This is a genomic window from Algoriphagus aestuariicola (genome assembly GCF_017254835.1).
Lineage (GTDB): Bacteria > Bacteroidota > Bacteroidia > Cytophagales > Cyclobacteriaceae > Algoriphagus > Algoriphagus aestuariicola.
Window position 1 is genome coordinate 57672 of the sequence record NZ_JAFKCW010000005.1, and the last position, 57671, is coordinate 115342.

Annotated in this window: 49 protein-coding genes (1 of these 49 only partly in view); 18 read left to right on the top strand and 31 right to left on the bottom strand. The window is 48.2% G+C overall.

Going from position 1 to position 57671, the window contains the following annotated elements:
• Positions 1 to 83: 83 nt before the first annotated feature.
• From J0A67_RS19550 to J0A67_RS19615, 14 genes are all read right to left on the bottom strand, one after another.
• The gene (locus tag J0A67_RS19550; protein WP_206571081.1) at positions 84 to 500 is read right to left on the bottom strand and encodes a hypothetical protein; all 417 of its coding nucleotides are present in this window, start codon (positions 498 to 500) and stop codon (positions 84 to 86) included.
• Positions 501 to 511: 11 nt separating this feature from the next.
• Positions 512 to 871, bottom strand: coding sequence for a YciI family protein (locus J0A67_RS19555; protein ID WP_206571082.1), 360 nt, complete (start codon positions 869 to 871; stop codon positions 512 to 514).
• Positions 872 to 958: 87 nt separating this feature from the next.
• On the bottom strand, positions 959 to 1528 hold the full coding sequence (locus J0A67_RS19560; RefSeq protein WP_206571083.1) for a Crp/Fnr family transcriptional regulator: 570 nt from the start codon (positions 1526 to 1528) through the stop codon (positions 959 to 961).
• A gap of 238 nt (positions 1529 to 1766) precedes the next feature.
• Entirely contained in the window at positions 1767 to 3509 is a 1743-nt protein-coding gene (locus J0A67_RS19565) for a glycoside hydrolase family 13 protein (protein ID WP_206571084.1), read from the bottom strand.
• A gap of 100 nt (positions 3510 to 3609) precedes the next feature.
• Positions 3610 to 3813, bottom strand: coding sequence for an addiction module antidote protein (locus J0A67_RS19570; protein ID WP_241265266.1), 204 nt, complete (start codon positions 3811 to 3813; stop codon positions 3610 to 3612).
• Positions 3814 to 4086: 273 nt separating this feature from the next.
• Positions 4087 to 5697: a KGGVGR-motif variant AAA ATPase gene (locus tag J0A67_RS19575; protein WP_206571085.1), complete on the bottom strand. Its 1611-nt coding sequence runs from the start codon at positions 5695 to 5697 to the stop codon at positions 4087 to 4089.
• Positions 5694 to 6209 (bottom strand): helix-turn-helix domain-containing protein, encoded by a 516-nt coding sequence (locus tag J0A67_RS19580; RefSeq protein ID WP_206571086.1) that lies wholly within the window; start codon positions 6207 to 6209, stop codon positions 5694 to 5696. Before J0A67_RS19580 ends, J0A67_RS19575 begins: the two co-directional genes overlap by 4 nt.
• Before the next feature lie 2 nt (positions 6210 to 6211).
• A complete protein-coding gene (locus J0A67_RS19585; RefSeq protein ID WP_206571087.1) occupies positions 6212 to 6646 on the bottom strand; it encodes a DUF6932 family protein in 435 nt (144 codons plus the stop codon).
• 303 nt (positions 6647 to 6949) lie between these two features.
• Positions 6950 to 8449, bottom strand: a complete 1500-nt coding sequence (locus J0A67_RS19590) for a glycoside hydrolase family 3 protein (protein WP_206571088.1) — start codon at positions 8447 to 8449, stop codon at positions 6950 to 6952.
• 268 nt (positions 8450 to 8717) lie between these two features.
• The gene (locus J0A67_RS19595) at positions 8718 to 9983 is read right to left on the bottom strand and encodes an MFS transporter (RefSeq protein WP_206571089.1); all 1266 of its coding nucleotides are present in this window, start codon (positions 9981 to 9983) and stop codon (positions 8718 to 8720) included.
• Entirely contained in the window at positions 9980 to 10459 is a 480-nt protein-coding gene (locus tag J0A67_RS19600; RefSeq protein ID WP_206571090.1) for a GNAT family N-acetyltransferase, read from the bottom strand. Before J0A67_RS19600 ends, J0A67_RS19595 begins: the two co-directional genes overlap by 4 nt.
• Positions 10456 to 11901 carry a glycoside hydrolase family 10-like protein gene (locus J0A67_RS19605; RefSeq protein ID WP_241265267.1) on the bottom strand — a complete coding sequence of 482 codons (1446 nt, stop codon included), beginning with the start codon at positions 11899 to 11901 and terminating at the stop codon, positions 10456 to 10458. Before J0A67_RS19605 ends, J0A67_RS19600 begins: the two co-directional genes overlap by 4 nt.
• Positions 11902 to 12136: 235 nt before the next feature.
• On the bottom strand, positions 12137 to 12793 hold the full coding sequence (locus J0A67_RS19610) for an N-acetylmuramoyl-L-alanine amidase (protein WP_206571092.1): 657 nt from the start codon (positions 12791 to 12793) through the stop codon (positions 12137 to 12139).
• Positions 12794 to 12995: 202 nt separating this feature from the next.
• Positions 12996 to 13982 carry a c-type cytochrome gene (locus J0A67_RS19615; protein WP_206571093.1) on the bottom strand — a complete coding sequence of 329 codons (987 nt, stop codon included), beginning with the start codon at positions 13980 to 13982 and terminating at the stop codon, positions 12996 to 12998.
• Positions 13983 to 14190: 208 nt separating this feature from the next.
• On the opposite strand from J0A67_RS19615, the gene J0A67_RS19620 reads away from it, so the two are divergent.
• The 7 genes from J0A67_RS19620 (at position 14191) to J0A67_RS19650 (ending at position 23723) form a co-directional block, all read left to right on the top strand.
• A complete protein-coding gene (locus tag J0A67_RS19620; RefSeq protein WP_206571094.1) occupies positions 14191 to 15615 on the top strand; it encodes an amidohydrolase in 1425 nt (474 codons plus the stop codon).
• A 176-nt stretch (positions 15616 to 15791) separates the two neighbouring features.
• Positions 15792 to 18134, top strand: a complete 2343-nt coding sequence (locus J0A67_RS19625) for a patatin-like phospholipase family protein (RefSeq protein WP_206571095.1) — start codon at positions 15792 to 15794, stop codon at positions 18132 to 18134.
• Positions 18135 to 18241: 107 nt separating this feature from the next.
• Positions 18242 to 18781: a gluconate 2-dehydrogenase subunit 3 family protein gene (locus tag J0A67_RS19630; protein WP_206571096.1), complete on the top strand. Its 540-nt coding sequence runs from the start codon at positions 18242 to 18244 to the stop codon at positions 18779 to 18781.
• Between the two features lie 11 nt (positions 18782 to 18792).
• Positions 18793 to 20487, top strand: coding sequence for a GMC oxidoreductase (locus J0A67_RS19635; RefSeq protein WP_206571097.1), 1695 nt, complete (start codon positions 18793 to 18795; stop codon positions 20485 to 20487).
• Positions 20488 to 20618: 131 nt separating this feature from the next.
• Positions 20619 to 21485, top strand: a complete 867-nt coding sequence (locus J0A67_RS19640) for a sugar phosphate isomerase/epimerase family protein (RefSeq protein ID WP_206571098.1) — start codon at positions 20619 to 20621, stop codon at positions 21483 to 21485.
• Between the two features lie 41 nt (positions 21486 to 21526).
• On the top strand, positions 21527 to 22942 hold the full coding sequence (locus J0A67_RS19645; RefSeq protein WP_206571099.1) for a sulfatase: 1416 nt from the start codon (positions 21527 to 21529) through the stop codon (positions 22940 to 22942).
• An 85-nt stretch (positions 22943 to 23027) separates the two neighbouring features.
• Positions 23028 to 23723, top strand: a complete 696-nt coding sequence (locus J0A67_RS19650; RefSeq protein ID WP_241265268.1) for a DUF2490 domain-containing protein — start codon at positions 23028 to 23030, stop codon at positions 23721 to 23723.
• Positions 23724 to 23773: 50 nt separating this feature from the next.
• Here the strand turns inward: J0A67_RS19650 and J0A67_RS19655 are convergent, their stop codons facing one another.
• Positions 23774 to 24334 (bottom strand): GNAT family N-acetyltransferase, encoded by a 561-nt coding sequence (locus J0A67_RS19655; protein ID WP_206571101.1) that lies wholly within the window; start codon positions 24332 to 24334, stop codon positions 23774 to 23776.
• Positions 24335 to 24501: 167 nt separating this feature from the next.
• On the opposite strand from J0A67_RS19655, the gene J0A67_RS19660 reads away from it, so the two are divergent.
• Positions 24502 to 25713, top strand: a complete 1212-nt coding sequence (locus tag J0A67_RS19660; protein ID WP_241265269.1) for a glycoside hydrolase family 18 protein — start codon at positions 24502 to 24504, stop codon at positions 25711 to 25713.
• 298 nt (positions 25714 to 26011) lie between these two features.
• The gene (locus J0A67_RS19665) at positions 26012 to 26482 is read left to right on the top strand and encodes a DUF5990 family protein (protein ID WP_241265270.1); all 471 of its coding nucleotides are present in this window, start codon (positions 26012 to 26014) and stop codon (positions 26480 to 26482) included.
• A 305-nt stretch (positions 26483 to 26787) separates the two neighbouring features.
• Here J0A67_RS19665 and J0A67_RS19670 read toward each other — a convergent pair whose 3' ends face one another.
• Together J0A67_RS19670 and J0A67_RS19675 are read right to left on the bottom strand one after the other, a co-directional pair.
• Positions 26788 to 27468: a response regulator transcription factor gene (locus J0A67_RS19670; RefSeq protein WP_206571102.1), complete on the bottom strand. Its 681-nt coding sequence runs from the start codon at positions 27466 to 27468 to the stop codon at positions 26788 to 26790.
• On the bottom strand, positions 27465 to 28979 hold the full coding sequence (locus tag J0A67_RS19675) for a sensor histidine kinase (RefSeq protein WP_206571103.1): 1515 nt from the start codon (positions 28977 to 28979) through the stop codon (positions 27465 to 27467). The genes J0A67_RS19670 and J0A67_RS19675 overlap by 4 nt, the downstream gene beginning before the upstream one ends.
• Positions 28980 to 29095: 116 nt before the next feature.
• On the opposite strand from J0A67_RS19675, the gene J0A67_RS19680 reads away from it, so the two are divergent.
• The 4 genes from J0A67_RS19680 (at position 29096) to J0A67_RS19695 (ending at position 35330) form a co-directional block, all read left to right on the top strand.
• Positions 29096 to 29935: a GLPGLI family protein gene (locus J0A67_RS19680; RefSeq protein ID WP_206571104.1), complete on the top strand. Its 840-nt coding sequence runs from the start codon at positions 29096 to 29098 to the stop codon at positions 29933 to 29935.
• A 114-nt stretch (positions 29936 to 30049) separates the two neighbouring features.
• A complete protein-coding gene (locus tag J0A67_RS19685) occupies positions 30050 to 32725 on the top strand; it encodes a TonB-dependent receptor (protein WP_206571105.1) in 2676 nt (891 codons plus the stop codon).
• A gap of 236 nt (positions 32726 to 32961) precedes the next feature.
• The gene (locus J0A67_RS19690; protein WP_206571106.1) at positions 32962 to 34296 is read left to right on the top strand and encodes a purple acid phosphatase family protein; all 1335 of its coding nucleotides are present in this window, start codon (positions 32962 to 32964) and stop codon (positions 34294 to 34296) included.
• 194 nt (positions 34297 to 34490) lie between these two features.
• Positions 34491 to 35330 (top strand): glycerophosphodiester phosphodiesterase family protein, encoded by an 840-nt coding sequence (locus J0A67_RS19695; RefSeq protein WP_317195071.1) that lies wholly within the window; start codon positions 34491 to 34493, stop codon positions 35328 to 35330.
• A gap of 320 nt (positions 35331 to 35650) precedes the next feature.
• Here J0A67_RS19695 and J0A67_RS19700 read toward each other — a convergent pair whose 3' ends face one another.
• Positions 35651 to 36238, bottom strand: coding sequence for a YceI family protein (locus J0A67_RS19700; RefSeq protein WP_206571107.1), 588 nt, complete (start codon positions 36236 to 36238; stop codon positions 35651 to 35653).
• A gap of 326 nt (positions 36239 to 36564) precedes the next feature.
• Here J0A67_RS19700 and J0A67_RS19705 point away from each other — a divergent pair, with 326 nt between their 5' ends.
• Complete coding sequence (locus tag J0A67_RS19705; protein ID WP_206571108.1) at positions 36565 to 37338, top strand: hypothetical protein; 774 nt, start codon at positions 36565 to 36567, stop codon at positions 37336 to 37338.
• 1 nt (position 37339) lies between these two features.
• On the opposite strand, the gene J0A67_RS19710 is transcribed toward J0A67_RS19705, so the two are convergent.
• The 4 genes from J0A67_RS19710 to J0A67_RS19725 form a co-directional block, all read right to left on the bottom strand.
• Positions 37340 to 38770, bottom strand: coding sequence for a DUF1501 domain-containing protein (locus J0A67_RS19710; protein ID WP_206571109.1), 1431 nt, complete (start codon positions 38768 to 38770; stop codon positions 37340 to 37342).
• Between the two features lie 2 nt (positions 38771 to 38772).
• Complete coding sequence (locus J0A67_RS19715) at positions 38773 to 41247, bottom strand: DUF1549 domain-containing protein (RefSeq protein ID WP_438839596.1); 2475 nt, start codon at positions 41245 to 41247, stop codon at positions 38773 to 38775.
• Between the two features lie 193 nt (positions 41248 to 41440).
• Positions 41441 to 43618 (bottom strand): alpha-galactosidase, encoded by a 2178-nt coding sequence (locus J0A67_RS19720; RefSeq protein ID WP_241265271.1) that lies wholly within the window; start codon positions 43616 to 43618, stop codon positions 41441 to 41443.
• Positions 43619 to 43774: 156 nt separating this feature from the next.
• On the bottom strand, positions 43775 to 46579 hold the full coding sequence (locus J0A67_RS19725; protein ID WP_206571110.1) for a PQQ-dependent sugar dehydrogenase: 2805 nt from the start codon (positions 46577 to 46579) through the stop codon (positions 43775 to 43777).
• Positions 46580 to 46839: 260 nt separating this feature from the next.
• Between J0A67_RS19725 and J0A67_RS19730 the strand changes: the two genes are divergently transcribed.
• The 3 genes from J0A67_RS19730 to J0A67_RS19740 all read left to right on the top strand — a co-directional run bounded on the left by J0A67_RS19730 (position 46840) and on the right by J0A67_RS19740 (position 49656).
• Positions 46840 to 48201 carry a M20/M25/M40 family metallo-hydrolase gene (locus J0A67_RS19730; protein WP_206571111.1) on the top strand — a complete coding sequence of 454 codons (1362 nt, stop codon included), beginning with the start codon at positions 46840 to 46842 and terminating at the stop codon, positions 48199 to 48201.
• Between the two features lie 184 nt (positions 48202 to 48385).
• Positions 48386 to 49168, top strand: a complete 783-nt coding sequence (locus J0A67_RS19735) for a threonine/serine exporter family protein (protein WP_206571112.1) — start codon at positions 48386 to 48388, stop codon at positions 49166 to 49168.
• Complete coding sequence (locus tag J0A67_RS19740) at positions 49168 to 49656, top strand: threonine/serine exporter family protein (protein ID WP_206571113.1); 489 nt, start codon at positions 49168 to 49170, stop codon at positions 49654 to 49656. The genes J0A67_RS19735 and J0A67_RS19740 overlap by 1 nt, the downstream gene beginning before the upstream one ends.
• Positions 49657 to 49714: 58 nt before the next feature.
• Here J0A67_RS19740 and J0A67_RS19745 read toward each other — a convergent pair whose 3' ends face one another.
• The 6 genes from J0A67_RS19745 to J0A67_RS19770 all read right to left on the bottom strand — a co-directional run bounded on the left by J0A67_RS19745 (position 49715) and on the right by J0A67_RS19770 (position 53624).
• Complete coding sequence (locus J0A67_RS19745) at positions 49715 to 50101, bottom strand: VOC family protein (protein ID WP_206571114.1); 387 nt, start codon at positions 50099 to 50101, stop codon at positions 49715 to 49717.
• Between the two features lie 10 nt (positions 50102 to 50111).
• Complete coding sequence (locus J0A67_RS19750) at positions 50112 to 51077, bottom strand: NAD(P)-dependent alcohol dehydrogenase (protein ID WP_206571115.1); 966 nt, start codon at positions 51075 to 51077, stop codon at positions 50112 to 50114.
• Between the two features lie 18 nt (positions 51078 to 51095).
• Positions 51096 to 51467: a VOC family protein gene (locus tag J0A67_RS19755; RefSeq protein WP_206571116.1), complete on the bottom strand. Its 372-nt coding sequence runs from the start codon at positions 51465 to 51467 to the stop codon at positions 51096 to 51098.
• Positions 51468 to 51643: 176 nt separating this feature from the next.
• Positions 51644 to 52708 carry a carboxypeptidase-like regulatory domain-containing protein gene (locus J0A67_RS19760; protein ID WP_206571117.1) on the bottom strand — a complete coding sequence of 355 codons (1065 nt, stop codon included), beginning with the start codon at positions 52706 to 52708 and terminating at the stop codon, positions 51644 to 51646.
• A complete protein-coding gene (locus J0A67_RS19765) occupies positions 52705 to 53160 on the bottom strand; it encodes a DUF1440 domain-containing protein (protein WP_206571118.1) in 456 nt (151 codons plus the stop codon). Before J0A67_RS19765 ends, J0A67_RS19760 begins: the two co-directional genes overlap by 4 nt.
• A gap of 11 nt (positions 53161 to 53171) precedes the next feature.
• Complete coding sequence (locus J0A67_RS19770) at positions 53172 to 53624, bottom strand: GlcG/HbpS family heme-binding protein (RefSeq protein WP_206571119.1); 453 nt, start codon at positions 53622 to 53624, stop codon at positions 53172 to 53174.
• A 151-nt stretch (positions 53625 to 53775) separates the two neighbouring features.
• Here J0A67_RS19770 and J0A67_RS19775 point away from each other — a divergent pair, with 151 nt between their 5' ends.
• Complete coding sequence (locus tag J0A67_RS19775; protein ID WP_206571120.1) at positions 53776 to 54873, top strand: Gfo/Idh/MocA family protein; 1098 nt, start codon at positions 53776 to 53778, stop codon at positions 54871 to 54873.
• A 60-nt stretch (positions 54874 to 54933) separates the two neighbouring features.
• On the opposite strand, the gene J0A67_RS19780 is transcribed toward J0A67_RS19775, so the two are convergent.
• The 3 genes in view from J0A67_RS19780 to proB are tightly spaced (at most 14 nt apart) and all read right to left on the bottom strand, a layout consistent with a single transcriptional unit that may run on beyond the window.
• Positions 54934 to 55353 (bottom strand): rhodanese-like domain-containing protein, encoded by a 420-nt coding sequence (locus tag J0A67_RS19780; RefSeq protein ID WP_206571121.1) that lies wholly within the window; start codon positions 55351 to 55353, stop codon positions 54934 to 54936.
• A 14-nt stretch (positions 55354 to 55367) separates the two neighbouring features.
• Entirely contained in the window at positions 55368 to 56609 is a 1242-nt protein-coding gene (locus J0A67_RS19785; RefSeq protein WP_206571122.1) for a glutamate-5-semialdehyde dehydrogenase, read from the bottom strand.
• On the bottom strand, positions 56602 to 57671 hold the 3' portion of the coding sequence (gene proB, locus J0A67_RS19790) for a glutamate 5-kinase (RefSeq protein WP_206571123.1). It continues 13 nt past the right edge of the window; only the last 1070 of its 1083 coding nucleotides appear in the window; its start codon lies beyond the right edge, outside the window — the gene reads right to left on this strand; the stop codon is at positions 56602 to 56604. Before proB ends, J0A67_RS19785 begins: the two co-directional genes overlap by 8 nt.

Sequence of the window (57671 nt, forward strand, 5' to 3'; positions counted from 1 at the left end):
TGTAAATCAATTAGAAAGAAAAGCGTCAAGCGAAGTACTCATTTTCGCATGACGCCAAATTCAGGTTGTTTCTGTTTTATCAATTAGCCTATTACTCTTTTGTCTTTGGCGACGAACCTTGCAAATGCCAATAAAGCCCCAACTACCATTATGTTTCTGAAAAAGTTGACCATTTCAAGTTCTTTTTCTCTGCCAAGGTTTGCTGTCATTGCAGTTTCATCCAATTCGTATCCCATTGCTCTTGGTAGGTGAACCAAAACAGCCATCAGGAGTACGTACAAGGCCATCAAGGCGTAAGCTAGTTTGTCATACTTGGCTATAACGGCACTTAGGATGAAAAGCAAGATGCAGACTAAAGTGAAGTAGTTCCAGAAATAGGGAAACGGGATATAGTCAGGCACAAATGCTGCGCCCACCTCAGGTTTTCCTAGATGCAAACCTACATAGAGCAAAAAGGATAAGGGGAAAATGTATCGACCCAATGATAATAGTTTGTCCATGCTTTGAAAGTTTAGTTTGTTGGAAATGGAACTAAAGGTCTTATTTCAACCGAGCTATGTGGGTATTTCAAAATTGGGCAAGCTTTGCCCCATTCTTGCACCTCTTCCAAATGGTCTGCTTTACAGATAAGAAAGCCCGAGACCAAAACACTGTTTTCCTCTTTGTAGGGTTGTTTAGTAGCTGCAATGCCCTCGGAGTTCACTATCGATGCTTCATATCGAATAGGCGCTGTACTAACCAGTTTTCCCTGCATCGCGATTTTGCCTATCCAAGATTGCCATCTGGGCATATCTTCCGCCATATCTTGGGTAGTTGCCAAATATCCGTTTTCTGCGCTCGCATTTCGGAATAATAAAAGATACTCTGTCATGGTCGTTGAATTTTAGGTTGTGAATTGTATTTGTTGATACAATTTTGGCAATCAAAAATTCAAAGAATGATGACAAAAGTCTACAATTTAAAGTTGGGCTTTCAGTCTGCTAAAAACGTCTTTGTTAATGCCTAAATAGGAGGCGATGAGCTTGCTGGAAAGTCTAGTCATTAAGGTTGGCCTATTTTGCATTAGCCATTTTATGCGGTCAAGTGCGGAAAGAGCAACAAACGTATTGATCCGGTATACCGAATTAGCGTAAGAGGCTTCTAATATCTGTTTGTAGACTTTATCAAATTGCGGAACAGTTTCCATCATTTCCTGGAATCCTTTTCTGTCTATCGCTAAAAGTTGGGAAGGTTCAACAGTCCGAATATTTTCGCTTGCGGGCTGGCCACTCCCAAAACTCATCAATTCGGTACACCAATTATCTTCAATGATTAGATCGCGGGTGTTTTCGTTCATATCCTGGTCGTACACATATACCTGCAAACAACCTTTTGCTATAAAGTAAACATGTTTGCATACTTCCCCTTGGGATAAAAGCTGCTCGTTTCTTTTGGTTTCAATGGGCTTGAATTTCGACAACACCAGATCAATCTGGTCAATGTTTTTGCCAAGTCGGGTGACAATATGCTGTCTTAAAATTTCAATCACTGCTTAATTGGTTTGCTATCGAGTTTTGAATCCAAAACTGCCTAAAACCCAAACTGAAATAGGTGGTGGGAAGTTTATCCACCAAATTGGAAGGACTAAAGACTAGGGTTTCGTTAGTATGAAAATAGGATAGAATCGGATTTAGAACTCCATTGTCGGATTTATCCCCCCTTTTAGACCAAAGATTTTGAGACAAAATTCTGCGCCATCCACAAAAAACCGAATGGGTTAATCGGTTTTACTGATCCACCGAAAAAATCAAAGCCTGATAGGGTTTCAAATTCAAGGTATTGCCATTGACATCCAAAGTGCTGTAATTATTGATAATCACCGAAGCATCAGTTGGAAGCGTTTCCAATTCAATGGAGCTGGGGTTTTGGGAAAAGTTCAACACCACCATCAAGTTTTGGCCTTCTCCTGTTCGGGTAAAGGCATAGATTTCCGGATGCTCTTTCTGAACCAATTCGTATTTGCCATAGACCAGCGCTGGGTTTTCTTTTCGCACCTGAACCATTTTACGGAAGTGATTTAAAATGCTGTTCGGATCTTCTTCCTGTGCCGCTACATTGATTTCCACGTAGTTCTCATTCACTTTCATCCAAGGGGTGCCTGTGGTAAATCCCGCCTGCGGGGTACTGTCCCATTGCATCGGGGTCCGTCCATTTTCGCGGGAGCTGTAATTCAGAATCCGCATAAATTCCTCTAAATCCTGTCCGGATGCTTTTGCCGTTTGGTATTTGCCTAGTGCCTCTACATCCACATATTCTTCGATGGTAGGCATGTCGATATTGGTCATGCCGATTTCGTCACCATAATAAGTAAATGGGGTTCCACGCATACTCATCAGGAACGTATTGATCAACTGCGTAGAGGGGGTTCTGAATTCGGGTGAAGGATTGGCAAAGCGGTTGACCAATCTGGAATTGTCATGATTGGACAGGAAAATGGAAATCCATCCCTTTTCTGCAAAGGCACTGTCCCATTTGGAAAAGACATTTTTGAAATCTTCCAATTCGTATCCTTCTGGAGTTCGGGATAGGTCCACCGTCTCAAAGTGATAGGCCATTTGAAGTTCCTTTCGATCTGCATCTACCAAATCATGGGCATCCAGAAATGTGCTTCCTGCACCCTCCGCTACGGCAAAAACTCCGAAAGGCTCGATTACTTCCGCGTACATCTCTTTCAAATATTCATGAAGCTGTGGCCTCATTCCATACCATTTGATAAAGTCCTCTTCATGTCCCTCGGGGAATTCCGGCCAGGTAGTATCCTTGCTGGCAAACTGAAAAGCATCCATCCGAAATCCATCCACTCCTTTTTCAGCCCAAAATTTCATGATGTCGTACACTTCTTGGCGGACTTTGGGATTTTCCCAATTCAAGTCGGGCTGCTGTTCTGCAAACGTATGGAGATAGTAGGCATTGGTGAGGGAGTCATATTCCCAAGCCCCTTCTGGATCAAATAAACTGTGGCGATAGGGTGGAGTTCCCTTTTCTGCCGGCCACCAGTGGTAATAGTTCCGATACGGATTGTCTCTGGAGCTTCGGGATTGCAAAAACCAATCGTGCTGGTCACTACTGTGGTTCACCACCACATCCAACACGAATTTGATTCCACGAGCATGCATTCCATCCAGCATGGCCTGAAAATCTTCCATCGAACCATACCTCGGATGAATCGCCCGGTAGTCACTCACATCGTAGCCATTGTCTACCATGGGGGATTCAAAAAATGGATTCATCCAAACCATGGTAATTCCCAGACTTCCCAGATAATCCAATTTTTCGATTACTCCCTTGAAATCCCCATAGCCGTCCCCATCGGTATCCTTAAAACTCTGGGGATAGATTTGGTACAAAACACCTTCTTTCCACCAGGTTTTTTCTTCTTGGGAGCTAGTGTCGTTTTTGGCTTCTTGGGGTGAACAACCTAGAAAATTAAGGAGTAAAAAGGCAAAAAGCGTTCGAAGCAGGGTTTTCATGGGATAGGGCTTTGGAGAATTGCTAACCCAAGATAGTTAATTTGGAGGGTAGGTGTATTGATCTTCAGCTAGTTTGAGCAGGGGGAAGAATTGCATATTCCTAAAAAATAGAAAAGCGTAGATGGAATCTACGCGGGGAGGGTTTGGAGTCTGGGGAGAGCGCTTTGTAAAGGCATGGCCGGCTGAGACCAGTTTGTTCAGCCATGCGGGACATTCCTATCGCCTTTGCCACATGCCCAAGCGCAACGATGATTTCTTGGGGATTTCCTTCTTCGAGTACGGTATTCAGGTATTCCTGAACCATTTCCTCATCATCGAGGTACCTTCAATGTCAAATTTTGAGGTATCTATATTAGTTTTCTTTGTATTGATTCAAGATACCTATTGTTTTAATGGGGATATGGAATTCTGCCGGCAGGTAAATTTTCTTTAATTCCACTTGGACTTTTTTCGGTGTACTTTCGTTTTCCTCCCATCTCTTAACAAGCTATAAACGCATTAGCTAAGTGGAGTCGAGACTATTCTCACCTTTTGGCAATAAATTCAATTGAATCAAAAATTATAATAAATAATTTTTTCAATTATGTTTATCAAGATATATCCCATATTTTGATAATAACCCTAAAAACCTTTCATTTTCTTTTAGAGTTTGATAGATTTCTTCATCATTTACAGCTTTTTGTGCGTAATCAGCATTTGATTTTAGAAGGCTTTCGAAATGAATGAAAAATTCATTCAATTTTCCAAGTTCTGCATAGATTTCTGCTAGAGTCGCAACCGCTTGTAGGTTTTCTGAATCAAGTTCTAATGCTTTATAAATATCTTCAAATGCAGAGTCAAAGTTTTTTAAAAGCCTTTTGGAATTAGCTCTGCAAGAAAAACCATAGCTATATTCAGGATTCATCTCAATCATCAAGGAACACACCTTTTCAGCTTCAATATAATTTTTTGTTCTTGTTAAAAGAATTATTTTTAATATTAGGGGAGCTAGATCATTCGGTCGGATTTCAATATATCTATCTATTTCCTTAGACGCTTTTTGATAATCCTTTAATTCGATCAAATTATCAATGTATGTATTTAGCGCGGAATTGTTGTTTTGATCTAATGCAAGACCCTTTTCAATTACTTCTAATGATTTTTTGAAATCTTTTAGCTCAAACAGAATGTTTGCTTTATAAATGTATAATTCAATATTTGTTTTATTTAGTTCAATTGCTTTTGATATATAGTCTATTTTCTGGAGTGGGTTTTCAGTGTTGTTCGCAATTGATACTAATTTTTCAGATTCTCTAATATTGTTAAATCTTCGGATTTCATTTGGAGAAAGATCATTTTCTGTTAATTTTTCAAACAATTTTAGATAATCTATTGAAATTTGTGTATTTGAGTCATCTTTCTCGTAGCCTATTTTTACTCTTTCATACTCCTCTAATTCGCGATCAGAATGAATAATATTGATTTCTGATAAATAAGGGGTTAAATATTCTCTTTTGATTTTGTTGATCAATATACTTTCTTTAGCTTTATCCTCAGGTTTTTCTGTAAATGGTATTCTGCTCAGAACAAAGTTAATTTTTGGAGATTTCTCAAAAATATTGTTTTCTTTGTCATTCAGTGATTGAATTATTTTTTTTGCCCCGCTTAAATTTTCTCTATTATTTGCTGCAACGATAACAACCTCATCAGCAAGTAATGATAATGTTATTCCAGACATTTCTGAAATGCCAGTCCTAGAATCAATTAGTAGAAAGTCCGGTTTTATTTCTTTTTTGATTATATCTTTTATGAATAACAAAAAAGCAAGACCATTATTATTCTCATAAATTAGTTCGTGCCAATTTATTGATGAAAGCTTTTTCCAGTATGCTGTTGACTCAACATCCCCAGCAGGGATTAAGGATAATGACTTTCCAGTTTTCGAAACTTGTACTTCTATAGAATAATCTTTAATTGATTTTACTAATATTCCTTTGTTTGAATACTCGTATACAAAATCAACTATTCCTTTTTTGTTTGTATAAATTGATTTAGGTATTGGGAATTTTAAATGTAGTCCTGGAGCTTCGAGATCAAAATCAATAACACAAACCTTTTTTCCAAATTCTGAAAGTCTTGTAGCAATGTTGACAAGAGCAAGAGATCTTCCAACTCCACCCTTGTACGAATAAAATGTTATTGTTTTCATGATTGAATAACAGTTAGAAGGGCTTTTTTATTTCTTAACTTCTTTGTGGCTTCTATTATGAATTTATCTGTATATTCACTGAGTGGAATAGTTTCTGTGTTAAGAGTTATTTTTGTTTTGTCAAATGTTATGTCTAAAGTTCTTGAAACCTCTAGTATCCTATTGAAATTGGCACCTTCGTAATTATTTGATTCATAACGTTGGATTTGTTGTGCTTTTAATCCTATTTTTTTTGCTAAATCTTCTTGAGAAATTCCCTTAATTATTCTAGCTTTTACTAGTATTTCAGGTAAATTCTTTATTTCTGAAAATAAGATTCTAGATTTTATTTTTTTTAATTCCTCATATTCTTTTATTTCTTTATTTAAGGTTTCAATTTGACTTGTTAAAGAGTCAAACATTATTTGGTTCAATAGATTTTTGTCTTCGTTTGATTTCAAAAGTTCTATTGCTTCTAAGAAATTGTCTCTATTTCTCTTGGTTATGGCTAGTTGTCTGTCGCTCTTAATCATAGCTAATTTAGGGTTATTTCAATAATTCCTTTTTTGTTTCCGTCACGATCTTTTTGAAAGAAATCTAAATAAATGTTGTAAGGTGATGCTGATGCCTGAGCTGGGAAAAATTCTCCTTTATACCTTTTTTTTTGGTTTTCTCGATGATTCGAAAAATCAAGCATAGTTGGGAATTTTGTTTTTAATTTTGGTAGATCAACGCCGAGTACGTCCCAACAAGCATCAAAGTCAGTTGGGGTTTCCTTTCGAGTTGTAAAGCTTCCATCAATGTAAATCTTAGTGCATCCGCATTCTCTTAATTCTTCAATTCCGATTTTCAAGCCCACAATTAATGCTTTTCTATGAGGATTAAACCCAAAATCCTCTTCGAATTCTTCGAATGTAAGCTTGTGAATGCCAGGCTTTAAGCTTCCGTTGTGTTGAAATTCTAGCCGCATTTTCTTTTTTCTGTTAATGTAAGAGGTTTGGACAACAAATATGTTGTTTAAATTCTTTTAACACGAATATTTTTTTCAATTGTTTGGGTGTTGCTTAAGTAATTGGATGTATAATTCTTGCACCTCCTCAAATCCTTGATACCCACAGATCACCGCTTCGAAATCTTCCAAATTTCCCAGATGCTTTAGTGCCAGAGGATTCAACCTACCCTCCAAGGGTTTTAAATCCCTTGGAGGGTTCTCTAAAAAGTCGGCTTTAAAAAAAAGAAATCTGGCTAAGATCACTAACCCCTTCCAAGGGACTCAGAGCCCTTGGAGGGTTTTTACCACCACCTGCTGCACCTCCTCAAATCCCTGATAGGCGCAGATCACCGCCTCAACATTTTCCAGATTTCCCAGATACTTTAGGGCCAGTGGATTTCCGAAATGAACCAGGATGCAGGGCTTGCTTTGGGCAAGCCTTTGGATTTCGGCTAGAGTTTCGAGATCCATCCCGAATTGGTTTAGTGGCTTATGGCTGGGTACGAATACGGCCAGTATGACTTTTTCAGCCTCAGAAATGGTGGTCGTGTCAAGTCCAAGTTGCTTGGAAAAAGTGCTAGCAGTTGGAGTGAAGAACTCTTGATAGCCCAGCTTGCCAGCTGCTCTCAGTAGTTGGATTCCTTCTAAGTCCAGTTTGCCGGAAATCACCGAAACATACTTTTCCGCCAGTTGGCTTTGGAGTTTAGAATGGCTTTCCCAGTCGAAAGTTGGCACTTCAATCGGTTGAATTTCAAGTACACCCAAACGCTTTTTCAGATCCATCACCTTTTCATAGACCGTATCCACTTCTTCATCGCTGGCATTTTCGGAGATTTTTTGGATTCCCTCCCGCACGTGATCTGAGAAGCAAAGGATATCATTCCCAGCATGGAAAGCTTCCCATTCCAGCATGCCGGGTTCTGGGAAGTGCTTGGCGACGGCTTTCATGTTCAGGGCATCGGAGATTACTAGGCCTGTGAAACCCATTTCGCCCTTGAGCAGATTTGTGATCAGTTCCCGGCTGATGCTGGCAGGGATTTCCTTTCCTCCAGTCAGGGCCGGTACCGCCAAATGCCCTACCATGATCATTTCCACGCCTCGATCGATGCCGTATTGGAAGGGGAGAAGCTCTTCGGCTTCGAGTTGAGCTTTGGTTTTGTTCAGAATAGGCAAACCCAAATGCGAGTCAACCGCCGTATCCCCATGCCCCGGGAAATGCTTCAAGCAAGCTCCGATTCCGGCTTTTTTCATCCCGGAATAAGCTGCAAAAGAAAGCTTGGCCACCTGTTCGGCCTGATTTCCAAAAGAGCGATAGCCAATCACCGGGTTATTGGGATTGGTATTCACATCGGCGCAGGGTGCCAGATTCAGGTGAATTCCGGAGCGCTTCATGTCCATTCCCATGCGGTAACCTACCTCTTCCACCCATTTTTCCGCATCCTCTTTTAGGGCACCCAAAGTGATTGCAAAGGGATATTGGGGAGTCTTCTCGATGCGCATAGCCAGTCCATATTCCCCGTCGATGCTGATCAACAGGGGGATTTTGGAAATGCTCTGGTAGCGGTTGATGAGGCCGATCAATTTCTCAAACGTCCCCGAGACGTCCAGTACTTCCGCTCTTTTCTCAAAGTTGGCCGCGGCGGAATGTCTGCTGTGAAAAAAGGTCAACCCTCCGATTTCTTCCTCCCGGATCAGTTTTTCGATTTCCTGATAGTTTTCCTCCGTGTCGTGGATGAATGCGGCGGGGGAGAAGCATTGGGCGATTTTTTGAGATTTGTTCATGGGGTATTGAGTAATTGGTCTTTTTATTCGGCCGAGCCTTCCGCAGAGTTATCAGGATAGAAGTTGTTTTTTAGCCTCTTCTTCTATGTTCTTTTGGCTTGTCCCAAAAGAACGAAAAGGACAAGATGCAGTTCCGCTTAGCTAGCGGGACTCCAACCGCAGAGGGTCGAACGCTGGCTCGCTGGCAAATCCTCCCACCGGCCCTATCCGAACTACGCTTGGTGCTATATGGTCATTGATCTTGTTTTCCGTTTTCAGCCTTCAAATTTCAGCTTTCTGATTTCTTTCCAAATTCCTTCGGATACTTTGCCAAATAGGCCATCAGGAAACCGGGAATCGTCGCCATCACTACCCAGACAAAGAAGCCGGGATAGCCAAGCCATTCCTGCATATAGCCGCTCAGCATTCCCGGCAGCATCATGCCCATCGCCATAAAGCCTGTTGCCAAGGCATAGTGGGCGGTTTTGAAAGCTCCTTCTGCCAAGAAGATCAGGAAAATCATGTAGGCAGCGAAGCCGAAGCCATAGCCAAACTGCTCGATCACCACCGCGGTCATTGCAAAGCTGAGACTTTCTGGTTGTTGCCAGGAAAGCAGGATATAGCCAAGATTCGGCGCATTGATCGCGATAGCCATGGGCATCATCCAGCGCCCGAGACCATCCCGGGAAATGGCAATTCCACCCAGAATTCCTCCGGCCAAGAGGGCAATCACCCCCAAGGTTCCGTAGATAAAGCCTACTTCTGTGGTACTTAGGCCAAGGCCTCCCGCTTCACGGGTATCGAGGAAGAAAGGTGAGGCCATCTTCACCAACTGGGATTCTCCCAAGCGGTAGAGCAGGACAAAACCTAGGGAAAGACCGATGTTTTTCTTGGTAAAGAAGGTCGAGAACACCTTCCCAAAGCTGGGTTCATCTTCCTTTTTTACACGTTCTTCAATGACCTTTGGCGTAGCGAGATAGTTCAGGCCGGTTAAAATCAGCATCAGTCCTGCGACTCCGATCATGGTCCAGGACCAAGCTTGATTAGGATTGCCAAAGGTTTCCTCCAGATATCCAGCCAAGATCACAATCAGACCCTGTCCCGTGATCATCCCCACTCGGTAAAAAGTACTCCTTACCCCGACGAAGAAACTTTGCTGGTCGGGTTTCAAGGCGATCAGGTAGAGTCCATCCGAAGCAATATCATTGGTCGCGGAAGCAAAAGCTCCCATCCAGAAAAAGGCAAGCGTAATGGTGAAATACTGATCCAGTCCCGTGGTCAATCCCACGCCGAGGAAGACCAATGACAAGATCAGCTGCATGCTGAGAAACCACTGTTTTTTGTTACCGAAAAGCTCCAAAACTGGGCTCCAGAGAGGTTTAATCACCCACGGGAGATAGAGAAAGGAGGTGTAAAGTCCGATGTCGGCGTTGGAGATTCCCAGGTTTTTGTACATGATTACCGAGACGGTGATGATCACGACGTAGGGCAGAGACTCGGTCAGATACAGGGATGGAACCCAAAACCAGGGGCTTTTGGACTTGTTTTGGGTCATTTTTTTCTGAGTAGGTTTTGGTAGATGCTTGTTTCTGAGCCTTCAATGACTTTCGCGTTGACGGTTTTTTCATAGAATTCAGCCGGACCGACGCCGCCGATTATGGCGTAGGCATAGCCCATTTCCCGAAGCGATTCGAGCGATTTGATCAGGAGGACTTTCCCAATCCCTTTGCCCCGTTCGGTTTCCAAGGTGCCCGTGGGGCCAAAAAAGTTACGCGCTGTGCTTTCATAAGCTGCGAAGCCCAAAATTTGATTGCCACGCTGGGCTATCCAGCAGGAGACGGGTTGCCGTGAAAAAGCCACTTCTACCTCTGACTTCCAGTATTGCCCAAACTGCTCCATGACCCATTCCGCCACCAGGATTTTTTCGGGAGTAATCGCCCGCCGGAATACGATTTTCTCCTTTTCCAGCAGTTTTTTTTCCAAATCGGAAATCTCTGGAAGCTCCGTCAAGCGGACGAGCATGTCTTTCATAGGCGGCTGGTTTTCGGTGTTTGGAATACCTGGGTTTGGACGATACGGCCATAGTGGTCTATCCATCGGATTGCCAGATAGTCGGTGTTCAGACTAGGAACTTCTAAATAACGCACTCTTGAGCCACCCACCCAAGCGGTGTGGATTCTTGCGTCATGGAGGGTGCTGAGGTCGTTACCTCCCTGTACCATCGCATAGCGGATTGCCGGATCGATAGGCTTTTCCAGACTGATTTGGGTTTTTTCAGCGTTAGTCTTCACGTCAAAAACCACAGGCGTATCGATGAGCGATGGGGTTTTGGGTTCAAAAGAAGGGGGGAGCGTAGGTTCGTTGTAGACTTCCTTTTGGAGCAGATCCGCTATGTCCCGGTTTTTTTGATACATGGACTTGGCTGAGAAAAAGGCATTTCCATGGATCTGGGGCAATGTTCGGGTATAGTTGACCTGAGTATTGAGCTCGTTGGGATTTGTCCAGGCGGCATCGGAGTCGTCACGGACCTTGTAGGGACCGTTGCCGATGTAGACGTTGGTGTTATAGCTGTTGTTGGACCACCAGTCGGCGAGTTTGCGATAGGAGGCCAGCTTGTGCTCCATGCTCCAATAGAGCTGGGGTAGCATGTAGTCCACCCATCCATTTTTCATCCAGAGCAGGACATCTGCATAGAGATCGTCGTAGTTGGTCTGACCGGCTTGGGTGGGGGAGCCTTTAGGGTCTTTGCTCTGGTTTCTCCACACCCCAAAAGGAGATATCCCAAACTGCACCCAGGGTTTTCGATTTTTGATCGTCTGGTTGAGGGCGAAGATCAGGTCATTGACGTTTTGTCTTCTCCAGTCATCGACAGACTGTCCCGGCTTCTTGTATTTGGCATAGGATGCTTTGTCCGGAAACTCGAGCTTGGGTTCGCGATAGGGGTAGAAATAGTCGTCAAAGTGTATGGCATCCACGTCATAATTGTCCACGATTTCGGAGATCACGGCCAAAAGATGCTGCTTCACTTCCGGCAATCCTGGGTCATAGTACCATTTGCTGCCGTACTTCAGCATCCAGTTTCGGTGTTTGTGAAAGTCGTGCTCGGGGCTAAGTTCGCTCGTATCGAGGGTCATCGTGGCGCGATAGGGGTTGAGCCAGGCATGGAATTCCAGTCCGCGGTCGTGAGCCTCTTTGATCATCCAGGTCAGGGGATTTTCCGAGGTAGCGGGAGCCTTTCCCTGTTTCCCCGTGAGGTACTTGGACCATGGGGCGAGGTTACTCGGGTAAAAGGCATCCCCTGCGGTTCTCACCTGGACGATCACTGCGTTGAAATTGTGGTTTTTGTAGTAATCCAGCAGGGCAGCGAATTCGGCCTTTTGCTTCTCCCATGAGTCGGTTGGAGAGATGGGCCAATCGATATTGGCGACGGTGGCAATCCAAACTCCGCGAAACTCACGGGGTATGTCCGGCATTTGATAGCTGAGAGGTTTCAGCGCCACGGCCGGCTGGGAGACTTTTGGGGGAAGAGTTTCGGAGGTTTTTGGTCCGGTTTGGGCTGTGGGTGTTGTAGTGGGCTTGGTGGTACTCGTAGGCGGCGTTACCGGAGGTTTTTGGGTCGTTGAGGATTTTTGGGATTTACAGGAAGCGAAAAATAGAAGTAAGCAAATGATCCAAACGGGAAACTGGGGTTGGAAACGCATAGGGGAATTAAAGCTTGGGTACTGGTTTGAGGTTGAGGTCTTCAAGATTTTTTCGCAGTTGGTTCATGAATTTGTCTCCCGGGTCCGTCTTCACGGTCCGATAGTTTGGATCGGCTTCCTTCCAAAGTTCGGTGGTCTGGAAGTTTTGGTACTCGTGGTGCCCGATCACATAGTCGATGGGATATTTTCTCTTCAGATATCGGACGAGTTGTTCATTGGCTTTGAGTTGGGCTTTGGTCAGCGGCATGTCATCGCTGCCGATGTTTTCGACGCCGATGGCGAGGTAGTTTAAGCCAATTGTGTGCCGAGCGAAGGTGGTATCCGGGAGTAGCCTAAAAATCGTCCCATCCCGGTCGATGAGAAACTGGCTCGAGACGTTCAGGTTGCTGGCACCGGTCAGGTCAGCCCTGCCTCCTAACAGCGGAGGGTCAAACACATCAAATGTCACTTCAATATTGTCAATGGCCGTCCAATGCACCACGACCATTTGCGGTTCGATCGTCGCGGCACTTTGCTCCAGTCCATGTCGGTCTTTCAAGTATTGAAGGGAGAGTTGTTCTCTTTGTTCGTTCCAAGTTATGGGTTTGTCGATGATACGGAAAGTCCCCTTGGGACTACAAGAGAAGGCAAAAAGAGTAAATAGAAGGAGGACGGACTGACGCATTTTTACAGGATTTGGCTAAAATCACTTCAGGGGACTAAACTAGGCAGAAAAAGGCAGGAAAGGAATCAAGCGAAATGGAAAAGCTCCAGCTGCGATTGCCCAAGACGGCACATAGCAGCAGGGTTTGGCTTGTCTTGCGCCATAAAAAAACAAACGACCCCACAAAAGGTGGGGCCGATGTGCATCTGATTCTTAGGTAATCTTATTTGCTGGAGGCTGTAAATTTGACCACCTCGTTTTTGATTGGCTGGATAGTCTTCAGATAGGCGTAGATGGCCTTGAGGTCTTCTTCCTTCATCCCGGCATACATGGTCCAAGGCATGATGGTGTTGAATTCGCCTGGCCCAACCTTGGGATTGACGTAGCCGGAATCCGTATACTGTTTGAATCTGGCTACAAATGCCCCTTCATCCCATGCGCCAATTCCTGTATCAGGGCATTGCGTAATGTTGGCAGAAGTGACGATGCTTCCATCCGGAAAGGGAAACACCCTGCCTCCGGCAAAAGCCACGTCTGGAAGGATTACACCTTGGGGACTCAATTGGGTGTGGCATTCGATACAGCCGGAGGCATTTACCAAATATGCCCCGTAGGCGACTTGGTCGGTCGGAGAGGGTTTGGAGGTCATCTCTGCGTTTTTAGGCATGGTCCGCAGAATCAGACTGACTGGGAAGTCGGCCTTGGAGTCCGGGATTTCTGTCTGTACCGAAGGCAAGGAACGAATATAGGCGATGATGTCATAAATATCCTCAGGATCCATTCTGCCATAGTAGGAATAAGGCATCAGGGGGAACATGGGCCTGCCATCGTTGGTCACTCCGGTTGTGATTAAACGGAAGAGTTCCCCATCGGTATAGTCCGATATGCCATGCGGTGTGATGTTTTTGGCGAAAAATACACCAGGTAGGCCCATTTCATGGTCAAACCGGTCTCCTCCAGCGCCTAGGGTGCCCGGCATCGGAGGACCTGAAAACTGGGAAAAATCCCTAGTCGAATGACAGTCCATGCAGACTGTGACGTGGTTGGCGAGATAGGAACCGCGCTCAATGCGTTCCTGGGAATAATCAATGCTGATTTCTTGGGGTGGGTCGACTTTCGGGAAACCTAGCTGCAAAAAAGCGAAAGCTCCGATCACTAGCAGGACTAGGATGCCGAGCAGGTACGCTGCGACTTTGAGGATTTTTTTCATTGGCATTTTAAAATTGGTTCCTTAAAATTTAGGCATAATCTTATGTATTGGGAATTAATGTCTTACAAAATGTTTTTCATTGTTTGAAAAATGTAACTTTTTCTTGAATAGGTGTCATTGGCCAAATTTCAAAGGCTTCTCCCAATTGGCATTTCCTGCATTTTTCATTTCGGTACAATTTGTATTTTGCCTCAAAAACCAACCTTACATGAAAAAGTACTTACTACAATCCCTCTTCGTGCTTTCGTTTTCGCCGCTCTTTGCACAGGATGAGGTGCTGAAAAAGCTCGATTCCAGAGCGGAGTTTTATGGCGATATCGCCAAGCAGATCTGGAATAATCCGGAACTGGGATACCTTGAAACCAACAGCTCAGCGCTTTTGCAAAAGACCTTAAGCGACGCTGGATTTAAGGTTACCGCCGGCGTCGCGGACATCCCGACGGCCTTTGTGGCGGAATATGGATCCGGCAAACCCGTAATCGGCATCATGGCGGAATTTGATGCGCTGCCAGGAGTATCACAGAAAGCGGTTCCTTTTCGAGACCCTGTCGTGGTAGACGGTGCGGGCCATGCCTGTGGACACCATCTTTTTGGGGCTGCCTCTGTCGCTGCCGGAATATCGGTGATGGACTGGATGAAAGAAAATAAAATCGCAGGTACTATCCGTGTGTACGGAACCCCAGCCGAGGAAGGGGGAGGGGGCAAAGTCTACATGGCGCGCGCTGGACTGATCGCTGATGTGGACGTCATGCTTCACTGGCACCCAAGTTCCCAAAATGCTGCGGGCGCAACCTCCTCGTTGGCAAACATTTCTACCAAATTTCGATTTTATGGTGAAGCATCCCATGCCGCTGCAGCTCCCGAACGGGGCAAATCTGCTTTGGACGCTGTGGAGGCAATGAATTTTATGGTGAACCTGATGCGGGAACATGTGCCCATGCAGACCAGAATGCATTACGTGATCACCCGCGGTGGTGAAGCACCAAACGTGGTGCCCGCCTTTGCAGAATCCTATCACTACGTCCGCCACCCGGACGCTTTGGTGGTGAAGGAGATTTTTGCAAGGATGGTCAAGGCTGCGGAGGGTGCGGCTTTGGGTACCCAAACCCGGATGGAATATGAGGTGATCAATGGAGTATATAACCTCCTGCCCAACGAAACGCTGGCTAGGATCATGCACAAGAACCTGGAGCAGGTAGGAGGGATCAACTATACTCCAGAGGAAAGGGTCTTTGCCGAGGAAATTATCAAAACCTATCCTGTGGGTGTAAAGGTAAGTCCCGATGACGCCACCAAAATCGCTCCCTTTGTGGTTTCTGAAGAAGGCGGTGGGGGATCTACGGATGTGGGCGATATTAGCTGGCTAGTGCCGACTGTAGGTCTTGGCGCGGCTACTTGGGTGCCTGGTACCTCTGCCCATACTTGGCAAGCTGTGGCGGCTGGAGGTATGAGCATAGGCCAAAAAGGAATGATGGTCGCTGCAAAAACGCTTACCCTCACTGCGATGGATATTTTCAAAGATCCCTCTGTGACCGAGAAAGCCCTGGAGGAATTGAATAGAAGAAGGGGAGAGGGATTTTCTTACGAAGCCTTGGTGGGAGATCGAAAACCACCCTTGGATTACAGAAAGTAAACCCTAGCTTGGAGAGGGGATCAGCAATGTCTGAATTCCACATTTTAGCCTGAAGATCTCCGCCACAGCGGTCAGACGATGGGAGGAGCTGAAGTGTGAATTTCGTTTGGTCTTCAGAAAAAGGCTTATTGTATTTTGATGGTGCAGTCGAGTATTTAGCATATACGTTGCAGAAAATGAATTCTTTCTCCAAGCACTTTTGCATTGCCCTGATTTCATTGTTTTGGGCGCATTCTTCTTTTTCATTTCAAGATACGAGCTTTGCTCCGCTTCCCAAGATCGGGCTCGTGTTGAGCGGAGGAGGAGCCAAAGGCATGGCTCACGTCGGCGTGATCCGGTCTATGGAAAAGGCAGGCATACACCCTGACTACATAGTCGGCACGAGTATGGGATCGGTAGTGGGAGGCTTGTATGCCTTGGGTTACAATGCGGATGAGCTCGAAAAGATCATCCGATCCATAGACTGGGAGCTGATTATTTCCAATCGTGTGGGCTTTGAAAAAATCGCTTTTGAGGAAAAGGAATATTACAACAGATACCTGCTCGAGCTCCCAATGAGGCAAGGCAAGATCAGTCTTCCTTCGGGCCTGATTGAAGGACAGGTACTTTCCGAAACGCTTCACTACTACACTTGGCCAGCTAGGCAATATGAGTCTTTTGATGACTTTCCGATTCCTTTTCGGTGTATCGCCACGGATATCAGTACCGGAAAACCCATCATTTTTGACAAGGGATATCTACACGATGCCATTCGGTCCAGTATCGCCATCCCCACCGCATTTACCGCGTTCAATCTCGACAGCACCATGGTCGTGGATGGAGGCGTGGTCAACAATTTCCCGGTCGATGTGGTACGAGCAATGGGCGCGGACTTCGTGATCGGCGTCAATGTCAGCGACGAGGACTTTTTGGCCGCGGACAAGCTGGATGGCTTTGGGGCCATCCTGATGCAACTTTCCATGGCAGCTTCGCTCGGCGTCACCGGGGAAAATATCGCGCAGACAGATATCTATATCAAGCCGGACTTGGGGCCGTATGGTACAGCGAGTTTTGGGGATTTTGATGCAATCTTGAAAATCGGTGACAAGACCGGGGAAGCGTTTTACCCCCAGTTCAAGCATCTTGCCGACAGTTTGGGGATTTCGGTACCTTCCCCAGGTATTGGTTTGGAGGGGTCTCCCATTTCCTTTGACAGGATAGAAGTGAGTGGCAACCGTATTTTCCCCACGTCACTGATACTTTCAAAGCTGGCCATAGATCCAGGCAAAGAAGTCTCTCGTGAGGATATTCAAGATGGGATCAACCGGGTATTTGGAATGAATGGATTTTACAAAGTCGATTACAGCCTGGTCCGGGGTGATTGGCAGCATTTTTCCCTCCTGATCCGGGTAAAGGAAAAGCCGAAACAGTTGCTTTATACTTCCTTTCACTATGACCATCAGTTTTCTGCAGGAATTGTCTTGAATTACACTGCACGTGACTTAATAGGCAAATCCTCTCGAACCGTTTTCATTGGCGATATCAGTCAGAATCCAAAATTCAGGTTTGACTACTACAAATATGTCGGCGGCAACAAGAAGTATGCGTTCAACTTCCGAACCAACTACCTTAACCAACAAATTCCAACCTACATGGATGGGAAGGAGGACAATATCTTCATTTCCAAAAACACACGTGTGGAGGCGCAGATGATCTCAACTTCCTCCCTGAAAGAGTCCGTTTCCTTTGGGTCGGTGTTCGAAAATATCAAGGCCAAGTACCGATTTGGCAATTTCATCTCAGACGATCTAAAGAATGCCTATCAACGCTCCCTCGGCCTACGATTTCGCTATTATAGAAACTCACAGAACGACCGAAACTATCCAACCAAAGGGGCCGAAGGGCTGATCGAGACGGTGCTCAACATGAAGCAGTGGATTGGCGTCAATCTGGTGTCAGGGATCGATTCGGTCACACTCGATGTGGAAGGAATCCCTGTGGAGGTGCCTGTTTCGGTCATTCAAGACCTGGTCGAAGGCCTTACACCAGATAGTCATGGGGTGATCTATGGGCGGTATTCTAAGTTTTTCCCAATAAGTCCAAAGCTACAGTTTAAACCCTCGGTGGCCGCTGGTATGGTGATTTCCCAGGAAGAGGGGGACAAGATCTTCCAGGACTTCTATGTCGGGGGATACCAAAACGTCCGATTTGACGACAATCCATTTTGGGGATTAAACTATGCCGAGGTCCAGACGCCTAATTTCCTGAAGATCGGAGCGGATTTCCAGTACGTGCCAGTCCACAAGGTCTATTTTCGGGCTGGGGTCAATTGGATGGGATACAGTCAGCAATATCCGTTCGACGAAGCGGACTGGCCCAACAAGATCTTTCAGGACGATTATTATCTGGGCTTTGGTGCTGATGTGAGCTATGCCTCCATCCTCGGCCCCATCACGCTGGGGATATCCAGCAATTCTGAGGACCGTGTCATTCGCTACTATCTTTCTATAGGCCTTTCCTTTAACTATTCGGATCGGTAGATAAAGTCGAGTTAAATTCCGCAGGTGTAATACTGTGCCAATTTTTCATCGCCTTTTTTCAAAAAAATCTATATTGTCTTTCAGTGTTTGCCCAAAATGCCAAAAGTATGAATAGAAGAAAATCCCTTAAGGTCATCGGTGGATCCGTGGCCGGAATCGCGGGCCTTGCCCTGTTGGAGTGGAAATGGCAGATTCTGGATCGACTGAGTCACAAAGGCTTTTTCAGCTTCGAAGAGGAGCAGATGATCATGGCGATCGCAGATACCTTTATTCCGGAGGGCCATCCCCCGATTTTACCCATACCAGATGCCAAACCTATAGGAGCAATCAGCACGGGGACGGATCAGTTTCTGATCAAGCTTTTCGAAAAATGCTACGAAAAGGAGGATCAGGATTTGATCAAAACAAAGTTGAAAGCTCTGGACGAAGCAGGTTTTTTGGATCTTTCCCAAGAGGAAAGGGAACAAACGCTTCTCGCGCTCAAGTCCTCGGAGGATGAAGAAGATAAAGAGTTTTTTGACCTGATGCGCTCCAATACCATTATGGGTTTTACCACGGTCAAAGAGGTGATGGTCGAGTACCGGCATTATCAAATCGCGCCGGGCTACTACAAAGGATGTGCGGATGTACCTGCCGATAGACTCTAAACCCAAACGCCATGCTACAAAATTCAAAAGAAAAGCGAACCTACGATGCCATCGTCATTGGCTCGGGAGCATCAGGCGGCTGGGCCGCCAAGGAGCTATGTGAGAAGGGGCTCAAAACACTAGTGCTCGAACGAGGCAGGATGGTTCGCCATATCGAGGACTATCCAACCGCTTCCAAGGCTCCTTGGGAATTTGAGTTTCGAGGAGTTGTGCCTATCGAAAAACGTTCCGGTATTGGCGGAGCAAATTGGCAGCGTGAAGAAACCATGCACTGGACTTTGGCGCAGGATGAGCAACCCTATATCGAGGAAAAGCCCTTTCGCTGGTTTCGAGGGTATCATGTTGGAGGCAAATCCCTGTTGTGGGCGAGGAGCACTCAGCGTTGGTCGGACTTTGATTTTGACGGGCCGGCTAGGGATGGTTTTGCCGTTGATTGGCCGATCCGCTACAAAGACATAGAGCCTTGGTACACTTACGTGGAGACTTTTGTGGGATTCGCTGGCAGCAAGGACGGTTTGGATGTATTGCCGGATCAGGTGGTGCAGCCTGGTTTTGAGTTGAGTTGCGTAGAAAAATACTATGCCGAGCAACTGAAGGAATTGTATGGAGACCGGTATTTGATCCAAGCACGTTGTGCCCACCTGACCGATCCCCAAGAGATTCACCGCCAACAGGGGCGAAGTCGGTGCATGAGTCAGAACATGTGCAATAGAGGGTGCATCTACGGAGGCTATTTTTCGGCCAACGCTTCAACCTTACCTTGGGCAGAAAAAACGGGGAACCTAACTCTACGGCCGGATTCGGTGGTTGAGTCGGTGATTTATGATGAGCAAAAAGGAAAAGCGGTTGGCGTAAGGATCATCGATCGCCATACCAAAGAAGCGATTGAGTTTTATGCCAAAGTAATTTTCCTCAATGCGTCGACCTTGAATTCCAATGCTATTTTGCTTAATTCCAAGTCTTCCCGCTTTCCAAATGGACTCGGCAATGACAACGGGTTGATGGGCAAATTCATCACCTGCCACAATTATCGCGGAAGCGGAAACGCTACTTTTGAAGGATTTTTGGACAAATTCAACGACGGACGAAACCCAGGACATGCCTATGTGCCGAGATTTAGGAATGTTTATAGGCAAGACACGGATTTTCTGAGAGGCTATGCCATTGGGATGTTTGCAGGTCGGCAGTTGGAAGGCAACGTTGATCTAATTGGGGATGCTTTACGTGATCATTTGCTCAATCCCAAATACGGACTTTGGAGCATGTCTGCCTGGATGCAGGGGGAAATGGTACCTGAGGAGTCCAACCATATCCGACTTTCTCCCGATGAAAAAGACAAATATGGAATACCCAAGCTCATCATGTCGGTGGAATGGAAAGACAACGACGACAAGATGACGGCTGATTTCGTCCAGCAGCAAAGCGAAATGTATGAGCGAATGGGTTTCAAAAACATCAATGTCGTCGACAGGGGTTCTCCCCCGGGCTCCGATATCCATGAGATGGGCGGCGTTCGCATGGGGCATGATCCAAAGACTTCCTTACTCAACAAGTATAATCAGCTTCACCACTGCAAGAACGTCTTCGTCACGGATGGGGCTTGTATGACCAGCGGCAGTACCCAGAATCCTACGCTGACCTTTATGACCTTAACTGCCCGAGCCGCAAATCATGCGGTGGAGGAGTTGAACAAATCGAATCTGTAGATGTCAACCGTCGACTGTTCACTGCTACTGACTGAGAACCTCAATCCTCAAAGCTCTGATCGAATCACTAAGACTTAAAATGATTTCCTCGCCAGCGGACTATGGTTCGTCGGCTTTGTAAAAAATAACCTATGAAAAAGAACTTTACGCTTTTAGTCCTCGCTCTCGCTTGGATCTTCTGTCCCACAGAAACATTTTCCCAAAAGAAAGGGGATCCCATGTTACAAGTGCCGCTTGGGATTGCTTCCTACACCTTTAGAAACCATTGGAAAAATGGAGTGGAGCCTACTTTGGATATTATTCAAAAGCTGGGATTTACCGAGTTTGAAGGAGGTGCGCCGCAGGGAGTTTCTCCAGAGGACTTCAAGAAAATGCTCAATGATAGAGGGATTTCAATTCCATCTACCGGTACCGGATTTGAACTGTTGGAGTCAGATCCCCAAGCGGTAGCCGATCGGGCAAAAGCTCTGGGGGCGAGTTATGTCATGTGTGCTTGGATACCCCACAAACGCGGAGCGTTTTCCAAAGAAGATGCGGATCGTGCGATTAAAGCTTTCAACGAAGGAGGAAAAGTGTTGAAGGAAAACGGGATTACGTTCAAGTACCATGTGCACGGCTATGAGTTCCAGCCATATGGGGATGGGACGCTCTTCGATTACTTGGTCGAAAATACAGATCCTCGATATGTTTCTCTGCAAATGGACGTGATGTGGACGCATTTTGGAGGAGGTGATCCCGTTGCCTTGTTAAAGAAGTATGGAAACCGCTGGGTGTCATTGCATCTGAAGGATTTCAGAAAAGGCGCACCCAAAGACATGAGTGGACTAACCGGCCCCGAAAACGACGTGGCACTCGGAGAGGGCGAATTGGACTTCCCAGGGATCCTTAGAGAGGCTAATAAAATAGGCATCAAACACATGTTTATAGAAGACGAAAGTGATCACGAACTAGAGGCTTTGCCAAAGAGCATTGCCTATCTCAAGAGTCTCACGTATTGATTTGAAGTCCTAATCCCGGACTTTTTCTTTTAATTAAGGGCATGAAAAGAATTTGGATTTGCCTCACGCTTCTTGTTTTCAGCGCTCAGTCATTTTCCCAAAACCAAGAAAGACCGAACATAATCCTCATCCACGTAGACGATCTGGGTGCTACCGATTTAGGGGTCTTTGGCAGTGATTTTTATGAAACTCCCCATCTCGATCGGCTGGCTGCGGAGGGGATGCGCTTCACCCAGTCTTATGCGGCTGCCCACATTTGCTCACCTTCCAGGGCAGCTCTGTTGACCGGAAAATACCCCGCCAGGATTGGGATTACGGATTGGATTCGTGCCAAATTCCAGGGAGTGACCACTTCGGGTTTGCCCGGGGAATATGAAGAGTTTGCAGACAAACCGCTGAAAACCCCAAAGATTCAAGGCTTTCTTCCTTTGGAGGAACAGACAATAGCCGAGCGGCTCAAGTCTTTGGGCTACACGACTCTTCATGTGGGTAAATGGCATCTGGGTGATGAGGGCATGCATCCGGAAAACCAGGGGTTTGACGTCAATGTCGGTGGGAATGACTTGGGGCAGCCTCCAAGCTATTTTGACCCTTACCTGCCTGCCCAGCCTAGGGAGTTTTACCAGATCAAAAACCTGCCTCCGAGGAAGCCCGGGGAATTTCTTACCGACCGGGAGTCGGACGAGGTGATCGGTTTTTTGGAAGTCCACAGGCGCCAGCCCTTCTTCGTCCATTGGGCTCCTTACGCAGTGCATACGCCGATCATGGGGCCAGTTGACTTGGTCGAAAAGTACAAGCAAAAGAAACCAGGTCAGCAACGAAACCCTGTCTATGCTGCACTGATCGAAAACCTGGACGCCAACGTCGGAAAACTTCTGGCCTATCTGGATGAAAAGGGCATCCGAGAAAATACCCTCCTGATCTTCACCTCAGACAATGGTGGCCTGATCGGCAACAAGGCCAATCCCGTCACTTGGAATATCGGCATGAGAGAGTACAAAGGCTATCCCTACGAGGGGGGGATTCGGGTACCAACTATTGTAAGTATGCCCGGGACGGTACCGGCGGGAACTACCTCGGATGTCCCAACGATTTCCATGGACTGGATTTCCACAGCCTTGGAGGCGGCTGGTGAAAATCCGGATCAACCTGAGTTGGAAGGCGAAAGCCTTTGGTCTGTGCTGACAGGAGCAAATCCAAGTCTTGAGCGGGATCTTTTCTGGCACTTTCCCCACTATCGCGCGCCAGACGTCACACCCCACTCGGTGGTACGTTCGGGTGACTACAAGCTGATTTACTACTTCGACGGTAAGGAGCCTGAGCTGTTTGACCTCAGCAATGATCCCGAAGAAAAAATTAATTTGGCCAAGCAACTGCCGCTGATAGTGATGCAGTTGAAGACAAAGTTGGAGGGCTTTTGGGAAAACACGGATGCACGCCTTCCCGTCACGAAGTAGCAAAAGATCTTGCCTTTAGGGCGACGGTTCTATATTAGCGAGAGTTTGCGGTCCGAATCACTAGCTCCCTATCCAATCCTAAATGATGAAAAAACTGATTACTTTATCTCTTCTATTGATTTACTCTCACCTTGCACCAGCTCAAGCCACCTTTGACGAGGATCAGCTGGGAGCTTGGTACATGTATTTTTTCACGCATCGTTTCGGGGAGGGCCCTTGGGGTGTCCAAGGGGATTTCCAATATCGTTCCTGGGATATGGGAGGAGACAAGGAGCAACTGCTACTCAGATCTGGATTGACGTATACGCCAAAGGATGCCAACATTACTTTTACCCTTGGCTATGCAAATGTGTCCTCAGGAGTCTTTGGCGAAGGCGGTGAAGTGATCACTGAAAACCGGATCTATCAAGAGGCCCTGATTCCGCAAAAGGTGGGCGGCCGATTTTTACTCACGCACCGTTTTCGATATGAGCAGCGATGGGTCGAGTATCAGGACTTCCGTACGCGCTACCGCTACAATCTCTTTGTCAACGTACCGCTCAATGCCCGGGAGCTCAAGAAAAACACCCTGTATGTGGCGCTGTACAATGAGCTATTCATCAATGGGCAAAAAGACATTGGGATGGGCCGAAGCGTGGGCTTCTTTGACCGAAACCGGACTTACCTTGGGATGGGCTACGGCCTCGGCGACCGGCTGAGAACCCAGCTCGGCTGGATGAGACAGGCCACGGACAACTGGGCGAAAAACCAACTTCAGGTTAGTTTGCACCATGCTTGGTAGCAAGAATTATTGTAATAAAAACTACAGTAGCTCAGGCTACAATATGGTGTTTACTGTTTTTTCAGCTGCAAATGCTCCAACTCGATCCCCAGCAGTGTCTTTTCCCCAACCGGCTGAAAGCCCACTTTGAGGTAAAGTTTTTTGGCTGATGGATTGGTTTTGTCCACGAGTAAGCCGAGGGTATGGCCTTCTTCGAAGACTTTATCCTGGATCAAATGCTGTAGCAGTCGAGAGCCAATGCCTTTTCCTTGGTGATTTGGCGAAATGCCGAGAGAGTCGATGTAAAACTCGCCTGCTTCGGTTTCGTCTTCCAAGCTTACCTCCGGGTTGAAGTGCTCGCGGATGTGGTTCAAGACAGGATTTCGAAGCGCTTCCAGTTGGGCTCCGTCGTAGGCCAGCAAGGCTCCGATGATCTCACCGTTTTCTTCGGCCACGTAGCAGTTTTCGTAGGAGTATTGGTTGCTTGGCCTTTGGACAAAATAGAGCAGCAGCGCTTCCGCTTCGGTCTGATTTTTCTCTCCGAGCAGACGAAGGATGACCTCGCCGGTCGCAAGCATAAGCAAGGCCGCGATGGCTGGGGCATCTTCGGTTTGGGCTAATCTTATCCGCATGGCTTGGTTGGGTTGAATACGAAGCTAAGCCTTTCACAAAAGAATTATGACTTTTATGGTGTTTTGGTTTTACAAGAAAAAAATATTCGCTTGATTAGATTTTTGAAAAAATAATAAAAGTCTATTTGAATTAGTAAAAATATCAATCAACTATAATCGATTCTACTTTGTCTATCCATCGCAACTACCTCACTGTTCTTTTTGCCCTTGCGCTGCTCTGGAGCTGCTCGCCATCAGGGAATTCCCCAGAGGCGGAAACCGAGCCCGCCAACCCCAAACCCCTAATCATGGCTTATTACGTGCCGGAGCGGGATTATAAGCCCGAGGAGATTCCCGTGGAGCAGCTCACGCACATCATCTATTCCTTTGCCAACTTGGTGGACGGGGAGATGACCTTTCGAAAGCCTGAAGAAGCCGGAGCGAAACTGGCAGCTTTGGTCAAGCAGAAGGAGCGCAATCCTGACCTGAAGGTAATGATCGCCATTGGCGGCTGGGGAGCAGATGGCTTTTCCGACATGGCGCTGACCGAGGAAAGCCGGGCCAAGTTCATTGCCAGTGCGAAGACCTTCATCGAAACCTACCAGTTGGACGGGATGGATATGGATTGGGAGTATCCTGGGATTTCTGGTGCCGGAACGATGGCACGTCCCGAGGACACTAAAAACTTCACCGCGCTGATGAAAGGCCTGCGGGAGATGCTGGATACCTTTGAGTCGCCAAAGCTCCTGACTTTTGCGTCTGCTGGCTGGAAGCGCTACTACGACTTCATCGAGACCACGGAGGTGATGAAGTATGCCGACTATACCAATGTGATGACTTATGACCAGGTCTCCGGCGTTTCCATCTACACTGGGCACCATACGCCGCTCGGTGACGTGAAGAGCGAGGAAATTGCCGGTACGCCCTTTCACTCCCATCTTGACAGTCTTTACAAAAGCGGGGACAATCTCGATCCTGACCCTCGCTCCGCCCAAAAGATCGTGGATTTTTTGATCGAAAAGGGAGTAAATCCCAAGCAAATTGTGATCGGCGGCGCTTTCTATGGCCGCGTGTGGAAAGGCGTGCCGCCGACCAACAATGGACTTTACCAACTCAGTGGAGGTTTGCATATTGGCTGGATGGCCTATCATGCCATTCGGGAAAAGTATGAGACTGACAGCAACTTTGAACGGTTCTGGGATGACAAAGCCCAAGCGCCATATATGTACAATGCCAAAGACAGCCTGATGCTGTCTTACGACGACACGGTTTCCGTAGCCCTGAAAACCCGCTATGCGATGGAAAAGGGAATTGGCGGAATCATGTTTTGGGAGCTGGGCAACGACACCAAGCAGGAGGGTTCCCTTCTGGATGCGATCTACAAGGAAGCGCAGAAGTAGCCGATTTTGAAGGGTTGGGATTGCTACGGTACTCGGATAAGAACTTTACCAAAGTTCCGAACTTTGGTAAAGTTATCCCTGCCAGTTCGTTATTTGAGATTTGCAATCCCAAATTTCCAGTCGAACGATTCACAATCCCAAATCCCCCCTTTTGCTCTTGGTCTGGATTCCGAAATGATTTAATTTGAAGAGCAAAAGGTTCGGAAGTCCCTTCCTCCAAAACGGATATACACGACACTCGGGAAAGGGGTGGGACTTATACCGATTTTGTACGCCATTTAAATGAAAAGCCGATAACTTGACAAGTATTACGAACTTTGTTGATAAAGTGGAATCTGAAATAACACTTCAAATCATTCTTATTAAACCCACGCCAGCTGTAGTTTTTGGCCTACAGAAGGGATCAGGCAACAATTACGAAATTGTACAGAAGCAAATTTCCATATCCAATGATTTAACTTTTGCTTTTACAATTAAAGTCAAGGGTGACAGATCAAAAGATAGATTTCCCAAATTGTCAGGCAGTTTTGTTCAAGGGTCCGCAGATAGTAAGTTTGTATATATCGACATAGGAACCTACGCTGGCCAATCTGATACAACTTGGTCGAGACGGCTTAAAATCCCTCTAACAGGAATTACTTGGAAGGACATTGATTCATTAACCGGCAAATCAATGCTACAAACTAGTGTGCCTGGAACGGGTAGGGATGGTGGGCCGAACTGTGCGACAGTTAAGCCTTTTGCAGGCTGGCATCTTAGCCATTTATAGGCGAAAAGAAAACCCATAAACGGCGTGCAACAAAACCTAAAAGTAATGGCGGCACGGGTGATATTAAATTTTTTATCTTTCGGTGTGCGCCACGTCTTATTGCTGGATGTTGCCGTTAATGCAGTTCGGTACGGGGGACAAATAACAACCATGCCTCCTCCAATTCGAGATTTCTAATCTCGAATCCCCTATCCGAGAATTTGTAATCCGGCTCCAAAACAACCGATTCTAAAGATTGCTTCGGGATCGAATGGCCGAGAAATGATCTGGTATTCAAGCTGATCCATCGAAATGATGGTCTTCCCTCAACACACCAGCTTAAACCCATAACCCCGTACGTTCAGGATCTGGATCGCAGGATCGTCCTGGAGTTTTTTGCGGAGCTTGGTGATGAAGACGTCCATGCTGCGGGCGTTGAAAAAATCGTCCGAGCCCCAAATATGGTTTAGGATTTGGGTTCGGTCCGTGATGTCGTTGGCGTTTTCGAGCAGCATCTGTAGGAGTTGACTTTCCCTGGCGGTGAGGGGAGACTCGGCATCGCCGAGCTTCAATACCTGTCGAGTCGGGTGAAATTCATATTTTCCCAAAACAATCCAATCACTTTGAGCTTGGCGGGTGCGGAGTCGATCTAAATGGGCTTTGATTCGCACAATCAGCTCCTCCATGCTGAAGGGCTTGCGGACGTAGTCGTTGGCGCCCAGTCCAAAACCCTTGACTACATCTTCGGTTTGGCTTTTGGAAGTCAGGAAAATGATCGGAGTATAGGGGTCAGTTTTGCGGATTTCGGTAGCGAGGGTAAAGCCGTCCTTTTTGGGCATCATCACGTCGAGGACGAGGATGTCAGGCTTTTCCCGCTCGTAGGCTTCCCAGGCTTTTTGCCCGTCTTCGCAGAGACTCACCCGGAAATCACGACTTTCCAAGCTCTCTTGGATAATCGTGCCGAGCGCGACTTCATCCTCTGCGAGTAGTACGTTGATCTTGCTCATGGCCAATAGGTGATAAAGGTGGTGGATTTTTTTCCGGTTTCCAGCTCGATTTTGCCGCCATGTTTTTCGAGGATTTTTTTCACGTAGTAGAGTCCAATACCAAATCCCTTCACGTCGTGCAGGTCGCCCTTGGGAATGCGGTAAAACTGCTCAAAAACCCGCTCCTTTTGTTCGGGGGAGATGCTTCCTCCATCGTCGTGGACACGGATCTTGTTCAGTCCATTTTGATCAAGACAGATGCGGATCTCGTTTCCGCCGTACTTGACGGCGTTGTCGAGGAGGTTGGACAGGACGTTTTCGAAGTGGAAGGGGTCTGCCTCAATCGTCTTGCAGTGGGAGGGAAGGATGAGCTCGATTTTCTTTTCCGGTGCCAAGGTCTGGAACTTCATAGCCAGCTGGCGCAAAAGTGCCTCCGACTCGATCGGCTCTTTCTTCAAGATCAGCTGATCGGTGTCCAAAGTGGCGGTCTCCAAGAGCTTTTCCACCATTTGGTTGAGCTTGTGCATCTGAGACTTGGAGATACCAAGGTAGCGCATGGTCTTGGCAGCGTCGTTTTCGGGGTTGAAATTCTCTATTCCTTCGATGGCCGAGAGCGTGGTGGCGATGGGCGTCTTGAACTCATGGGTAATGTTGGCAATCAGATCCTGTTTGATCTCGGCGATTTCCTTCTGGTTTTTGATGGTTTGATAGAGGTAATAGAATGCGAAGGCGATTATTCCCAAAAACAGTAAGGAGGTCAAGATCTCCACCGAGCTCCGTCTGAGAATGGTCAAGGCAGTGTTCTCAAAATGCATCTCCAAGGACTGGCCAGTAGGCAAGAAAGTAGATCTCGAGATAGCCTTAAATGGTAAGGGGCGCTTCCCTACCTCCAAAAGACTGTCTTCCGCATCTCTTCCGCTGCGATGGACCAGGCGGTAGTTGATGTCGATCCCCTTTCGCTTCAGCTCCGAAAAAAGCAGGGCGTTGATTTTGTCAAAATCCAATGAGTCCCGGGTGATGGATATCAGAAGTCGATTCGTGAAAAAGTGCAGTTGGTCTATGCTGTCAGGCGCCATTTTTCCTAAAAAGGCATTCAAGTCAGCACGCTGCCCAAACTCGAAGAATTTCACGGAATCCATCCGAACGTTGTTGACTGCAGTGTCAGAGGAAGTCGTTTCCCAGACTAAGGTATCAAGCGTTATTTCAGCAGGAGTATGGCCATTGCGAACGATCACCCTGCTCCTACTTCGGGAGCTGTCTCCCCGCATTCGGGTGACCACTGTGCTGATCTTCATAGAATCTCGTCCCGAAGATTTGCCTGGGCGGTTTCCGGTGACGGTGACTACGTCCGTCTTGACAATCTCCGCAAAGTAGTTTTCCACAGCATTGTCCAAGCTCTGTTGGATCTCGTTGACCAGTTGGTCCTGGATGACCTTAAACTGGGTGTAGTTTCTCCATGCCTGAACGGCGATGCTGACCAGCAGGGTAAATCCGATCAAAAATCCTATACGCTTGAATTTCAGCTTTTGCACAGCGCTAAATTAGATGCTTAAAAAAACGGAAAAAATGACCATTAACACACGTTAACAGTGCTTAACGCTTGTTTTTTAGGCCTTGGTATTCATTTGTGTCATAAACCACACATGTTATGAAATTGCAAACACTAGTATTTGCAGGGCTCTTTTTCGTGGTAGCTTTTATATCGAAAGCTCCGGGACAAGGCCTCACCGGAAGGGCCTATTACAAGAGCTCAAGTTCCATCAGATTTCAGATGGACAGTTCCCGCACCAGTCCTGAGCAAATGGCTGAAATCCAAGCCCAGCTCAAAAAGCAGATGGAAAGGGACTATATCCTCTCCTTCACCCAAACCGAGTCCAACTGGAAGCAGGCAGAAAGCCTGGGCGGAGGTCCTGCCACAGCCTCTTCAGGCGGAATGACCATGGTGATCAACACAGGCAGTGCCGATCGGGTGCTGTACAAGAATGTCGCTGAGCAGAGCTTCGAGCAGGAGCAGGATGTGATGGGCAAAGAATTCTTGGTCAAAGACGCGCTAGAGCCTGCGGAATGGGAACTTACCGGCGAGACCAAAAAGATCGGCAACTACACCGCCCAAAAAGCGACTTACTCCAGAATCGTCGACTCCCAGCGATTTTCAACTGGCATGACGGAGATGGAAAATGTGAAAGACACGATCCAGGTGGTAGCTTGGTTTACACCCGAAATTCCGGTAGCACATGGGCCGGAAAACTACTTTGGCCTACCGGGCCTGATCCTCGAAGTCCACAATTCTGGTAGGACATTGATCTGCGAAAAAATCGAGCTGAATCCCTCCGCCGACCCGGTAGAGATCGAACATCCCAAACGCGGCAAAGAAGTGAGCCGAGAGGAATTTCGCGCGGTGCAGGAGGAAGGCATGAAGCAGATGATGAACCGCTATCAGGGCAAGCCTGGTGAGGGCAACCAGTTTACGATCAGGATTGGAAACTAGGCAGGGAGTAAAATAAAAAGTGCCAAGTAAAAAGTCGTCTGAGCATCCCACATCGCTATCGGGAGCGACACGACTATTTCTGCTTTCCGACTTCATAATTCTCACTTGTCGATTATGCCTTTTATCTACCGCTCCATTTTCTGCCTTGGGTTTTTCTTGGTTTCCTTTCATTCTTTTTCCCAAACCAGACCTCTCGTCGGTCAGGTGCTGGACAGCCTCAACCGTCCCATTCCCTACGCCAATGTGGTGGCTATCAACCAAAGCACCCAGAAGATCGGCGGCTTTGGGATCACCAATGAAGAGGGAAGGTTTAAAGTCACTCTGGTTCTCGGCTCCCAATACCTATTGCGAGTTTCCTTTGTCGGATATAGGCAATTTGAACGATTGGTTTCCGAATGGGATCCCGAAGTCCAGATGCAGGTCGTGCTGGAGCAAAGCGATACCGAGTTGGGTCTGGTGGAGGTCGTGTCCGAGATGCCCGTCACGATGAACGGAGACACACTTACTTACAAGACCGACGCTTTCACCACCGGCACCGAACGTAAGCTGGGTGATGTGCTGGAGAAGCTTCCAGGCTTTGAAGTCGATGATAACGGCGAGGTCAAAGTCCAAGGCAAAAAGGTGGACAAAGTCATGGTCGACGGCAAGGCGTTTTTCGATGGAGACACCAAGCTTGCGACAAAAAATCTCCCCGCAAATGCTGTGGACAGAGTGCAGGTCTTGAAAAATTTTAACGAAATCGCACCTGTTCGGGGGCTGGACAACGACGAGACTTTGGCCTTGAACATCCAACTGAAGGATGGGAAAAAGAACATGGTCTTTGGCGACCTGACCGCCGGTGGAGGGCTGGAGGAGCGCTACCTTGGCCATGCCAATGTTTTTTATTATGCGCCAAAACTAAATCTGAACCTGATTGCGGGTTCAAACAACGTGGGCGAACAGACTTTTACACTCCAGGATTATTTCCGCTTTAGCGGCGGAATGGCTGGGTTGAGCTCCCGTACTGGTTCTCGGGTCAGCATCAGTTCGGATGATCTCGGTATTCCCATGGCTAGCCGCGACAACGCTGCCTCGCTGGAGACACATCTGGGCGCACTGAACTTCAACTATACGCCGAGCAAGAAGTGGCGGCACTCGGGATTCGCGATCGGGTCGGCTTCGGACAACAAGCTGGGAAGCTCCTCCTATCGTACCTATTTGAACTCGGGGGAAAACAACGAGGAATTGCTCACGACCGCCAGTCAGGTCGAAAACAAGTCGGGCCTTTTCAAGTACGGTTTGACCTTCACGCCAAAGGAGGAAACTTACGTCAAGTACAGCTTTTTTGGGAAGATTTCCGATATCGCCAACAGCAATGTCCAGAACTCCAACTTCGGCCAAGTCGAGCAAAACTTGGCTACAAGACAGACTCGAACGCCCTACAGCTTGCAGCAAAAAATCGAATGGTACCACGCACCCAGCGAAAAACGGGTTTTTTCCATGGAAGCCAATTGGGAGAGAAAATTCCAGGATCCGCTCTATGACCTAACGACTAACCGCAAGCCCTTCGGTGATTTTCTTCCAGTCATGGACCAGGAAACCTATCGCTTCCTCCAAAATCAAGAAATCCATACCCAGACCATCGAGGGAGCCTTCAACTATTACCATATCCTCAATGCAACGAACCATCTGAACTGGTCCCTAGGCTACCAAAATATCTCCCAAAGCCTTCTCGGAAGCATGAGGCAGGCGGAGGCGGCAGAAGGGTTTGAGACCTTTGCCAACGACAGTGAGTTTGATATACAGGATGTGTACCTGGGAATGACCTACAAGACCAAGTGGAAAAAGGTCATCCTGAGCCCCTCACTTTACCTCCATCGCTATGCTTGGCAGGATGAGCAACAAGGGAGTGAATTAGACTACGACAAAGTTCTCCTGCTACCAGGGATGTACGCGAAGTGGGCGATCAAATCCAACCGCTCTCTGACCTACCGCTTCCAGACCGAGGCCAACTTTATGGATATCCAGAATCTAGCGGCAGGCTATGTGTTGCAGGACTACAATGCCGTGTTCCAGGGCAATCGGTTTTTGGAAAATGGGCTCTACTACACCCATTCCTTAAATTTCAATCACTTTGACATGTTCTCGGGATTCAACCTTTTTGGGGATCTAGTCTGGCAGCGAAAACAGAACGAGCTGATCACCAGCACGGAATTCATGGGTATCAACCGCCTACTGACCGTGCTCAATATCGAGCCGACCAACGAGACGGTCAATGGCAATCTGCGTATAGACAAGCGCTTCAACCGCTTCAAGTTTGAACTGGGTGGACGCTGGAATGCCTTTGCGACCAATTTGGTTTTGGATGAAATGCCGAGCCGCAATGAGCAGTTTTCCCAAACCTACGACACGAAGCTGACCACGACGTTTTTTAAGGTTCTGGAGGTGGATTTAGGCTATGCGTTCACTGCCAACAACTACAGCTCGGGAGCGATCCGAAATACCTTCACTACCCACAGCCCCAAGCTGGAGATCGACCTTGATATCTACAAGGGCCTTAAGCTAAATGCTGACTATACCTACAATACCTACCTAAACCAAGCCAGCGGGATTCGCAGCGACTTCGAATTTTTGAACGCCTTTCTAAGCTATCAAGGCAAGTCCAGCCCTTGGGAGGTCCGGCTTTCCGTATGGAATATCCTCGATACCCGCTCCATTCGCCGGGATAGCTTCAGCGAAAACCTGATCAGCACATACGCCTATCTCGTGCAGCCGAGGTATGGGATCTTGTCCGTGAAGTTTGACTTGTAGCTGAAGTCTGAGGTTTTGGCGATTTTCTGGTTTGCCGCATGACTAACTGAATAATAGCATTGGCCAATAATTCCTGACAGCGTCAAAAGCTAAATTCAACAGGTCATCTAGATTTGATTTTTGGACTTGGTTTGTACTTTGGCTAGTCCTTTTTTGGGGAAGAATGGGTACTACCAATGTTGGTTTTCTGATAGGATGGGGTCTAGTGCCCTGTCCTGTTTTCATTTCATGTTTTTATGGCTTACAAAATCAAAATTTCACTGATCCTCGCCTTGGCGCTTATTGGAATTATTCCTTTTCAAAGCGAGGCCCAGATCCCTGACTCCATTCCCGGCAAGATGACATTGGCTGGTGAAAGGCCCGACCGCATCATCCTCCATCCGGGAGAAAACGGCGAGACTTCCGTCGCGGTCAACTGGCGGACTTCCTCGGCGATTGTGGAGTCGTACTTGGAGTTGGCATCAGCCACCCCGGGGCCGGAATTTGAGAAGCAGATCAAGCGATTCGCCGCCAGCACTTCCAAATTTACCACCCAAAAGGAGGACGAACCTATTCTGAACTTCAACAACCACGCTGTCAAAGTCGAACAATTGACTCCGGGAGCGGTGTATATGTACAGGGTTGGCAGGCCAGGACTCTGGAGTGAATGGTTCCAGTTTTCAATGCCCGACACCCAAGGAGAGTTTTCAATTCTTTATTTCGGAGATGCACAAAACAACATCCTTTCACTCTGGAGTAGGGTCTTTCGCGAAGCGCATCTCAAAGCCGGAAGAACCAACGTCATGCTACATGCTGGCGACCTGATCAACCGACACAATTCGGACTTGGAGTGGGGTGAGTGGTTCAAGGCAGGCGCATTTTTACATGCTTCGATCCCGACGGTAATGACACCCGGCAACCACGAGTTTCGTGATGTCAAGATCACCGAGCATTGGAGAGCCCAGTTCAACCTGCCGTCCAATGGCCCGGCAGGCGTAGCCGAACTGGAAGAAACCGCCTACGAGATCAACTATACCGACGTGAAGCTGATCTCTCTGGACACCGAGCAGATCGACGAATCCAATGAGATGCTGGAAATCCAGAAGGCTTGGTTACGCAAGATTTTGACGGAGAATCCCAAGAAATGGACCTTTGTCTTCATCCACTACCCGGTCTATGCCACCAAAGCGGAGCGTACGAATGATAAGTTGTTGGGGGATTTTAGGCCGATCTTTGAGGAGTTTGGAGTAGATATGGTGCTGCAGGGGCACGACCACGCCTATGCCCGAGGCCAAGCCAAAACCATTGCGGGCTCAGACGGATTGGACTACCAAAAGGGCCCAGTCTATGTGGTTTCCGTCGCTGGCCCAAAGATGTATGACGTAAAGGAGCAGGACTGGATGGTGAGGAAGGCTTTTGGTACGCAGCTTTTCCAGACGATCCGAATCAACGGTAACCAACTCGAGTACGACTCCTATATGGCCAATGGAGAGCTGTATGACTCTTTTGTCATGACCAAGAAAAAAGGGGGCAACAAGATCGTCAACAGAATCCCATCCACACCTGAGCGTGACGGGTCAAGAGAGCAATGATTTATCTGGAAATGAATGTAAGGAATGGTGTCAGCAGCGAGCTAGCTGGTCATTTCTGGGCTGGAAGACCGATGCTTCGGCCTCGCGCAGCACAGGCGGCGGGAGACCGAAGGGGTGTCAAACCATTGTCCCGAGTACATTTGAATAGCGTATGGAGACAACCTGCAAAGAAGCGGCATAACAATTTTAAGGAAGTGAAATCACGTATTTCCCTGATTGCTTTTTTCCTGCTGCTGTCCGTAGGCGCAAAAGCCCAGCTGAGCCAAATCAAAGTCCGGATGGATCATCCTGACAGCCTAGTCATTGCTTCGCACCGTGCCGCTCATGAGGTCTATCCTGAAAACAGCCTAAAGTCCATCCAGGAGGCGATACGTCTTGGAGTCGATATCATCGAGATTGACGTGCGGGTTAGCGCAGACGGAGTTCCTTTTTTGCTCCATGACGCAACGGTCAATCGAACTGCCGTGTTCGCGCGGGGACCTTTGGAGACCATGACCTCGGAACAAATCCGTAAGGTGAAACTGAAAAATACAGACGGAAGCGAGTCGGATCAGTTTATTCCTACGCTCAAGGAAGCCTTGGAGCTAGCCAAGGGCAAAGTCTATGTGGATCTGGATCTGAAAACAGAGAAAGTTCAATATCTCGTCCCGATCGTGAAGGAATTGGCGATGGAAGACCAAGTGTTTTTCTTTGATTCGGACTGGGAAGTGCTGGACGAGGTAAGACGGCTGCTACCGGAGGCGCAACTCATGCCTAGGGCTTATTCTTTGGATGATGTGCTTAAGGCGGAAAAGAAGTTCCAGCCTTCGATGATCCATATCGATCCCAGTTTTTATAATGGCAAGACCATGAAATCCTGCCAAAAATTTGGGATGAAGGCCTGGATCAATTCCTTGGGGGATTCCGACCGCAGGCTTTCCGCCAATCCAGATCAGAAGTTTGCTGCGGAACTGGTTGATCCGGGAGCCAGGATGGTTCAGACCGATCTGGTGCCTTTTTGGGTGGAGTACCGTGGGACAGTAAATGGTCAGTGATGGCTTACAGGAAGAAATAATTTAACCACAAAGAGCACGAAGAAAAACTTACCACAGCGCTTCATAGAGGGGTAGGCTTTTGAAGTTCTTGATTGAGTTTTTGAACAAGACTGTAAAAGCCAGTTTTTCTGCTCAAAAAATCTCTGCGAAAACTTGGCGACCTTTGCGCCTCCGCGGTAGAAAATAATTTTAGTGAATTTGGGCATCAAAACTAGAAGGGATTGAGCCCAGCTTTTTGAGAAGCAGGAAAAGCCATAATAGAAAAAACCTGCCGAAAATGAATTCCGGCAGGTTTTTTGGATTCTGATTTTAAGATTTGCTTAGATCGTCGCGACTAGCTTCACTTCCAGCTTGACCTCGTCGTAGATGGCTTTGTCGGCCAAGTTTTCGAAGAAGTTGGAGGATCTGTACTTGATGTCAAATTTGGTGCGGTCAAAAGTGATCTCGCCAGCGGCGGTCAGCTGATTGCCGGATACGGACACTTTCGCAGGAAAGGAGATGGGCTGGGTGATGCCCTTGATAGTGAGATCACCTGAGATGGTGTAGTCGGTGCCGTTTGATGTTTTCGCTTCTTTGATTTGGAAGGTGGAGGTGTTGAATTTTTCCACGGAGAAGAAATCGTCCGACTTCAGGTGGTTGGTAAGGTTGCCTTTGGACTTGGGGTCGGTGAGGTCTTCCACGGTCAGGTTGACCATGTCCATTTCAAAGGAGCCACCGGTGATTTTGCCACTGGCCACGTCGAGCTGGGCATCGGACATGGGTACGAAGCCCCAGTGTTTGCCGGTAACTTTTTCAGCCATCCATTTGACGCTGCTTTCGGTTTTGTTGACTGTCGCTGGTGCAAGAGGCTCAGTAGTAGCGGCGAAAAAAGTGCCGACTGCGAGGATTAGAGTGGTAATCAATTTCATGTTTAAATGGGTTTGGTTTGATTGTTACTGGAATGAGTTTGTCTTTGATTTCGTGTAGGACAGAAAGTTTAACGCAAGTATCCCTGAAGGTTGCCGAATTTTGATCGGTGGCGAATTTCCTGTTTAAGGAGAGGATTAGCCGTCTGACCTGTATTTTTTGCTTGCTTCGGGAAAGCGTCTGGCGGTCAGAGAACAGACAAAACATCGCTGTTTTTTTGGTGGGAAGTACTAATATGAGTTGCCTTATTAGTAAAACTTGACAGCTGGGATCTTAGGATTTGACTGAACTTAGAGATGTTTTTTTTATAATTCTAACCCATTGTCCAATGAAGACACTACTTAATGTGCTCGTCCTTTTGTATGTGGGAACCCGCTTAACGGCCTGCGGTCCGGTTTTGTATTCCAACGTGGGGCAGAACGTGCCCCTCCTCCAGGAGAAGGGTGATCTTGGTGGCCAGATTGCCTATTCGGGAAGCTATGGCGCATGGGATGCTGAGGGCATCGGCATTCAAGGAGCCTATGCGCTTACGGAAAAGGTTGGGATTATCTCCAGCTTTTATTCATTGAACGAGGTCAATGATCCCAATAATGAATGGGAAGGTAACGGCTCCTATTTTGAAGTGGGCTCGGGCCTTTTTGGAGGGAATCCGCAAAAAAAACTGATGTACGAAGGCTATATTGGTTTGGGGATCGGTTCGATAAAAAACCAATCCTTGGTGACTAGCGGAGAATATATCAACGTGAAGTATCTCAAACCCTTTATTCAGCCTAGCGTCGGATTTGCGACCAAGTATTTTGACTTGGCGCTGACTCCAAGAATAGCCTACCTGAATTATACTTCGCGAAACGACTACTGGTTTGACCCTAATAGTGCCCTAAATACTCCCGGTGATTTTTTCGACCAAAACGGCAGCAGGTTGCTTTTTGAACCGGGGATATTGCTAAGGGGTGGGTTTCCTGGAGCCAAATTGGAACTCCAGTACAACTTCTCCTCCATCAAAGAGAAGTCGGAAAACTATTTCGTCAACAACGAAGTTTATATTTCCATTGGAATTCGGTTTTTGATCGCTGAGCGGACTAAAGGGAAGGAAAAGAAGTGATTTAGCCTTTCGCCAATAGATCAAGTTCTGCCTTTCCATGCCCATCCGGAGTGGTGTAGAAGGGACGCTGTTCGATCTCGTAGTTTTTGTCAGCAGGAATTCCCAGTGCATGATAGACCGTCTGGTGTATGTTGTCGATCTTAATCGGGTTTTCGATGGTCTTGCAGGGACGCTCGTCGGCAGTTTTTCCAAAGACGTGCCCACGTTTGATCCCGCCACCAAAGAGCAGCATGGAGCAGCCGTCGGTGAAATGGCGGTGCATGCCATAGTTTTTCATATCGTCGATGATATCCGGCACTTCGACCTGATCCAGTACTTTGAGATCCGGGCGGCCTTCGGTCAGCATATCCCTGCTAAATTCGCTGGCTAAGATGACCAGCGTCCGATCCAGTTTCCCGCTTTGATCCAGATCTCGAATCAATTGCGCGACGGGAGCATCGATCATCTTTTTCATGTCCTTGAGGCGGGTGTGGCCGTTGTCATGCGTATCCCAGCCAAAAAAGGGCTCATACTCTGTCGTCACAGTGATGTAGCGGGCGCCCTGATCGACCAGTCTTTTAGCCAAAAGACAGCCTAGCCCAAACTTCCCGGTGTTGTATTTATCGTAGCTTTCCTGCGGTTCTTGACTGAGGTCAAAAGCTTTCGCTTCAGGGGAGTTGAGCAACATGTAGGCTTGCTCCATGGAGCGTTTGAGGGATTCCTTTTGATAGTCGGAACCAAATTCTCCCATAGGCCCAGCGGAAATCAAGTCTTGGTAGAGTTGATTTCTAGCTTCAAAACGCTTCGAGTCCATCCCTACCGGCGGCCTGACGGCTTCCAATCCCGCCGATGGGTCAGGAATCAGGAACGGCCCATATTCCGACCCTAGGAACCCCGCGCTGTGGAAGGCTTTTAGTTCCTCGCCCTCGCCAACCGTAAATCGTTGTCCAATGTTGATGAATGGCGGAATGACCGGGTTCAATGCCCCTTTTTCTTTCGCTATCCAACTTCCGAGGTGCGGTACTACGACTGACTGAGGCGGCTCGTAGCAGGTATGAAAGTGGTATTGGTGGCGGGTATGGAGGATATGGCCCAAGTCGGCCGCGACGTAGGATCGAATCAAGGTACCCTTGTCCATCACCGAGGCGATGTTTTCCAGCCCTTCGGAAAACTGGATTCCGTCCAGTGCCGTGGGGATGGATGGGAAGGTGCTGAGCACCTCTTTGGATTCCATTCCCTTACGGAAAGGCGTATATCTCTTCGGATCAAAAGTCTCCGTATGCGCCATGCCTCCCGCCATGAAAAGCAGGATCACCGAATCTGCAGTAGAGGGCATCCCTCCCGATCCGCAAGACGACAACAGACCGGCCAATGGAGCGCTCATGCCCATGGTGGCTAGGGCGGCTGCGCTGGTTTTTTTTAGAAAATCCCGTCGGCTCAGTAGGTATTTCATTGCTAATAGATCATTTGGAATTCGGGTAAAAGAAATACTGCCCAGAGGAAATCTTGGACTTCGTTTGGATCTGGAGTCTCCCCAAAGGCTTTTTTGGCTACTGCCAGTTCTTTGTCACTTGGCGCTCGGAGCAATGCCCGGGCATAGAGTTCTTTTGTCAGTTGTTCAGATTCTGGATAGCGATCCACCCAGTTCTTTCCTCCAATTTCAAGGGATTGGTTGAGGCGTTCTCCGTTGCTTAATTCCAAAGCTTGAAGCAAACTGGCTTGGGAGTCTCGGCTAGTGGATACGATCTCACGGTTTGGACGGCCGAGGGAAGTGAGGAAGGCATTGTTGGACACGACTGCCGCTCTGGCAAAGGGAAGGCTAGGTTTGGCTTCCGGGATAAGCTCGTAAGGGCGAAACTTCACCTCCGCCGAATCAAAAAGCGGTGCCGAGAGCTGGCTTACGGCATCAGAAAACTGCTCCGCGGTCAGGCGTCTTCTGACCACTCCTTGGAATTTGAAATTCTCCGCCAAAAGCAATTCGGGTGAAGCAATGGCTATGGACTGACTTTGGTAAATACGCGATGAAGCGATCTGAAAGATGAGCCGCTTGAGGTCGTAGCCGTTTTCGACAAAATCCACGGCCAACCAATCCAGCAAGTCCTGACTCCAAGGTGCGTTGTCCATCTCGTCGGCTGGCTCTACTATGCCGCGGCCCATCAGCTGCTTCCAGATGCGGTTCACGACCGTGCGGTACATGCGTCCGTTGGCTGGCTGTACTAGCTGGTCGGCCAGTTGACGGAGCTTTTCTGCACGGCTTGCCGCGCTATCGATGTTCCCAAGCTCCTCCCAAAGTATCTTTGTTTTGGCCATCTTACCCGTCGGCTGCTCACAGCGGCTAACTTCGAGTGTAGAGTCAGCGAAAATATTGGCGAAAGCATAGGACTGCTCCAGTTTCCAGTCGCTGATAAAGCTGTCGTGGCAGGAGGCGCATTTCAGGTTGAGGCCAAGGATGACTTGTCCCACATTTTGCGCAGCCTGCATTTCCACTTGCTGGGAGGCGTTGACCGTCCCCCTCCAACGTATGCCCTCGATGAAGCCTTTTGATTTTTCAGTGGGGTTGATCAGTTCTTTGACCAGCTGATCATAGGGCTTGTTGTCCCGGATGGAAGTATAGAGCCAGTCTGTAATCGCGAAGCGGCCTTTGGTGATGTACCCTGTACCGGTATAGTCATTTCGGAGGAGGTCATTCCAAAAGGTCAGCCAGTGTTGCGCAAAGTCGTCCTTTCGCTCCAGTAGGTTTTGGAGCCAGATAACCCGTTTCTCGGGATTTGGGTCGCTCTCAAAAGCCCCAAGTTCCTCCGGTGAGGGCAGCAATCCGATGACATCTAGATAGATCCTCCTTAGGTAGGTGCGGTCATCCACCACCTCGCTCCAATCAAGCTCATTTTGCTGAAAATATTGATCCACCCAGCGGTCGATGGGATTCTCCAAACCTGGCTTTGCTGGTGGCAAGTTGGGCTTCCTTGGAGCCAATGCCGCAACCCGATAGATGGATTGCTGGGCAACACCATCCGGCCAAGGAGCTCCTTTTTCAATCCAAAGCGTCAGGAGTTTGATTTCATCCTTGCTGAGCAATTTGCCTTTGGAAGGCATGACGTCGTCATGGTTTTTCCCCAGAGAAATCCTGCGGATTATCTCGCTTTCTCCTGGTTTTCCCGCAACGAGTATGGGCCCATCTTCCCCGCCTGCAAATACAAATTCCTTCTCATCGAGACGGAGCTCTCCCTCGATCTTGGAGCCGGAGTGGCATTTGTAGCAATTGTGCGCGAAAACCGATCTGACATTAGTCGCCAATAGGACTTCCTGATCTGGAGAAAGGTCAGACGTGAATGCGGCAAGATCAATTGTAATGGATTCCGGTGAATCTACATTTTCTTGCCAAGGCAATACCTCCGTTAGAAAATCCTCGCCGTGGGTGAGAGAAGCACCGAAATGTCCCGCCAACCCGACACCGATCCCGGAGACAAAAAGCAGGGTTCTGTAGATCGGGATGGCTTTGGTTTTAGGTTTTCTTTTCCGAAGGAGAAAAAGCAACACCAAACTCAGACCTGCCGACGTGATTCCAATCCACTGATGGATATCCAAGATCTGGCCGGTCACGCCTTCGTTGCTTGCGAGAAGCAATCCGAAAACCGCGGAAATGACAGCGCTGACTGCTCCTGCCAAAGCCAGGATGCGGATGCCCGGACGTAGCGGATGTTTGAAGTTTTTAAAGGTGAAAAGCTCCAGAAATCCCGCGAAGATCAGGAGACTGATCGGGAAATGAACGACCATCGGATGCAGCCTTCCAAACAGCTGCCAGAGCCAAAAGCCGGAATCGGAGTTGCCGTCCTGCGCCAGCAAAGGAAAGCTTCCCAAGAACATGGCGAAGAATGCCGACAGGGCAGGTACTTTGGTAAACAGAAGAGACTTTTGAGATGCTCTCGGCATTTTCAGAAATGGAAAGAGTTGAAAATATAAGTGTTTTGCCCACACTTTCTGTCCTGATACAACCCTTTATGTCCGGGTTTAGGCTATTTCTGACCTATCTTAAATTGAACACGATCAACGGTTAAGCATTGAATTTCCAACAGAAGCTATTTACAAAGTCTTGTGACTTGATTCTTAAATTTAGAGTCTTGCTTTACTCCACTACCAGCCAGGTATAGCCCTTGGCGGGAATTACGACTGCGACGCTTGCCTCATAGGCTCGGTTGAGCGGATAGCTTTTTGGACTTCCTTCCCGCTCTCGGATGCTGGCTTCTTCACTCAGCCCGGTGTAATAGAGCGGAATGGAGATGTCTTTTTTGATTGCCTCCGATGTGGGATTAAAAAGCATGATCAGGCCTTTTTGTTTTCCTACCGGATCCACGTGTATCCAGCCGTCCCAGTCCCTCCCGTCGGCGCGCCGGAGCCGGATGATATCCGCATTAAGAATGTCTCGATATCTCTTGTACCAGTCTATGACTTCGATGACAGTGGCTTTGGTTTCCTCCGTGTCATAGAGTCTTGGCCCTCGGTAGCAGGCCTGGATTCCCGCTCCGTAATATTGCATCATGAGCTGGCGGTAGTCGTCCAAGTGATCCTTGAGCGGTTCCAGTACCGCGTCTGCTCCACCGCCGTGATAGGCAGTCAGAGGCACAAAACCCCAACCCATCGAAGGTGTCTTTTCCCAGGTTGCATCGTAGATGTTTTGACGGTTTAGGATTTTCTGACGTTCTCTCGGTAAGGCGAAATTCACCTCGCGGTATCCCATGGCGATCTTGTGCGTCCCATCCAAGAAGTACCAGTCCGGTGCATTAATGTAGATTCCCTTGCCGTTCATCCATTGGTAAAGGCCTTTTTGGAGATTGATCTGAGTCCACTGAGAATCTTGCAAACCTTTGTGGCCGGGATGGGAAGTAGAAGCGCAGACGTCTCCGGGGTATGGACCGTCATTTTCGAAGATGTCAAAGCCTGTTTCGGTGTAGAACTTTTTAAGTTTGCTGAGGTAGTCGAGCCCCCATTGGCTACCCATGCAGGGTGCATTTCCGAAAAATGCTCCACCTGGTTTTCCCGTGACAGGACTGATCACATCCGTCTCAGGACCGATACTTCGGGAGGAAAAGAGCGAATAGCCGCCAATTTTGATCCCCCTCTCGTGTGCATAATCCGCCAGTGATTTCCATCGGGCGATATTTTCGGGGGACTCGTCCTCCATGTTGATGTGGCTACCGAAACTCAATATCAGCGCCTCGTAACCCGTCGCGACACATTGATCAATGGCAGTTTTTACCTGTTCGTCGTTTTTGCTGACGAGATGCATGAAGATCGGGTTTTGCATCGCCCAAGGGGTCAGCGCCCGGTACATTTTCCGGCGGGCAAGGCCGTTTCGCTCGCGGTCGTAGCTGTCCAGCACGAGCTCATAGCTACGTATGGATCGGAAGCTTCCATTTGGTGCAAGGTCGATTCCGATCCCTTTTTCCGGGTAGACTTCCAGCGTGCTCGGAGTTTGGTAGTTATAATTCACTTGGGAGGTGTAGGAGGAGTCCTGTTTCCAGTGGCTGGCTTGGTTGCTGAGCTCCGCATTCATGGAGTTGTTAAAGGCAAAATCACTTTCCACGTATAATTGATGAGGTTTTTTCATCTGTTCGGCGCTGCCTACTACCGCGGATTCCTCCTCCACGGTGCCGAGGATTTCGTGGACGACCTGATTGATATGCACGGAATTCGGCCCCTTGTTTTCCAGCGTTAGGTATTTTCCGATTAGCGGGAGATCGTCGTAGATTTCGTAGTGGACGCTCAGGTTTAGACCAGGAAATTTGGGATGGCTATAAGAGAAAGACACTTTTTTCCCTTTGCCGCCTTTTTCTTGACTCGTCCAAAACTGGCTTTTGGATGGAAAAAGAGGAGCGATCTCAGAGACTTGGTAGCCTTGGTATTGAAAATTGTGGTCGGAAGAGCTGATTTGGGAAAGCCACTCTTTTTTGAAAAATCCCCGTTCTTTCAGATCCAAAGTCCCACCGACCTGATATTCGACTCCATCCAAAATGACCCTTGCTTCTGGCATGACCGTGCGGAGAAGCTGCTCTCCAGAAACCAGATTGGCGAAATCGAAGCAAACAAGATTTGGGGTGAGATAAAAGCTGCGTCGGATCAGCCCGTTGGTCAGCTGGATTTCTTTTGGGGAAACTTCCACGACTTGGGCCGACCTGGGCTTCCCGTCCACCAGCCAATCGCCAGCTTCAGTTTGCGCCAGCACCACGTGCGAAAACAGCATGGCTAGAAGAAAAAGAAAAGAATTGATGCTGCGGCAGATCCTAAACGCTGGAAAATTAAACATGGGCAAATTCGGTTTTTGGCTAAAATTCGCCTGAAAATAAACCATCGTCCTAACTTTCCCATCCCGAGTAGCGAGAATTGGTGCTTTTGCCCCAAAAAAAAAACAGCCCTGAATGAAAGTGATACAGGGCTGTTTACGGGTATTGGCGGGTGAGATTTACTGATCCGCTTTGTTTTTAAACTCAATTTCAATCAAGCTCATCAGTACCTCTTCTCCTTTGGCATTGGGGTTTTTGAAAATAAGGTAAATATCCTGAAATCCGCTAATCTGCTTGATCGGAGTTTTGGCCCGTGGAGCCACCTGTCTTCTCCAGTCCAGCATGTTTACGCCTTGGGGTGGACGGAAACCCATTTCCACTCTTCCGATAGTTTGGGATTGGCCCAGCAGCTCTCCAGTCGGTGAGTCTAGCCGTATTTCCACCGAGCCACCGATACCTCCGTTTCTGGCGCTGATGCCAGCTATCACGTCGATCTGCTCGATGCCTGTCATATCGATATCCTCAAAGGCAATATGGGAATTGTCGCCGATCATTAGGAAGCTGACACTAGGCGTGGTGAGCAGTTGTACTCCTTTTCTTTCCACGGAAAGTTGGGGGTCGAGGAAGGGATTTCTCAGCGCGATATAATCCACGCCAGACAGTGAGCCGATGGCTCCGGCACCTTTATCAGCATAGGATGCCCTCAGCAGGAAGCTGCCTTGGCCGTTTTCTCCTTCGGGTACGACGGCATTCGCTTTTCCCGTCAATGGGAGTGAGGAGATATTTGCCTGGGTATCGTCCATGGACAAAATGTAGTCCACCATCCTTCTGACATCTGCTTGGGGAATAGAAGGGTGCGCGGCCATGCCATGCTCGCCCCAGACACCGGCACCACCGTTGATGATTTTGTCAATGAGGTATTTGGTGTTCTCCTCTGAGTTCGGATACTTCTCCGCTACCGCCTGGTAACTCGGGCCAATGGATTTTTCGCTGTACTGGTGACAAGACTTGCAGTCACTTGCCTCGATGAGGTTTTTGCCCAAGTTTAGAATGGCCGCATTTTCCACGCCGCTTTGCTTGGAAGCAATCTCGATGGGGTCAAAGCCTGCCGGCACATAGTCAAAAGTCACGGCAACTTCTTCGGCCTTGATCTTGCCTTCGGCCGTACTGCCGTCTTCCTTATCACTCACGCTGATGGAGTAGGGTAGCTCTTTGTCCCCAAACCAAAAGGATTTATTCTCGCCTCCAAAGTCAATCATCACGGAAGGAGGCTCATTTCCTGCGACAATTTCCATGGAGCTGCTGTTGGTCTCGCCTTTGGTGTCGGTCACGGTCAGCACGACTTGATAGGTTCCGGGATCGTTGAATGTAAAACTTGGATTGGCTTCTGTCAGCGTTTGGTCAAAATCCGCTCCATTGCTGATTTTCCAGGAATAAGCCAGTTTTCCTTGATCGTAGTCGTCGTAGTCGGTGGTTCCTCCTGCGCTGAAGGCGACGGTCAGCGGAACCGAACCGGAGAGTTTATCCGCGCTTGCAGTCACGTTAGGTTTACGGTTGCCTTTGTTGTACTCGATCTTGATCAGGCGGGAATTGGCGTTGCCTCTAAACCAGGCCGAGCCATATTCAAGAATATACAGCGCTCCGTCAGGGCCAAAGTCCATGTCGATGGCCGAGCTGAAGGTTTCATTGGGCAGCACTCGCTCCATGCTTTGATAGTCACCATTTTCATCCATGCTGACTGCAAAAATCCAGCCCCGCATAAAGTCCACGATCAGCCATTTGCCCTCATAGTAGGCTGGAAAGCGAAATGGCGCGTCGTTCTTGAAATCAGCCTTACGGAAAACAGGTCCGCCGGTCGCACTTCGTCCCGAGCTTCCCAATTGCGGGAACACTTCGGAAGGCCCATAAGGATAGTAAATCATCGCGGGTACGACTGGAGTGGGAAGGTCTTTCAAGCCGGTGTTGTTGACCGACTCGTTGACGGGCTTATTGACATCATAGGGAGCTCCATAGGAACTGTCGGCGTGGTTGTGCCGGTTGTAAGGGAAATTGTCCCCGATGAAATAAGGCCAGCCAAAAAAGCCAGGGCCCTTCGCTTGGTTGAACTCATCGTAGCCCTTTGGACCCCAAATGGAGTCCACGGAAGCATCCGGACCAACCTCTCCCCAGTAGAGATAGCCCGTTTTGCTGTCCAAAGTCGGCCTCCAAGGATTACGATGACCCATGGTGTAGATCTCTGGTCTGGTTTTCTCAGTGCCTTCAGGGAAGAGGTTCCCCTTTGGTATCGTGTAGCTTCCGTCATCTTCGGGGTGGATACGTAGGATTTTTCCTCTCAAGTCGTTGGTGTTTCCAGGCGCACGTTGATCGTCGGAGTTTTCCATTCCCGGTCTTTCGTCCAGATTGGAAGAGCCTTCGCGCGGATTGACGGTGTTGTTGCCCACGGTCAGGTAGAGATTTCCCTCCGCGTCAAAGACCATCCCGCCTCCGGTGTGGCAGCATTCCTGACGCTGGGTGGGCACTTCAAGTATGATTTTTTTGGATGCTTCTACGAGTTCATTTCCTCGAAGCTCCCATCTTGCCAAGACGTGTTTTGTGTCTGTGGGATCTGCATAGTACATGTAGATCCAGTTGTTTTTCTCAAAATCCGGATGGGCGATCACACCCATGAGGCCTTCTTCCGCCTCGCGTACTACGCCTTGCTTGTTGGTGTATTTGGTGTTGACCTGAATAGTGGCCACCAATGTCACCTCGCGGGTTGTCTCGTCAAGGATTTTGACACCGCCTTTTCGCTCCACGAAGAGGATCTTTCCTCCGGGGAGAAAGGTCATCTCCATGGGTTCGTCCATGCCTTCAGCCAAGACAACTTTGGTAAATCGGTTGTCTTCGGGCTTGATGCTGGGGTCTTCCTCGGGCTCGGACTTACAGGCCAACAGGCTCAATAGTGCCAGCGCTACCAGCGAATTTTTGCGTAAAAGTTGGGTCATAGGGATGGTTATTGTAGGGTTAGGCTAGATGCGGAAAATCTATTGTCTCAATTTTAGTCAATTGATTGTCAATTCCAAAAAATATTTCTGGGCGGTAAATTGGGAGGATAAGTGTGGGCCTACTCTGTGAAGAAGGATTGCTGATTGGTTTGTGCCCAGGGGGAGATAAAAATAGTTTAAGAAGCTTTCAACCTGCCAATTATCAAAAAAACCGGAAACCAGTTTTTCCTTTTTATATCTTTTGGTTGAAGTCTTTAACCATGAGAAAACTATTGTTCCTCCTATTCCTTTTGCCGGGTATCTCTATTGCCCAAGACCACGAAAGCAACATCCGAAAAATCTACGATGCGGAACTTTCGGCAGGCCATACTTATAACAATCTCCGCTATCTCTGCAAGGAAATCGGCAATCGCCTAGCCGGATCGCCAGGTGCCGCCGCTGCAGTGGAGTGGACTAGACAACTGATGGAAAGTTATGGTTTCGACACGGTATACCTGCAGCCGGTGATGGTGCCACATTGGGTAAGGGGTGGAAAAGATATTGTCCGAATCACCAATTCTGAAAAACACGGTTCGGTGGAGTTGAGCGCTTTGGCTCTCGGAAATACTCAGGGAACCGGTCCCTCAGGTCTTGTGGGGGAAGTAGTGGAGGTGAAAAGCATTCCCGAGCTCAAGGAACTTGGAGAAAAAGTCCGTGGCAAGATTGTCTTTTTCAACGGGCCGATGGATCCCACAAAGGTGGATGCTTTTGAAGCTTACGGTGGAGCAAATGCCCAGCGGAGCATTGGGGCGGCAGAGGCGAGTAAGTTAGGGGCGATCGGAAGTATAGTCCGCTCTCTCAGCAATACGATCAATGACATTCCCCACACAGGCAGTCAGCGCTATAACCCAGATTTTCCGAAAATCCCTGCTTTGGCGATCAGTACTCAGGACGCCGAACTGCTCAGCACCTTACTTTCCGAGCAGCCTGACTTGAGAATTTACTTGGAGTCGCACGGAGAAATGAAGGCAGACAAGCTTTCCTACAATGTAGTCGGAGAAATTAGGGGATCTGAAAAGCCCGAAGAAATCATCGCCGTGGGAGGCCATCTCGATTCCTGGGATGTGGGAGAAGGTGCGCATGACGACGGTGCGGGATGTATGCAGGGGATTGAAGTGCTGAGATTGTACAAGGAATTTGGCTGGAAACCCAAGCGGACGATCCGGGCCGTGATGTGGATGAATGAAGAAAACGGGCTTCGAGGCGGGCAGGAATATGCGAAAATCGCAAAAGAAAAAGGCGAAAAGCATATTGCGGCAATTGAGTCAGATTCGGGTGGGTTTCTACCGATTGGATTTTCCTCCACAGGCACAGAAGAGCAGCGGGCAAAGCTGATGAGTTGGACTCCGCTTTTTAAACCCTACCAGGTTTGGAATTTGGAGAAGGCGGGAGGTGGAGCGGATATCGGGCCACTCCGGGATCAAGGTCCTCTTTTGATTGGATTGGAGCCGGATTCACAAAAATACTTTCTTTATCACCACACCGAAGCGGATGTATTTGAAGCGGTCGATCAGAGGGAGCTGGAGCTCGGTGCCGCAGCCATGACTGCCTTGGTTTATTTGCTGGAGCAGGAGGGGATCTAATTTTGCCAGGCGGAATTGAAAATTTCCAAACTTGCCTGACGGCTGATTGGCAGACTTCTATTCTTTTCCCGAGTCGGGTAGCTGCCCAGCTTGATATTTCCAGCCGCTAAGTCTTGTGTACTTTGGTTTTTGGGAATGGGAAACGTATTATCTTAAGCTTCGAATCACGCTGTTTTTTTTAGCTATGTCCACCCCCGATAGACCCCATGATCCGCTTTTGCTCGGCAAGCTGCTGCTCAACGTGGGCATGAGCATGCTGCACGCGGGAGCTCCTACCCGCCGGGTAAACCTTGTACTGAACCGGATTTCCGGCTCCTATGGCTACAGAATCTACGCTGACTTGGGAACCAGGCATCTATCGGTAAGCATTCGCGATGGAGAGGGTACCAATGTCTTTTCCGGGGGAAGGAGCAAACCGACCTTGCCAGGGGTGAATTTTCGGGTTGTCTCCGAGATCAGCAACATGAGTCTCGCGCTGGAAGAAAAGCAAAAACCGCTGGCCGAGGCGAGGGAGCAGTTGCTCAAGATCCAAGCCCAGCCCCACTATTCCCGCTGGCTGGTCCTTTTGGTGGTGAGCTTGGCGGGATCGGCATTTTGCTACACCTTCGGTGGAAATGTACCCGAGATGGGGAGTGCTTTTTTCGCTACTTTCTGCGGGCTTTTTTTCAAGCAAGAGTTGCTCAAGAAAGGCACGAATACCTACGTGATTACTTTCCTCAGTGCCGTGATGTCGGCCTTGGCGATCGTGTTCTGCTGGAAAATAGGCGTCATTAGCGAACTGGGACATGCCTTCGCTACCAGTGTCCTCTATCTCATTCCCGGGATCCCCTTGATCATCGCTTTTGTGGACCTGCTGGATGGCTACATATTGAACGGGCTGGACCGAGGAGTCAATGCGTTGATCCATGCTTTTGCCATTGCCGCAGGATTGTCATTGATCCTTCATGTATTTAACATTCCGTTTTGATGGAGCTGCTCGAGGTCGTTTTCAAGGGATTTTGGTGTAGCCTGGCTGGTTTCGGTTTTGGCGTACTTTTCAATGCTCCGCGAAAAAGCCTGTGGATGATCCTATTGGTTGGGTTTTTGGGAGGATTAGCCAAGTTTGGTCTGATGCTGCCTCAGGTCGAAGGGGGTGTGATACTTGCGACGTTCGCGGCGTCCTTACTGGTGGGCTTTACGGGAGTCATTCTTGGCAACCGAAAAAAAATGATCCCGATGATGATCACCATTCCTTCCGTGATCCCTTTGGTTCCGGGTGTTTTTGCGTATCGGACGATGTTGGGTCTGATGCAGCTCGCGACAAGACCGGACGAACACTACGGGGAGATCGTCAATCAGGCGATATACAACGGCGCCATGACGCTTTTTGTTTTGCTGGCGATCTCGATTGGGGTGTCGATTCCCTTGGTGATTTTCAGATTGGAGTTTTTGGGAAAGACTGATAAAGTGTCTTGAGGGATGGCCGAAGAGGATATTCGACAATAATCTTATCCCGGTGGGTGCTGTTCCCGATTTAGATGCCGGTTTGCGGGTTTTCGATTTCTTCACCGAAGGCGATTCTGTGACCATCTACGGTCCGAATCGCAAACTCACGCTGACCCCAAGGTTTGTTTTCGAGCGGGCTTAGAAACTCTACCCCCTTGGCTTGGTACTCTTGATACAGCCCATCAATGTTTGCGACCTCGAAATAGCCAAAATAAGAATGGTCCCCAATCTCGCCTGCAGGGATTTCGTCCGCACACTCCCCCAGCATTATTATTATTTTGTCTCGAACCAGAAAATGCCAAAAGCCATCCGACCAGAGCGTTTCAAATCCAAGTAGCGATTGATAGTAATCCGCTGAGGTTTTGAGGTTTTTCACAGCCAATACGTATCTGCTTCCTGTCATCTTGGGTCTCACGGGATTCAGTTTAGGTTTTTGAAACATCAAGGATCACGTTTCCGATTTTTTGTCCGGAGGCGACGTAGGCGTACGTCTCAGTGATCTGGCTTAGCTTGACGGTACGGTCAATCAGTGGATTGAACTTTCCTTCCAAAAGTAATTGCTCCATCTGTCTGAGGCTTTGTTGGATATCCAATGGCACGGGAAATTTGACTTTCTGTTTGCCCCAGAAAAGGCTTTTGAACGCCAGCAGTGGGTTTTCGCAATTTGGTCCTAACTCTGAGGAAATATAGACTCCCCTTTCTGTCAAAAGTGGTTTGCAGATCTTAAAGCGGCTTTTCCCCACCGCATCAAAGACTGCCTTGAAGCGCTTTTCCATCCGGGTAAAGTCCTCCTTATACGCATCAATTACCTGATCAGTACCTAGGGTTATCACCTTGTCCACATGGCCTAGGGAGACGGCGGTTACGCGGATGCCCATAGTTTTGAGCAGTTGGATCGTTGCCGAACCAATCGCACCGGTGCCTCCGATGACGAGCACTTCGTCGCCTGGCTTCAGGGTCATCTTGTTGATGAAATTGATCCCATAATGACCGGCTTCGATGGACGCAGCGGCGATGAAAGGATCGATCGCTTTGGAAAGTTTCCTCAGGTTGGAAAAAGCCGAGGTACAAAAATATTCCGCTTGGCTCCCGCAGCCATTGTCGATGAAGCCCCAGACGCGGTCTCCGATCTGAAAATCTCCCACTTGGGTGCCTACCCCTGCTACTTCTCCCACGAAGTCGGTACCAGTCACGGGATTTTTGGGCTGGGGTATGCCCACGAAAAGCTTCATAATAGCCGGACTCCCGGTCACCACCGCTACATCGGTTCGATTGATGGTAGTAGCTATGACCTTGACCAATATCTCCTTAGGGGAGGGTTCAGGCTGGGGGATTTTTTCGACTCGAACCTTGTCTACAGGGCCATAGTCGTAGCGAACGGCAGCTTCCATAGGTTTTTTTAGACTTGGTTACCGATGCTGATCAATCAAAATGGTGTTGCCGTCCGGATCAAAAAACAAAATGCTCGCTGGTCCGCTGCTTGAAGCGTCTGCCTCCTGAGCCAGGCTGATTCCTTTTTCTTTTAGACGTTTTTGGATACTCCGGACGTCATCGAACGTGTCGAGGTTTTTTGCATTCTGATCCCATCCGGGATTGAAGGTGAGGATGTTTTTCTCAAACATTTCGTGAAAAAGCCCGATCAGCGTGTCTCCGTTTTTCATGATCAGGTAGTTCATTTCATCACTTCCGGCAAACACGGAAAACCCAAGAGTTTCATAGAATTCCTTGGAAGTTTGGAGGCTTTTCACAGAAAGGCTGATGGAAAATGCACCTAGTTTCATGGTCTTTTGATTTTGAAGCATTCTTAAAGCTAGGAAAAAGAGGGTTTAAATCAGTGATACTAAGGCTGTTTTTCGGATTTGGGCTTGTCTCAACTTTTCAATAAACTTTCATCGCAAGGAATTTAAATAAGGCAAACTTGTGGATTAAAGGGTCTGAACCAATGTGGTTTAGATCGTCATTGTCTCACGCTCACCCTTGCCGTTAGGATATAGGCTGCTCTTTCCCATTTACCCAGACTATTGTATCTCGAATAGCAGGTGTAATGCTCCAGCGAAAAAGGTAGGAGGGATACACCGAAGGCGGTGCCCGGAAGAAAATGGATGTAGTGCAGAGCTGGAATGATTTTCCCATCTACCAGAGTAGAATCCATGACCACTCTTTCGGGATACTGCTGCTCAAAATTCCTGTAAATTTCCTTCAACTGGTTTCGCTCACTTTCCTCCATGATCCACTCAAAAGCAAGAAAGAAGGGACCTGGCACCTGGATATTGTATTGGGAAATATCAAAGTCAATCCAACCTTTTTTAATGTCGGATTCCAAGATGATGCTCCTGTCCAGAAATTCAACTCCCGGAGCACCAGTCAGGGAATCTACTTCGTAGAGTCGGACTCGGATCTTGAAAGGTCCGGTAGTGTTGTCGGAGATTTTGAGTTTGGCGCTTTCCAGGAAGACAGGATACCTTAGCTCCTCATGGTAGCTCGGGTATTTGTTTTCTATTAACAAAGCTACTGAAGCCCCTGCGTTGGCATCTACACCGGAGCTCATATTCAGCCCACCCTTCTCATACCTATTTCCTAGTTCCCATTCCTTTACTTTGTCTTTTTTGGCCCGTACGGTGACTTCCTGAAGAAGTGTCTCATTTTGGAACAAAAGGATGTCAATGGATTCGCTTAAAGCAGAAACAGGGATTGATTTCAGCTTGTAACCCAATGCAGAAAAAGTCAGCGTATCCCCGGTATTTTCCCCAGGAATGGCTAAAGAAAAAGTGCCGTCTCCGTCTGAAATAGTCCCAATTCGAGTATTGATGATGCCGATGTTGGCGTAGGGAATGGCGGTATTGGTTTTTCCATCCACTACCTTTCCTTTCAGGTGAATTTGGGAAATGGTCGCAGTAGAGATGGAAGTGATGAGGACAATCAGAACGGGTGAACCGATCAGGAGATTAATCCTAGGGATTCGAAATTCGATTTTGTCCCAAGGGAGCATCCTGAAAAGAGAATGAGGAAACGAGCGCTTCATATTTTTTGCCTCGCCGCAATAAATGAGAGGGGCAGTCCAATGCAAACGATTAAAATTAGCATGCCGGTGCCTGCATCTATCCAACTGAGGGAAGTTTTTGGCGTATTGGAAAGGGGGAGGATAATGAGGTTCATTACCAACCAAATGGCGACGCCATAAACAACGCCTCTTGTCACCTTTGCTTTTGATATGGAGGGAAAGACGGCGCAGATAAGAAAAAAGAAGAGGGTGAAGCTGACTGCAAGCGAATAGTGAAACAACAATCCAAATACTATCATGCGGTCTCCTCCAGAAAATGCATCCCCGCCAAAAACACCGCTGGCAATAAATTTGAAAACCGGAGCTGGGCCATTTCCGGTTTTCAAAAAATACTGCACACAGGCGGCCAAAATATCAAGCGTGCCTACGAGAAGGCCTGTCCCAAGAACAAAAGCTAAAGGTCGCATTTTCATGCAAAGTCAGCTTAGTAACCTTTTACTCCGGCATCCGCGATGATCCCATCTTGGGCGGAAGTCACACCGGATACTCCGATAGCCCCTACAAGTATCCCGTCTTTGAAAATGGGCAGTCCTCCTTCGATCGCCGTGGCATTGGGCAATGTGGCTATCCTGGCACCGCCCTCGCCCTTCATCATGTCTTCGAAGATTTTGCTAGATCGCTTAAAATAAACCGCGGTCTTTGCCTTGGCCTGAGCAACCTCGATCGAGCCAACCTGTACGCCGTCCATTCGTCTCAAAGAAACCAGGTTTCCTCCATCATCCAAGATGGCAATTACTACGTTCCAGCCTTCTGCTTTGGCTTTGGCCTCGGCAGCAGCGGTGACCCGTTCCGCATCGGCGAGGCTTAAGTAGGGTTTGGTTTGGGCGAATGAAAATAAAGGCATCGCCAGTAAGAGAAGAAGAACTAGTTTTTTCATGGTTACATGCAAGTTGTTGAAAAGAGTACTCCTAAAAATACACTTTTTGATTTAGGGAGATTATCGATTAACTTGATTTTCAGAAATATCGATCTATTTTCTGTCCTCAATTTCCTTATAAACCAAATTTCCTATCAAAAATTAGCCTATTATGATTACAAGACGTGATTCTTTGAAGACTCTGGGCCTTGCTGCCGGATTGGGCTTGGCCTCTCCATTCAACCTTTTGGTCAGTGCACAGCCGGTCAAAAAAGATCGACTGGGTATTGCCTTGGTTGGCTTGGGATATTACAGCACCGATCTGCTGGCACCAGCCCTGCAACTCACAAAAAACTGCTACTTAGCTGGAATCGTCACAGGAACTCCCTCCAAAGCGGAGGCCTGGAAGGCCAAATACAACATACCCGACAAGAACATCTACAACTACGGGAATTTTGACTCGATCAAGGATAACCCAGACATCGATGTGGTCTACGTAGTGTTGCCTCCCTCCATGCATCGGGAATATGTAGAGCGGGCGGCAGCCGCCAAAAAACAGGTTTGGTGCGAAAAACCCATGGCGGTCACTGCCGCCGATTGCCAAGCGATGATCGATGCCTGCAAGAAAAACGGAGTCAGTCTGGCCATAGGCTATCGCTGCCAGCATGAGCCCAATACCAAGGCCTTTCAGGAAATAGTCAAAGGCGAAAAGCTCGGCAAAGTATTGTCTTTAGACTGTGCTGCAGGATATCGTGAGGGACGGACTGACCATTGGAAGCAGAAGAAAGAAATGGGCGGAGGGGTGATCTACGACATGGGCGTGTACTCCATTCAGGGGGCTAGACTAGGGTCAAACATGGAACCTGTTGCAGTCAAGTCTGCCAAGGTTTGGACCGAGCGCCCGGAGATCTACAAGGATGGATTGGGAGAGATAGTGGAGGCAGAGCTGGAGTTTCCAGGAGGTGTTACCGGCAAGATCAAAACCTCGTTTGCGGAAAATGTGAATTTCCTGAACATCGTATGCGAAAAAGGAACGATAGAGATGGCTCCTTTTTCCGCCTATGCAGGAAACAAGGGAAAGAGTCCGCTAGGGGTAATAGACTTCCCCTTTCAGCAACCTATGGAGCAAGTCTATCAGATGGATGACGACGCACTTAGTATCATGAACGGCAAGCCGATGCAGGTGCCTGGCGAGGAAGGCAAGCGCGATATCCGTATCGTGGAGGCGATTCTCGAGAGTGCGAATACAGGAAAGCGGGTATTGGTATAAGCCGGATTTACCAAACTTGCCATGGGATCCTTTGAGGTTAATAATTCCTCAAAGGATTTTTCATTCACGAATGACCGGAAGTCCCTGCGCAGTCCAGGCCCTGATTCCACCTTCGAGATGATAGACCGATGTAAAACCCTCCTTGACTAACAGCCCCGCTGCTTCGGCACTCCTAGCCCCAACGGCACAATAGACGAAAATCTCCTTGTCTTTAGGAATCTCCTTTGCTTTGTCCAGGAAATCACTTCTGTAAAAGTCGATGCTGATCGCACCGGCGATCTTCCCGGCAGCGACTTCTTCGGGAGTGCGGACGTCAAGGATGATCGCATGCGAGCTTTTTTCCTGAAACTCCCGTGGACTCAGTTTTTGCACAGTGGATTTAGCGGCTTCCGTTTGGCCCTCGGTCTTCTCTCCTTTTCTGGTTTCGCAGGAAAGGATCGCGAAAAGGACGCTTAGAACGAGGATTTGGGTCTTTTTCATTTGTCTTGGTTTCCTTATTGTCTGGTTTGGCCCTCACCTCTGACAATCCATTTGTAGCTGGTCAGCTCTCTGAGGGCCATGGGTCCACGGGCATGGAGCTTTTGCGTGCTTATGCCGATTTCGGCTCCAAGTCCAAATTGGTTGCCATCGGTGAAAGCGGTTGAGGCATTGGCGTAGACGGCCGCTGCATCGACTTCCAAGAGAAAGCGCTCAATGTGATCTCGGTTTTCAGAAACGATCGCCTCTGAATGCCGCGAAGAATAGGTCGCAATATGGTCCAAAGCTTCGTCCAAATCTTGAACGGTCTTGACGGACATCTTCAGACTCAAAAATTCCGTGCCGAAATGTTCTGGCTGGGCCGGCAGGATCAGGGGATTTTTTTCCATAAATCCAAGGGACTTTTCGTCAGCAAATACCTGTACCCCGGAATCGAGCATAGGCTGGATCAAGTCCTGCAGGTTGCCTAGTTGGCTTTCGTGCACGATCAGACAGTCTAGGGAATTGCAAACACTTGGCCTGCGGGTTTTGGAGTTGTGAAGGATGCCCTTGGCTTTGGCTAGATCTGCGGTCTCATCCACGTAAGTATGGACTATTCCGGCTCCAGTTTCGATCACGGGTACTTTTGCATTTTGGCGCACAAACTCAATCAGTCCCTGGGAGCCTCGTGGGATGATGACGTCCACAAAACCGACGGCTTCGAGTAAGGCTTTGGTAGCAATCCTGTCCGCGGGCAAAAGCTGGAAGGCCTGTGTCGGAATTCCATGCCTCTCCAGCACTTGATGAATCATCTTGAGGATGGCACGATTGGAAAAGTCCGCATCGGAGCCACCTTTCAGCACCAGTCCGTTTCCGGATTTCAAAGCCAGGGTGAACACGTCGAAAGTCACGTTTGGGCGGGCTTCGTAGATGATGCCGATGACACCTAAAGGAACCGTCACCTTGCTCAAGTACAAGCCGTTTTCCAGCATCTTTTCCTCCAATTTGATGCCCAAAGGAGATGCAAGTCCATTCACCTGCAGAATTTCCGCTGCGATGCCTTTTATCCTAGCTTCGCTCAGCAACAAGCGGTCATACATCGGGTTGGTCTGGTCCATCCTGTCAAGATCCTTTTGGTTCTCTCCCAAAAGGAAAGGGATCTGTGCAACGGCAAGATCGGCTAGGTCGCGCAGGATAGCCGAAGTCTTTTCTGCCGATATTCCGGCTAGCTTGCGGCTGGAGTTTCGGACCTCCTGAAATATGGATTGGTACTCATTCATGGTCAAATAGATAGAGGTAGTCGTAATGGACAAGTGGCTTTTGGTTTTTGAGCCCCATCAGCTCTTGGGCGAGTTTTGAGGTATATTCCGCCCTTCCCAAACCGACCTTTTTGTGGTCCTCATCGCGGATCAGGACAATGTCGCCTTTGGAAAAATCCCCCTTAACTTCGATAATACCTACGGGTAGAAGACTTCGGATCACCGACGAGGTCAGTGATTCTTTCGCCCCCTTGTTAATGGTGATTTCTCCTTTGTAATAGTGGGCTCCGTGGGCCAGCCATTTGATGGCAGCATGCTTTGACTTGTTTGGTTCAAACCAGGTGCAACGAAGGCTTTTGTTTTGGAACTCCGTCAGTACCCCTTCCCGTTTGCCGTTGGCAATGAGGACTTGGATTCCCAAGCTTGCAGACTTTTTGGCCATGGCGTATTTGGTCAGCATTCCCCCTCGTCCAAAGGCGGATTTGGTTGCGGAGATGTAGCTGGACACTTCGGGCATGGAAGAAGCCACTTTCTCGATCAGCTCCGAGCCTGGATCGGCGGGATTTCCGGTGAATATCCCATCCACATTCGTCAATAGGAGAAGCGTGTCTGCATTGATCATGGCGGCGGTGAGGCTAGCCAGCTCATCATTGTCGGTAAACATCAGCTCCGTGATGGTCACCGTGTCGTTTTCATTGATGATAGGAAGGATTCCCTGCTGCAAGAGCGCCTCGACGCAGTTTTTCATGTTGAGGTAATGCTTGCGGTCGCGGAAGTCCTCCTTGGTCACCAGGATCTGGGCGATGGGCTGGCCCAGGTTGCCAAACAACTCTTGGTACTGGTTGATTAGCCGGATTTGCCCAGTGGAGGCCCATATCTGTTTTTTGAAGACCGGGTTAAGGCCGCCCGGAAGTGAGATGGACTGACGCCCGAAAGCAACTGCGCCGGAGCTGACTAGCGCCACTTTCTTGCCGGATGTAATCAGGTCTTGGATTTGGGAAACCAAATGTTTCATCCTATCCAAATCGGGTAGGCCGTTGGACTGGGTTAGTACGTTGGAACCGATTTTTACTACCAGGGTCT

Coding starts and splice junctions, on each gene's coding strand:
- J0A67_RS19640 (WP_206571098.1), top strand. CDS start 20,619: ATGAAAAAGAACTTTACGCTTTTAGTCCTCGCTCTCGCTTGGATCTTC.
- J0A67_RS19625 (WP_206571095.1), top strand. CDS start 15,792: ATGAATTCTTTCTCCAAGCACTTTTGCATTGCCCTGATTTCATTGTTT.
- J0A67_RS19755 (WP_206571116.1), bottom strand. CDS start 51,467: ATGAAACTAGGTGCATTTTCCATCAGCCTTTCTGTGAAAAGCCTCCAA.
- J0A67_RS19780 (WP_206571121.1), bottom strand. CDS start 55,353: ATGAAAAAGACCCAAATCCTCGTTCTAAGCGTCCTTTTCGCGATCCTT.
- J0A67_RS19685 (WP_206571105.1), top strand. CDS start 30,050: ATGCCTTTTATCTACCGCTCCATTTTCTGCCTTGGGTTTTTCTTGGTT.
- J0A67_RS19680 (WP_206571104.1), top strand. CDS start 29,096: ATGAAATTGCAAACACTAGTATTTGCAGGGCTCTTTTTCGTGGTAGCT.
- J0A67_RS19550 (WP_206571081.1), bottom strand. CDS start 500: ATGGACAAACTATTATCATTGGGTCGATACATTTTCCCCTTATCCTTT.
- J0A67_RS19720 (WP_241265271.1), bottom strand. CDS start 43,618: ATGTTTAATTTTCCAGCGTTTAGGATCTGCCGCAGCATCAATTCTTTT.
- J0A67_RS19740 (WP_206571113.1), top strand. CDS start 49,168: ATGGAGCTGCTCGAGGTCGTTTTCAAGGGATTTTGGTGTAGCCTGGCT.
- J0A67_RS19735 (WP_206571112.1), top strand. CDS start 48,386: ATGTCCACCCCCGATAGACCCCATGATCCGCTTTTGCTCGGCAAGCTG.
- J0A67_RS19605 (WP_241265267.1), bottom strand. CDS start 11,901: ATGCCGGACATACCCCGTGAGTTTCGCGGAGTTTGGATTGCCACCGTC.
- J0A67_RS19655 (WP_206571101.1), bottom strand. CDS start 24,334: ATGCGGATAAGATTAGCCCAAACCGAAGATGCCCCAGCCATCGCGGCC.
- J0A67_RS19645 (WP_206571099.1), top strand. CDS start 21,527: ATGAAAAGAATTTGGATTTGCCTCACGCTTCTTGTTTTCAGCGCTCAG.
- J0A67_RS19575 (WP_206571085.1), bottom strand. CDS start 5,697: ATGAAAACAATAACATTTTATTCGTACAAGGGTGGAGTTGGAAGATCT.
- J0A67_RS19590 (WP_206571088.1), bottom strand. CDS start 8,449: ATGAACAAATCTCAAAAAATCGCCCAATGCTTCTCCCCCGCCGCATTC.
- J0A67_RS19580 (WP_206571086.1), bottom strand. CDS start 6,209: ATGATTAAGAGCGACAGACAACTAGCCATAACCAAGAGAAATAGAGAC.
- J0A67_RS19630 (WP_206571096.1), top strand. CDS start 18,242: ATGAATAGAAGAAAATCCCTTAAGGTCATCGGTGGATCCGTGGCCGGA.
- J0A67_RS19750 (WP_206571115.1), bottom strand. CDS start 51,077: ATGGAAGCTGCCGTTCGCTACGACTATGGCCCTGTAGACAAGGTTCGA.
- J0A67_RS19715 (WP_438839596.1), bottom strand. CDS start 41,247: ATGCCGAGAGCATCTCAAAAGTCTCTTCTGTTTACCAAAGTACCTGCC.
- J0A67_RS19725 (WP_206571110.1), bottom strand. CDS start 46,579: ATGACCCAACTTTTACGCAAAAATTCGCTGGTAGCGCTGGCACTATTG.
- J0A67_RS19635 (WP_206571097.1), top strand. CDS start 18,793: ATGCTACAAAATTCAAAAGAAAAGCGAACCTACGATGCCATCGTCATT.
- J0A67_RS19610 (WP_206571092.1), bottom strand. CDS start 12,793: ATGCGTCAGTCCGTCCTCCTTCTATTTACTCTTTTTGCCTTCTCTTGT.
- J0A67_RS19760 (WP_206571117.1), bottom strand. CDS start 52,708: ATGAAGCGCTCGTTTCCTCATTCTCTTTTCAGGATGCTCCCTTGGGAC.
- J0A67_RS19770 (WP_206571119.1), bottom strand. CDS start 53,624: ATGAAAAAACTAGTTCTTCTTCTCTTACTGGCGATGCCTTTATTTTCA.
- J0A67_RS19670 (WP_206571102.1), bottom strand. CDS start 27,468: ATGAGCAAGATCAACGTACTACTCGCAGAGGATGAAGTCGCGCTCGGC.
- J0A67_RS19595 (WP_206571089.1), bottom strand. CDS start 9,983: ATGACCCAAAACAAGTCCAAAAGCCCCTGGTTTTGGGTTCCATCCCTG.
- J0A67_RS19785 (WP_206571122.1), bottom strand. CDS start 56,609: ATGAATGAGTACCAATCCATATTTCAGGAGGTCCGAAACTCCAGCCGC.
- J0A67_RS19555 (WP_206571082.1), bottom strand. CDS start 871: ATGACAGAGTATCTTTTATTATTCCGAAATGCGAGCGCAGAAAACGGA.
- J0A67_RS19585 (WP_206571087.1), bottom strand. CDS start 6,646: ATGCGGCTAGAATTTCAACACAACGGAAGCTTAAAGCCTGGCATTCAC.
- J0A67_RS19570 (WP_241265266.1), bottom strand. CDS start 3,813: ATGGTTCAGGAATACCTGAATACCGTACTCGAAGAAGGAAATCCCCAA.
- J0A67_RS19730 (WP_206571111.1), top strand. CDS start 46,840: ATGAGAAAACTATTGTTCCTCCTATTCCTTTTGCCGGGTATCTCTATT.
- J0A67_RS19565 (WP_206571084.1), bottom strand. CDS start 3,509: ATGAAAACCCTGCTTCGAACGCTTTTTGCCTTTTTACTCCTTAATTTT.
- J0A67_RS19710 (WP_206571109.1), bottom strand. CDS start 38,770: ATGAAATACCTACTGAGCCGACGGGATTTTCTAAAAAAAACCAGCGCA.
- J0A67_RS19705 (WP_206571108.1), top strand. CDS start 36,565: ATGAAGACACTACTTAATGTGCTCGTCCTTTTGTATGTGGGAACCCGC.
- J0A67_RS19615 (WP_206571093.1), bottom strand. CDS start 13,982: ATGAAAAAAATCCTCAAAGTCGCAGCGTACCTGCTCGGCATCCTAGTC.
- J0A67_RS19600 (WP_206571090.1), bottom strand. CDS start 10,459: ATGAAAGACATGCTCGTCCGCTTGACGGAGCTTCCAGAGATTTCCGAT.
- J0A67_RS19690 (WP_206571106.1), top strand. CDS start 32,962: ATGGCTTACAAAATCAAAATTTCACTGATCCTCGCCTTGGCGCTTATT.
- J0A67_RS19620 (WP_206571094.1), top strand. CDS start 14,191: ATGAAAAAGTACTTACTACAATCCCTCTTCGTGCTTTCGTTTTCGCCG.
- J0A67_RS19700 (WP_206571107.1), bottom strand. CDS start 36,238: ATGAAATTGATTACCACTCTAATCCTCGCAGTCGGCACTTTTTTCGCC.
- J0A67_RS19765 (WP_206571118.1), bottom strand. CDS start 53,160: ATGAAAATGCGACCTTTAGCTTTTGTTCTTGGGACAGGCCTTCTCGTA.
- J0A67_RS19650 (WP_241265268.1), top strand. CDS start 23,028: ATGAAAAAACTGATTACTTTATCTCTTCTATTGATTTACTCTCACCTT.
- J0A67_RS19775 (WP_206571120.1), top strand. CDS start 53,776: ATGATTACAAGACGTGATTCTTTGAAGACTCTGGGCCTTGCTGCCGGA.